The sequence below is a fragment of the Sphingobium sp. TomMM15 genome (assembly GCF_055397045.1).
Genome location: NZ_AP027315.1, coordinates 345727 through 403397, shown reverse-complemented (window position 1 = coordinate 403397; position 57671 = coordinate 345727). Strand labels below are relative to the sequence as shown.

39 protein-coding genes (2 of these 39 only partly in view) are annotated in these 57671 nt (G+C 64.8%); 23 read left to right on the top strand and 16 right to left on the bottom strand.

The annotated features are described in order from the left end of the window. Together ppsA and ACZ51H_RS14575 are read left to right on the top strand one after the other, a co-directional pair. On the top strand, positions 1–912 hold the 3' end of the coding sequence (ppsA, locus tag ACZ51H_RS14580) for a phosphoenolpyruvate synthase (protein WP_464803489.1). Its footprint begins 1521 nt before the window's first position; only the last 912 of its 2433 coding nucleotides appear in the window; its start codon lies off the left edge, out of view; the stop codon is at positions 910–912. Positions 913–929: 17 nt separating this feature from the next. Beyond that, positions 930–3512 carry a cation-translocating P-type ATPase gene (locus ACZ51H_RS14575; RefSeq protein WP_464803421.1) on the top strand — a complete coding sequence of 861 codons (2583 nt, stop codon included), beginning with the start codon at positions 930–932 and terminating at the stop codon, positions 3510–3512. A gap of 45 nt (positions 3513–3557) precedes the next feature. Here ACZ51H_RS14575 and ACZ51H_RS14570 read toward each other — a convergent pair whose 3' ends face one another. Genes ACZ51H_RS14570 through ACZ51H_RS14560 form a run of 3 tightly spaced genes read right to left on the bottom strand, consistent with a single transcriptional unit; the run spans position 3558 to position 5902 of the window. Continuing rightward, positions 3558–3866 carry an alkylphosphonate utilization protein gene (locus ACZ51H_RS14570; RefSeq protein ID WP_449469547.1) on the bottom strand — a complete coding sequence of 103 codons (309 nt, stop codon included), beginning with the start codon at positions 3864–3866 and terminating at the stop codon, positions 3558–3560. Position 3867: 1 nt separating this feature from the next. Then, the gene (locus ACZ51H_RS14565) at positions 3868–5595 is read right to left on the bottom strand and encodes a SulP family inorganic anion transporter (protein ID WP_464803420.1); all 1728 of its coding nucleotides are present in this window, start codon (positions 5593–5595) and stop codon (positions 3868–3870) included. Continuing rightward, complete coding sequence (locus tag ACZ51H_RS14560) at positions 5585–5902, bottom strand: helix-turn-helix domain-containing protein (protein WP_464803419.1); 318 nt, start codon at positions 5900–5902, stop codon at positions 5585–5587. The genes ACZ51H_RS14565 and ACZ51H_RS14560 overlap by 11 nt, the downstream gene beginning before the upstream one ends. 415 nt (positions 5903–6317) lie before the next feature. On the opposite strand from ACZ51H_RS14560, the gene ACZ51H_RS14555 reads away from it, so the two are divergent. The 9 genes from ACZ51H_RS14555 to ACZ51H_RS14515 all read left to right on the top strand — a co-directional run bounded on the left by ACZ51H_RS14555 (position 6318) and on the right by ACZ51H_RS14515 (position 29748). After that, positions 6318–9386 carry a CHAT domain-containing protein gene (locus ACZ51H_RS14555; RefSeq protein WP_464803488.1) on the top strand — a complete coding sequence of 1023 codons (3069 nt, stop codon included), beginning with the start codon at positions 6318–6320 and terminating at the stop codon, positions 9384–9386. 5 nt (positions 9387–9391) lie between these two features. Next, positions 9392–11434 (top strand): CHASE2 domain-containing protein, encoded by a 2043-nt coding sequence (locus tag ACZ51H_RS14550; RefSeq protein ID WP_464803418.1) that lies wholly within the window; start codon positions 9392–9394, stop codon positions 11432–11434. Continuing rightward, positions 11421–12137 (top strand): hypothetical protein, encoded by a 717-nt coding sequence (locus tag ACZ51H_RS14545; protein ID WP_464803417.1) that lies wholly within the window; start codon positions 11421–11423, stop codon positions 12135–12137. The genes ACZ51H_RS14550 and ACZ51H_RS14545 overlap by 14 nt, the downstream gene beginning before the upstream one ends. Positions 12138–12280: 143 nt before the next feature. Continuing rightward, positions 12281–14038, top strand: coding sequence for a ShlB/FhaC/HecB family hemolysin secretion/activation protein (locus tag ACZ51H_RS14540; protein WP_464803416.1), 1758 nt, complete (start codon positions 12281–12283; stop codon positions 14036–14038). Next, the gene (locus ACZ51H_RS14535) at positions 14038–20496 is read left to right on the top strand and encodes a histidine kinase (protein ID WP_464803415.1); all 6459 of its coding nucleotides are present in this window, start codon (positions 14038–14040) and stop codon (positions 20494–20496) included. Before ACZ51H_RS14540 ends, ACZ51H_RS14535 begins: the two co-directional genes overlap by 1 nt. A 144-nt stretch (positions 20497–20640) precedes the next feature. Further along, a complete protein-coding gene (locus ACZ51H_RS14530; protein ID WP_464803487.1) occupies positions 20641–21969 on the top strand; it encodes a multiheme c-type cytochrome in 1329 nt (442 codons plus the stop codon). Positions 21970–22016: 47 nt separating this feature from the next. Continuing rightward, the gene (locus ACZ51H_RS14525; protein ID WP_464803486.1) at positions 22017–23939 is read left to right on the top strand and encodes a heme-binding protein; all 1923 of its coding nucleotides are present in this window, start codon (positions 22017–22019) and stop codon (positions 23937–23939) included. Positions 23940–23941: 2 nt separating this feature from the next. Beyond that, the gene (locus ACZ51H_RS14520; RefSeq protein WP_464803414.1) at positions 23942–25780 is read left to right on the top strand and encodes a hypothetical protein; all 1839 of its coding nucleotides are present in this window, start codon (positions 23942–23944) and stop codon (positions 25778–25780) included. Continuing rightward, entirely contained in the window at positions 25780–29748 is a 3969-nt protein-coding gene (locus ACZ51H_RS14515; protein WP_464803413.1) for an LVIVD repeat-containing protein, read from the top strand. The genes ACZ51H_RS14520 and ACZ51H_RS14515 overlap by 1 nt, the downstream gene beginning before the upstream one ends. Positions 29749–30159: 411 nt before the next feature. Here the strand turns inward: ACZ51H_RS14515 and ACZ51H_RS14510 are convergent, their stop codons facing one another. From ACZ51H_RS14510 to ACZ51H_RS14485, 6 genes are all read right to left on the bottom strand, one after another. Beyond that, on the bottom strand, positions 30160–30732 hold the full coding sequence (locus tag ACZ51H_RS14510; protein WP_464773244.1) for a hypothetical protein: 573 nt from the start codon (positions 30730–30732) through the stop codon (positions 30160–30162). Between the two features lie 311 nt (positions 30733–31043). Further along, entirely contained in the window at positions 31044–31892 is an 849-nt protein-coding gene (locus ACZ51H_RS14505; protein WP_464773245.1) for a phosphodiesterase, read from the bottom strand. Between the two features lie 16 nt (positions 31893–31908). Next, entirely contained in the window at positions 31909–33702 is a 1794-nt protein-coding gene (locus ACZ51H_RS14500; RefSeq protein WP_464803412.1) for a cytochrome c3 family protein, read from the bottom strand. A 5-nt stretch (positions 33703–33707) separates the two neighbouring features. Then, positions 33708–34583 (bottom strand): hypothetical protein, encoded by an 876-nt coding sequence (locus tag ACZ51H_RS14495; protein ID WP_464803411.1) that lies wholly within the window; start codon positions 34581–34583, stop codon positions 33708–33710. Beyond that, positions 34583–34795 carry a hypothetical protein gene (locus ACZ51H_RS14490; RefSeq protein ID WP_464803410.1) on the bottom strand — a complete coding sequence of 71 codons (213 nt, stop codon included), beginning with the start codon at positions 34793–34795 and terminating at the stop codon, positions 34583–34585. The genes ACZ51H_RS14495 and ACZ51H_RS14490 overlap by 1 nt, the downstream gene beginning before the upstream one ends. A 2-nt stretch (positions 34796–34797) precedes the next feature. Continuing rightward, positions 34798–37275: a cyclic nucleotide-binding domain-containing protein gene (locus ACZ51H_RS14485; RefSeq protein WP_464803485.1), complete on the bottom strand. Its 2478-nt coding sequence runs from the start codon at positions 37273–37275 to the stop codon at positions 34798–34800. Positions 37276–37464: 189 nt separating this feature from the next. Here ACZ51H_RS14485 and ACZ51H_RS14480 point away from each other — a divergent pair, with 189 nt between their 5' ends. The 9 genes from ACZ51H_RS14480 to ACZ51H_RS14440 all read left to right on the top strand — a co-directional run bounded on the left by ACZ51H_RS14480 (position 37465) and on the right by ACZ51H_RS14440 (position 48272). Then, on the top strand, positions 37465–38403 hold the full coding sequence (locus ACZ51H_RS14480) for a tetratricopeptide repeat protein (RefSeq protein WP_464803409.1): 939 nt from the start codon (positions 37465–37467) through the stop codon (positions 38401–38403). Between the two features lie 365 nt (positions 38404–38768). Further along, entirely contained in the window at positions 38769–40466 is a 1698-nt protein-coding gene (locus ACZ51H_RS14475) for a ShlB/FhaC/HecB family hemolysin secretion/activation protein (protein WP_464803408.1), read from the top strand. A 36-nt stretch (positions 40467–40502) separates the two neighbouring features. After that, positions 40503–41063, top strand: coding sequence for a 2OG-Fe(II) oxygenase (locus ACZ51H_RS14470; RefSeq protein WP_464803407.1), 561 nt, complete (start codon positions 40503–40505; stop codon positions 41061–41063). 483 nt (positions 41064–41546) lie between these two features. Further along, on the top strand, positions 41547–42947 hold the full coding sequence (locus ACZ51H_RS14465) for a hypothetical protein (protein WP_464803406.1): 1401 nt from the start codon (positions 41547–41549) through the stop codon (positions 42945–42947). A gap of 96 nt (positions 42948–43043) precedes the next feature. Next, a complete protein-coding gene (locus ACZ51H_RS14460) occupies positions 43044–44207 on the top strand; it encodes an EAL domain-containing protein (RefSeq protein WP_464803405.1) in 1164 nt (387 codons plus the stop codon). 28 nt (positions 44208–44235) lie between these two features. After that, a complete protein-coding gene (locus tag ACZ51H_RS14455; protein WP_464803404.1) occupies positions 44236–45225 on the top strand; it encodes a ParB/RepB/Spo0J family partition protein in 990 nt (329 codons plus the stop codon). A 240-nt stretch (positions 45226–45465) separates the two neighbouring features. Beyond that, positions 45466–46545, top strand: a complete 1080-nt coding sequence (locus tag ACZ51H_RS14450) for a Rieske 2Fe-2S domain-containing protein (protein ID WP_449469484.1) — start codon at positions 45466–45468, stop codon at positions 46543–46545. Positions 46546–46668: 123 nt separating this feature from the next. Continuing rightward, positions 46669–47346, top strand: a complete 678-nt coding sequence (locus tag ACZ51H_RS14445) for a hypothetical protein (RefSeq protein ID WP_464803403.1) — start codon at positions 46669–46671, stop codon at positions 47344–47346. Between the two features lie 515 nt (positions 47347–47861). Further along, positions 47862–48272 carry a low affinity iron permease family protein gene (locus tag ACZ51H_RS14440; protein ID WP_449469518.1) on the top strand — a complete coding sequence of 137 codons (411 nt, stop codon included), beginning with the start codon at positions 47862–47864 and terminating at the stop codon, positions 48270–48272. Positions 48273–48523: 251 nt separating this feature from the next. On the opposite strand, the gene ACZ51H_RS14435 is transcribed toward ACZ51H_RS14440, so the two are convergent. Then, entirely contained in the window at positions 48524–49294 is a 771-nt protein-coding gene (locus ACZ51H_RS14435) for an SDR family NAD(P)-dependent oxidoreductase (protein ID WP_464773255.1), read from the bottom strand. Between the two features lie 28 nt (positions 49295–49322). Then, the gene (locus ACZ51H_RS14430) at positions 49323–50393 is read right to left on the bottom strand and encodes a Rieske 2Fe-2S domain-containing protein (RefSeq protein WP_464803402.1); all 1071 of its coding nucleotides are present in this window, start codon (positions 50391–50393) and stop codon (positions 49323–49325) included. A gap of 93 nt (positions 50394–50486) precedes the next feature. Here ACZ51H_RS14430 and ACZ51H_RS14425 point away from each other — a divergent pair, with 93 nt between their 5' ends. After that, positions 50487–51254, top strand: coding sequence for a helix-turn-helix domain-containing protein (locus ACZ51H_RS14425; protein WP_464803401.1), 768 nt, complete (start codon positions 50487–50489; stop codon positions 51252–51254). Here the strand turns inward: ACZ51H_RS14425 and ACZ51H_RS14420 are convergent. The 5 genes from ACZ51H_RS14420 to ACZ51H_RS14400 all read right to left on the bottom strand — a co-directional run bounded on the left by ACZ51H_RS14420 (position 51251) and on the right by ACZ51H_RS14400 (position 56488). Then, entirely contained in the window at positions 51251–52189 is a 939-nt protein-coding gene (locus ACZ51H_RS14420) for an AEC family transporter (RefSeq protein ID WP_449469512.1), read from the bottom strand. The genes ACZ51H_RS14425 and ACZ51H_RS14420 overlap by 4 nt on opposite strands. 256 nt (positions 52190–52445) lie before the next feature. Then, positions 52446–53300, bottom strand: coding sequence for a sugar phosphate isomerase/epimerase family protein (locus tag ACZ51H_RS14415; RefSeq protein WP_464803400.1), 855 nt, complete (start codon positions 53298–53300; stop codon positions 52446–52448). A gap of 12 nt (positions 53301–53312) precedes the next feature. Then, the gene (locus ACZ51H_RS14410) at positions 53313–54212 is read right to left on the bottom strand and encodes an NAD(P)-dependent oxidoreductase (RefSeq protein ID WP_464803399.1); all 900 of its coding nucleotides are present in this window, start codon (positions 54210–54212) and stop codon (positions 53313–53315) included. A gap of 234 nt (positions 54213–54446) precedes the next feature. Further along, a complete protein-coding gene (locus ACZ51H_RS14405) occupies positions 54447–55691 on the bottom strand; it encodes a CaiB/BaiF CoA transferase family protein (RefSeq protein WP_464803398.1) in 1245 nt (414 codons plus the stop codon). After that, positions 55688–56488: a crotonase/enoyl-CoA hydratase family protein gene (locus ACZ51H_RS14400; RefSeq protein WP_449469507.1), complete on the bottom strand. Its 801-nt coding sequence runs from the start codon at positions 56486–56488 to the stop codon at positions 55688–55690. Before ACZ51H_RS14400 ends, ACZ51H_RS14405 begins: the two co-directional genes overlap by 4 nt. A 104-nt stretch (positions 56489–56592) precedes the next feature. Here ACZ51H_RS14400 and ACZ51H_RS14395 point away from each other — a divergent pair, with 104 nt between their 5' ends. Together ACZ51H_RS14395 and ACZ51H_RS14390 are read left to right on the top strand one after the other, a co-directional pair. Beyond that, positions 56593–57465: a LysR family transcriptional regulator gene (locus ACZ51H_RS14395; RefSeq protein ID WP_464803397.1), complete on the top strand. Its 873-nt coding sequence runs from the start codon at positions 56593–56595 to the stop codon at positions 57463–57465. A gap of 88 nt (positions 57466–57553) precedes the next feature. Then, positions 57554–57671 carry the start of an acyl-CoA dehydrogenase family protein gene (locus ACZ51H_RS14390; RefSeq protein ID WP_460988630.1) on the top strand. Its footprint extends 1037 nt past the window's final position, so only the first 118 of its 1155 coding nucleotides appear in the window; the start codon lies at positions 57554–57556; its stop codon lies beyond the right edge, outside the window.

Genomic DNA, 57671 nt, shown 5'->3' with positions numbered 1-57671 from the left:
CGCTGGTGGCGGCTCCCATCTCATGGCGTAGGCCTGGCCCGGATGGAATTCATCATCAGCAATCTCATCCGTGTGCATCCGATGGCGCTTGCCCACCCCGATCAGGTGACGGACATCGCCGAGCGCCGCGAGATTGAAAACCTGACCCGCAGCTATGCGCATCCGCGCGATTATTTCATCGAGACATTGGGGCGGGGCATTGGGAAAATCGCGGCCGCGCACCATCCGCATCCGGTGATCGTGCGCCTGTCCGACTTCAAAACCAATGAATATGCCCATCTGCTGGGCGGCGCCGCGTTCGAGCCGCATGAAGAAAATCCTATGCTCGGTTTCCGGGGTGCGTCGCGTTATTATCATGAACGCTATCGCGACGGCTTCGCGCTGGAATGCCGCGCCATCCGCTTCGTGCGGGAAACGATCGGCTTTGAGAATGTCATTGTCATGATCCCCTTCTGCCGGACGCTGGCCGAAGCGGACAAGGTCATCACCGAAATGTCGCGGCATGGGCTGATGCGAGGCGAGCGGGGGTTGCAGCTCTACATGATGGCGGAAATCCCTGCGAATGTTGTCCTCGCTGAACAGTTTGCCGCCCGCTTCGACGGCTTTTCGATCGGCTCCAATGATCTGACGCAACTCGTTCTCGGCGTCGATCGTGATTCCGATCTGCTCGCCCCGCTGTTTGACGAGCGCGATCCGGCGGTAATGCAGATGATCGCAGACCTCATTGCTCGCGCGCGAAAGGCTGGCGTAAAGGTAGGAATATGCGGGCAGGCGCCGAGCAACTATCCCGAATTCGCCGAGTTCCTCGTGCGCGAGGGCATCGATAGCATCTCCCTCAACCCCGACAGCTTCGTTGCGACCCTGAAGACTGTTGCCCTAGCGGAGGCCAGGCAGAAATCCCCGGTTGCATGATGTGCGGACGCTGCTGAGTGTCGGCCCCGATTCCAGATAGCCTTAAATGGTCTTCGGGGGGACATCTTGGTCTTGTCGGCCTCTCCACGTCACAGGCGCGCGAGCGGCTGGCGGAGGATGGCCCCAACGAACTGCCCCGGCCAAACCGACGGACGCCCCTGCGCATCGCGATGGAGGTGCTGCGGGAGCCGATGTTTGCCATGCTGCTGGCGGCGGGCGTTGTCTATCTTCTGCTCGGCGACCGCACTGAGGCGCTGATCCTGCTCGGCTTTGCTGGCTTGTCGATCATCATCACGATCGTGCAGGAGGCGCGCACCGAACGTACGCTTGAGGCATTGCGAGACCTCTCGGCACCGCGCGCCCTAGTGGTACGTGACGGGGAAACCCTGCGCATCCCTGGTCGTGAGGTCGTAAATGGCGACATTCTGGTGTTGGAAGCGGGGGACCGGATCGCAGCGGACGCACTGGTGGTGGAGGCACGGGAGCTTGAAGCAGACGAGTCGCTGCTGACCGGCGAGGCGGTGCCGGTCCGCAAGCGGCCTGGGCTCGCCGGGGATGCGGAACGGGCGGAGCCGGGGGGCGACGATACCCCTCATCTCTTTTCGGGAGCGATCGTGACGCACGGCGGGGGCATCGCACGGGTGACGGCTACCGGCACGCACAGCCGCATTGGCCAGATCGGACGGTTCCTCGAAACATTGGAGACAGAAGCGCCGCATCTTCACAAGGAAACCACCCGAATGGTCAGCCTGTGCGCGGTCGGCGGTGTCGCCGTCGCACTGCTCGTGGTCCTGCTGTACGGATGGCTGAGGGGCGACTGGATGGCGGCGCTGCTGGCCGGGATCGCGACGGCGATGTCGTTGCTGCCTGAAGAGTTTCCAGTGGTCCTCACCATATTCCTGGCCATGGGCGCATGGCGTATTGCACAGGTCGGCGTGCTCACCCGACGGGCCTCCGCGATAGAGGCTCTGGGCGCCGCCACGGTCCTGTGCACGGACAAGACGGGGACACTGACCCAGAACCGGATGACCGTCACTGAATTGTGGCTGCCGTCAGGTGAGGCGGCGATTCTTGGCGAGGGCTTGCCGCAAGCGCAATTCCATGACCTGATCAGCGCGGCCGCCCTGGCGAGCGCTCCCGTACCGGTCGATCCGATGGAGGTGGCATTCCACACCGCTGCTCGGGATGTCCGGGTTCCCGCCCGCGAAGACTGGCTCCTGGTCCACACCAATGGTCTTCAGCCGGACCTCCTGGCAATGTCCAATGTCTGGCGGCCCGCGAACGCCGGGGAGCCATTGCTTGTTGCCGCGAAGGGCGCACCGGAAGCGATCGCGCGTCTGTGTCGACTGGACGAAGGGGCTCGTTCGGCCCTTGAGCGGGCGGTTCAGGTCATGGCGGCTCGCGGGATGCGCGTTCTGGGCGTGGCTTCTGCCAATATAGCGGAGCCAAATGTCGGGATAGGGCATGAAGCGCACGCGTTCAGTCTTCTCGGGCTGATCGGCTTGTCCGATCCGCTGCGGGCGGGGGTTCCGGAAGCCGTGGCCCAATGCCGCACGGCCGGGATCCGGGTGGTCATGATAACCGGCGACTACCCCGCCACCGCGCAGGCTATTGCGCTACAGACGGGGATCGGCGCAGGCGCGCTCATGACCGGCGGCGACGTCGCGGCAATGTCCGACGCGGAGCTTTGCGCACGGGTGAAGGACGTGGCTATTTTCGCGCGCACCATGCCGGAACAGAAGTTGCGAATTGTCTCGGCGCTCAAATCGGCGGGTGAAGTAGTCGCTATGACGGGCGACGGTGTCAACGACGCACCGGCGCTAAAGGCTGCCCATATCGGCATCGCCATGGGGAAGCGCGGCACGGATGTAGCGCGGGAGGCTGCGGCCATCGTCCTGGTTGAGGATGATTTCGGTGCCATCGTCGTCGCCATTCGGCTCGGCCGCCGCATCTATGACAATATCCGCAAAGCCATAGGTTTCATCTTCGCGGTCCATGTGCCGATCGCAGGGCTTGCCGTTTCCCCACTTCTGCTGGACCTTCCGCTGGTGCTGGGGCCAATCCAGATAGCCCTTCTCGAAATGATCATCGATCCGGTTTGCGCGCTCGTCTTCGAAGCCGAACGGGAAGAAAACCGTATCATGCGCAGGCCGCCGCGCAATCCGGACGAACGCCTCTTTTCCGGACGTCTGGTCCTGCCAAGCATCGCTTATGGCGGGATTGCCTTCGCGCTGCTCCTTGCTCTCCATGTCTGCGCAACCGTCTGGGGCTATGACCCTGGCCGCGTGCGGGCGCTCCTCTTCTTCGGGCTGGTGACATCCATCATGGCGTTGGTGCTGGTCAATCGGTCCTTCAGTACATCCCTGACGAGCGCCGTCTGGCGACACAATGTTTCGCTGCGCTATGTCGCGCTGCTCGTCCTGCTAGCTTGTGCACTGATTTTCATGCTGGAACCCCTGCGTCAGGTTCTGGACTTTGCTCCGTTGAAGCTGATGGATTTGGCCCTCCTGATCCTGATGCCAGCCTGCGTTCTCCTTCTATGCGAACTGCTCAAGGGGCGCATGGGATGGAGCGCACGTCGCGCCGCGCGCGCGGATTGACGCACTGTCCATCTCCATGTCAGCTTTTTTGGACCCCGCCGCGGATCAATGCTTGCGCACAAACTCCGCTCGCAGGACCAGGCCTTTGATGCCCTCATAGCGGCAGTCGATTTCCTGTGGGTCGCCCGTCAACCTGATCGACTTGATCACGGTGCCCTTGCGCAGCGTCTGCCCGGCGCCCTTCACCTTCAGATCCTTGATCGTGATGACGCTGTCGCCGTCCGCCAGAAGGTTACCGGCGGAATCATGCACTTCAACCCGGTCTGCGAGCTGGTCCTTGGCAGCAGCCTCCGCCGCGGAGATCCACTCGCCCGAAGCTTCGTCATATACATACTCGTCGTTCGTATCGGTCATTTCAAATCCCCGGATCTGGTGGTTGGTTGAGCCGCTGGGCTGCGGAAGTTGGTGCGAGAATGATTGCCCTTGCGAGGCGGAGGGCATCGGGAAAATCATCGCTGAAGATGACGCGCCGATCCGCCGGTCCCAGCGATACCCGCTTGAGCATCGCCATGGGTTGGGCCTGGACGCCTGAAACGATGATCTGCGTCCCGGCGGAGGCCGCTTGCCGGACGATTTCCTCGATCGCCGTCACGCCGCTCGCATCAAGCAGGGGCACCTGCCGCAGCCGAAGGATGATGACCTTCGGTGTGGGGCCGACCCGCCGCAGCGTATCGAGCAATTCATTTGCGACGCCAAAGAAGACCGGTCCATCGACACGGAACACCTCGACACCCGGCGGAAGCGCATCGCGCTGGTGGATGTCCTCCCTTTCTTCGGGTGGCGGCGTTCCATCACCGCTGTCGTTCGCAATCTCCACCGTGCGGCTCATGCGCATCATGAACAGCAGCGAAGCCAGTGTCACCCCTACGCCGATCGCCACGGTGAGATCGACCAGAACAGTAAGGCCGAAGGTCAGCAGCAACAGGCCCCGGTCGCCATTGGGCATTCGCAGCAACTGGATGAAGCGATGATGTTCGCTCATGCCCCAGGCGACCATGAAGAGGATGGCCGCGAGTGCTGCCAGCGGCACGAAAGCCATGAGATCCGAGGCGAACAGGATAAACAGCAACAGGAACAGCGCATGCATCATGCCCGCGATGGGCGTGATGGCGCCCGCCTTGATGTTGGTCGCTGTGCGGGCGATGGCGCCCGTCGCTGGCAGGCCACCGAATAATGCGGATGCGATGTTGGCGACGCCCTGGCCGACAAGCTCCTGATTGGATCGATGCCTTGATCCGATCATGCCATCGGCCACGACCGCAGACAGAAGCGCCTCGATTCCCGCCAGAAACGCGATCGTGAAGGCAGAGGGGACGACCGCCTGAAGCTTGGCAAGAGAGAAATCTGGCAAAGCAGGCACAGGAATTCCGGTGGGCAGGTTCGGAAAGCGCGATCCGATCGTTTCCACAGGCAACTGGAGCAGCGCCGCCGACGCTGCTGCCAATATGACTGCGATCAGAAAGCCCGGCGCCCGTGGCGCCCATTTGCGCAGTGCGATGATCAGCGCCAACGATCCGGCGCCGATCGCCAAGCTCAATATCTGGATGCTGCCCAGCGCAGAGAAATAGGCCTGCCATTTAGGGATGAAATCGGCAGGGACACCGCCGTCTATCCGCAGGCCGAGAAAATCCTTCACCTGGCTCGACGCGATAATGACGGCGATGCCTGCGGTGAAGCCGATGACGACGGGTTGGGGAATGAAGCGGACGAGACTGCCCAGGCCTGAATATCCAGCAATGATCAGCATCAGCCCAGCCATCAGCGTCGCCAGGAGCAGTCCGTCATAGCCATGCTGTGCGATGACCCCGAAAACGACGACGACAAAGGCGCCTGTCGGCCCACCGACCTGAACCCGCGATCCGCCGAGCGCCGAAATCAGGAAACCGGCTATAACGGCTGTGATGAGTCCCTTGTCAGGCGACGCTCCACTCGCGATCGCCAGCGCCATGGCAAGGGGCAGGGCGACAATCGCGACCGTGAGTCCGGCAATGCAATCGCGCCGCAGGCGATCGGCCGAATAGCCCTCGCGCAGGACGGTGATCAGCTTCGGCGTGAAGGCGACAAGCCGTGCGTTACGTTCCATCGTCTTGGGCCGTCTGATCGAATAGCACGGAGGGCACGCGCCTGGGTTGCTGGCCGGACGCTGTTTCCCTGAGGCGGACACCACGTCCCGCGCCACTACTCGGGGCATTCTCGCCGATAATCTCGATCCCTGCCGCTTCGAGCGCGCTGATCACCTTCACCAAAGTATCAACGACGCTGCGCACCTGCCCATCGGAAGCTTCCATGCGCTGAATGGTCGGCAGCGACACGCTCGCCAAAGCGGCGAGTTGGCGCTGATCGATACCGAGCAACGCTCGCGCCGCCCGCATTTGCTGAGAAGTGATCATTGGTCCTCATATGATGTATAAAACATCAAATTACATTCTTTGAATGTATATATGCAATGCGATAGGTCAAATCTAGATTTCTTTTATCGGATGGCGAGAGCAGACCCACGTCGCAATCAAGACAAACTTAACAGTCCGGACGACTGTCGTCCTTGCGCACCATTTTCGTCCGCATCAGTTTCTCACACGGGAGGATGAGCAACCCGAAGCCTCACCTCCCACGAAATGCTGGTTTAAACGCCGCATCGGATCGGCGCGACACCCCTCTTTTACCTTGCGGCAAGCTGGGGCGGCGCTATGAAGAGCGCGCTGGATCGCGCCACAGGGGGCTTGCACGGACAGATCCGGCGAGGCTGGGGGGATAGCCTTGAGCGCTATAGGGAATTTCTGTCGGATCTTGGCCGGGCTGGGCGCTTTGGGCCTGTCATCTGCGCTGGCCGCGCAGCCGCAGCTTGACCGGCCGCTGTTGCAGGACAGCTTTCGCATCGGCAGTGGCGGCGGAGCGCTCTGTCAGGCGCAGAGCGTCAACGGCGACCCGGCAAGCCGCACCATGTTCGATCGCGCCTGGGCCGTTGTATGTCGTGACGCCGCGCGTCCGGTAGGCCGTATCTATGCGCTCCGGCGGAGCGGGGCCGATAGCGAAGCGGCGCTGCTTGAAAGACTGTCGGCATCGCGCCGATCTTCCGCGAACTGCGCCGCGCCGGGCGGCATGACCTTGCCCGATATTGGTGCGGTAACAGTCCGCAATTGCTCCAGCGAAGCGGGCGCTTACCGCATCCTGTCCGTCGAACGGGGCAAGACGCTTTATGTGACGCAGGGCTTCGCGCCCTATGACACGGTCCTGGACCTTGGCCTGCGCACCGTCATGTTGGGCCGCACCGTGCCGGGCAAGATAGACATCGTTACGACCGGTGGCAGCAATGCGGCGGCCTTTGCCCGGATGCAGGCGGCGACCCTCGATCCGCAGACCGTGATGGCGGAGGGCTATCGTCGCAACGCTTCCGGCAACTATGCGGAGGCTGCGGAATTTTTCGACAGCCTGACCGATCGCCTTGCCCGTAATCCCGATACGCAAGCCTTAAGCCCCGCCGAACGGACCAACCGACAACACGAATATCTCGTGAACCACGGTTTGCAATTGTCCAACCTTGGCCTGTTCGATCAGGCCGATGCCGCCTTTGCCCAGGCTCGCGCCGTACCCACGGCCGACGCCGTCCAGCTCCGCCTGCGTCGTAATTTCGAAGCGGTGCATCACCTCAATCAGCGCGATCTTCAGGGCGCGCTCGCCTTGCTCGACCAGCCGGTGGAAGGTGGGACGGCGCTGGCCGCTGGCACTGATGGCGCAGTGACCTTGCCGAGCGACGTGGCGGCGGAATTGAGCAGTGGCGCGCCTGAAACGCGGGCGCTGGGCGTGCGGCAGGATACGGCGCTTACGCCGCGTGAGCGGGCGGCCATACTCGATGCGCAAGCACAGCAATTGCGCGGCACCATCTTGCGCCTGTCGGGCAAGCCTCGGGAGGCGCGCACCGTGCTTGCCCAGGCGCTCAACGACGTGCAGCGGGTGCGCGATGGCCGTGTGACCTCGATCACCCGGCTGCGCGCGCAACTGCTCGGTGAGATCGCGCTGACGCACGAAGCGGAGCAGGATTATGGCGGTGCCGAGGCGCGGCTCAATCAGGCCGTCAGCCTGATCGCCGCGCAATATCCCGAAACGATGGCCCTCAACGGCACGCATGCCCGTTTGGGCGCGTTCCTCGTGCGGCGCGGGCGGACTGATGAGGCGTTGAAGACCTATCGCGCGATCATGACGTCCACCGTGGCCAATCGTGGCACGCTGACGGCGATGGCGAACCAGTTGCAGCCCTATTTCACGCTGCTCACGTCCGAAATGCCCCGGCGCCCCGAACTTGCGGCGGACCTGTTCGAAGCGTCGCAATTGCTGGTGCGTCCCGGTGCGGCCGAGACGCTGGAATTGCTGAGCCGCGAATTGTCGGCGGGCGACGGAGAGGCCGCGCGCCTGTTCCGCCAGTCGACATCCCTCTCGCGCGATATAGAGCGCGGCCGCATCGCCCTCGCCCAATTGCGTGAAGCGGGCAGGGATGACAGCGCGACCCAGGATGAGATCGCGCGGCGGCAGGCGGAGATCGACGCGCTGGCGACCGATCAGGCCGCGACGCTGACGGCACTGGCCGCCTATCCGCAATATCGCGCCGTTAGCCCGCAGGCGCTTACCCTTGGCGAAATGCGCGGGACGTTGAAAGCGGGGGAGGGCTATTACAAGCTCGCGCAGCTTGGCGATGCCCTCTACGCCCTGTGGATAGATGGGCAGGGCGCCACTGGCTTCCGCTTGCCTGTCAGCGCTGGCGAGATGGCGCGCAAGGTCGCGGCGCTGCGCGATACGATTTCGACCGACGTCGCGGATGTGCAATCCACCTATGCGCTCGACCTGCCGGTGGCGCGCAGCCTCTATCTCGACCTGTTCGGCCCGATCGATGAGCGGCTGAAGAGCGTGCGCCATCTGATCTTCGAGCCGGACGGCGCGATGCTGCAACTGCCGGTCAACCTGCTGGTCGCCAGTCAGCCTGGCGTCGATGCCTATGCCGCGCGGCTGGAGAAGGGCGGCGACGAGTTCGACTTTCGTGGCGTCGACTGGCTCGGCCGCGATCATGCGGTGAGCACCGCCTTGTCGGCCCGCGCTTTCCGCGACGCCCGGCTCACGCCGCCCTCGGGCGCACCGCAAAGCTATATCGGCTTTGGCGACAATGCGCCGATCGCCGGGCCAAGGTTGGCCGCGCTGACGCGTGGCGCGCTGCCCGGTCAGGCTGACGATTGCAGCTGGTCGCCTGCCCAATGGAGTCACCCCATTCCGGCAGACGAGTTGCGTCAGGCGGCGCAGGCGGTTGGAACATCGGGCAGCGAACTCGTCACCGGCGCGGCCTTCACCGATGAGGCGGTCAAGGCGCGCAATGACCTCAACCATTTCCGTATCCTGCATTTCGCGACCCACGGCCTTGTCACGCCGCCGCGTGCGGGATGCCCGGCCCGTCCTGCCTTGCTGACCAGTTTTGCGCCAAAGGGCGGGTCGGATGGCCTGCTGCAATTTGGCGAAATCTTCGATCTGCGGCTGGATGCGGACCTTGTCATATTGTCGGCCTGCGACACGGCAGGGGCGGCGGGGGCCGAAACGACCCGCGCGGCCGGGCTTTCCGGCAGCGGCGGAGCGCTTGACGGACTGGTGCGCGCATTCATCGGTGCGGGTGGCCGTTCCATCATCGCGAGCCATTGGCCTGCCCCCGAAGAATATCGCGCGACCGAAAGGCTGATGGCCGGGCTGTTCGCGGCGGCTCCCGACCAACCAGTGGCTGAGGCGCTGCGTTTGGCCCAGATTCAGCTGATGGACGATGCGGACACTTCGCATCCCTTCTACTGGTCCGGCTTTGCCGTCATAGGCGATGGCGCCCGTCCGTTGATCGCCCGGCGCTGATCCCGATGGCGGCGCAAGGCCTGTTGCGCCGGGGCGCGCGCGTGATGCAGGACGCGGGGCGATGGCGGCTTGCCGGGACGGCGCTGTTATTGCTGCTGGCGTTGTTCGTCGCGGGGTGGAACTGGACCAAGCCATTGGGCGCCGCCGGTTCAGAGCGGGAGATACCGACCGCCGACGCGGAGCGTGGCCTGTATGATTGGCGCGCGGCCACTTTCGCGCCCCGTGTCGAGCAGGACAAGCGCATCCTGATGGTCGTCTATGACGATCAGACATTGATCGCCACGCGCAAACGCTCACCACTGGACCGCGGTCTTTTGGCGCGGGCGCTGCGCAATCTGGACGCGATGGGCGCAACCTCCATCGGCATCGATATATTGTTCGATCAGCCGCAGGATGAAGACGCGCAGCTATTGTCGGCGCTGCATGCGATGCGCACGCCGGTCTGGCTCGGCTATGCCAATTTCGGCGATAACCGCGAACAGATCATCTTCGAACAGCAGCAATATCTGGACCGGTTCATCGCTGAGGCGCGGACCTCCAGGGTCAGGCCCGCGAGCATCCGGTTGGAAACGGATTCCGACAATGTCGCGCGCAGCTGGCCAAAGCCAGTGCCGGGCCAGCCACCGCTGCTGTCGCTGGCGATGCACCCGTCGGCACCCTTTGCGCATTATGGCGGCGCTATCCGTTTTCGCATGCCGAACGCGCAGGCGGACGGATCGGAAGAACCCGTAATCCCGAGCCTTCAGATCGACCTGCTCGCCGATCCCTCCATGGCTGCTGCTCTGGCGCCGATGGTGCGGGGCCGACATGTGCTGATCGGCGGTGACATCGTCGATATCGATCAGTTCGAAACACCGCTGTCCGGACGGCAGGCGAAGTCCACGATGATCGGTCTGGAAGTGCATGCCACGATGCTTGCGCAACTGCTCGATCGCGCTCTGTTGCCTGCGGTGCCAGGTTGGGCATTGTGGATCGCGGCGGCGCTGATCATACTGGCCGCAGCGCTGACCAGCCTCGCGGATTTGCGTTGGTTCTGGCTGGTGCCCGCACTTGGACTTCAAGCCGTGGCCATAGCGGGCTTGCCGCTTTGGTTGCAGGCGAGCGGCTGGGACACCAAGGGGCTGCCCGCCGCCGGGTGGGCGCTGGGCTGGGTCGTCACCTTTACGGCCGTCAGCGCGGCGGCGCGGGCGGTGAATTCGCAGCAGCGCCGCTTTGCGCAGGCGGCGCTGGGAAAATATCTTCCCCGCGACATCGCCGCGCAGATATTGGCCGAGCCAGAGAAGCTGGCGCTGCATGGCGAAAAGCGACCCATCTTCACCCTCTTCACCGATCTGGAAGGCTTCACCAAACTGAGCCACGCGATCGCGCCGGAAATGGTCGCGCAGTTGCTGAACCGTTACCTCGACATGTTGAGCGACGTCGTCCTCGCCCATGGCGGGACCATCGACAAATTCGTCGGCGATGCGGTCGTCGCATTCTGGGGCGCGCCGATCGCGCGAGAGGATGACGGGCGCAACGCCGCACTCGCGGCTTATGCCATGTGGCAGGCGGGGGAGGCGTTCCGGCAAGATCTGCCGCCCGGCGTCCCGCCGATCGGTCGAACGCGAGTGGGGCTGCATCATGGTGATGCGATCGTCGGGAATTTCGGCGGCGAAGGGCGCATTCAATATACGGCTCTGGGCGACAGCATGAACACGGCGGCGCGGCTGGAAGCGGCGAACAAGGCGCTGGAAAGCTCAGTGCTGGTTTCGCGAGAAGCAATGGAGCGGTCGGGCCTCGACTGGTGGCGGCCGATGGGCCGAGTCCGCCTTCGCGGTCGGTCGACGCCCGTCGACCTGTTTGAACCAGCGCCGAATTTCGCGACCGCCGATCGCGCTCGGCTGAGCGCCGCGCTTGCCGCCTTCGACACCGAAGATGCGGAGAAGCGGGCGACAGGGCTGGCCGAGCTCAAGGCAGTGGCGCAGGAGCATCCGGATGATGCGGCTCTCGCCAATCTGGTGTATCGCTATGAATATATTGGGGACGGAGGAACTTATGGTCTGGGCTAAGGGGGTGGTGGCGCTCGGGATGGCGGTGGCCGTGGGCGCTGGGACGCCTGCATGGGCCGACAGCCTGGTGGTGCGGTCTTCGGGACCCTCGGCGGGCAGCTATGCGCCGGGCAAGAAGCTGGCCGATGGCGGGGCACTTCTGCTCAAGGCGGGGGACGTTGTGACGTTGCTCGATGCGAAGGGCACGCGAACGCTGCGCGGGCCGGGTCGTTTCAACGTGACGGCGGCGGCGACAGTGCCTGCTTCCAATGTGACCATGGCGGCGCTGCTCGATACGAAAAGGGTTCGCCGGGCACGCACCGGGGCCGTGCGCGGTGCCTTGGGGGATGCGTCAGCGGTAGCGAAGCGGCCCAATCTGTGGCTGGTCGATGTTGCGCAGCCGGGGCCGCTATGCGTGTCCGATCCCGCCGCCGTGCGCCTGTGGCGTGCCGATGCCAAAACATCGGCAACCGTCCGCATCAGCGGCGGCGGCGCGCAGGGTACGGCCAGCTTCAGCGCCGGAGAGGCAATGGCGGCATGGCCCGCAGCGCTCCCCGTCAAGGATGGCGCAACCTATCGGGTGGATGCCGATGGGCGTTCCACCGACATTCGCTTCACGCTGCTGGGGGCGCCCGCTGGCGGGATCGACAACATGGCATCGGCGCTGATTGCGCATGGATGCCAGGCGCAGCTTGATCTGTTGATCGATACGGCGGCACGCTAGGGACTTGATAAGCCGACGGGCGGCGGGCAGATCGCCTTCCCCGGACGGTCGCAGCGACAGGGACGACAGGCCATATGGCCGCTCCCGTCGCACTTTGGGGGAATGAGACGACTATGGGGTTTCAGGGGGCAGCAACATCCCGCATGACGGGGCGTGCGCATTGGCGGATGGCGTTGGCACTGACCGCCTTGGCGCCAATGCCCGCAATGGCGCAGGTCGCGCCGCGCGCGCCGACGCGAGAAGAACTGTCCCCGGGGCAGCAGGCCGCCGACGTCGCGGGCGAAGGAAGCCGTTTGACCGTCGAAGGCGGCGTGGAGCGGGCGCCTTGCCCCTTGGCCGATCCGCGCTTTGCCAATGTCACCGTGAACTTTGCCGATGTGCAGTTTGACGGTCTTCGCGGCGTGGACGCGGCCGTCTTGAAGGACAGCTGGGGCGATCTGGCCGGGCGGGATGTGCCGATCGCCAGCCTGTGCGAAGTCCGCGACCGGGCCGCGACGGCGCTGCGGCAGCTGGGCTATCTGGCGGCGGTGCAGGTCCCGCCGCAGCGCATTGAGAAAGGCGGCACCGTCCGTTTCGACATATTGATGGCGCGGCTGGTCGCTATCGAGGTGCGGGGCGACGCGGGCCGGAGCGAACGGCTGATTGCCGCGCATATGGAAGCGCTCAAGGGGCAGCCGTTGTTCAACGTGCATGAGGCGGAACGGCACCTGCTGCTGGCGCGCGATCTGCCGGGCTATGACGTGCGGCTGGCGCTGCGGCCCGCCGGGACGGCGCCAGGCGAGGTCATCGGCGAAGTGCAGGTGGTGCGTCGCCGGGTGGAAATGGACGTCAATGTCCAGAACCTTGGCAGCAACGCGGTGGGCCGCTTCGGCGGCCTCGCGCGGGTGCGCTTCAACGATCTGACCGGGATGGGGGACAGCACAGTCCTCAGCATTTTCAACACCGTGCAACCGAGCGAGCAGACGGTATTGCAGGTCGGGCACAGCATGGCGTTGGGGAGCGACGGGCTGCGGCTGTCCGGCGACTTCACCTATGCCTGGAGCAAGCCGGACATCGACGGGCTGGACCTGTCGTCCAAAACGATGATCGCCTCGGCCGCGCTCTCCTACCCCCTGGTGCGGCGGCAGGTGCACACGCTGTTGGCGAGTGGCGGGCTGGACGTGGTCGATCAGGACCTTCGCATCGGCTCTCTGCCCTTGTCGCGTGACCGGCTGCGGATGCTGTTTCTTCGGCTGGAGGGAGAGGCGATTGATGCCGACAGCCTGGGCAGTACGACCGGCTATTCGGCGAACGAACCTAAATGGCGGATCGGCGGTAATCTGGAGCTGCGCCACGGGCTCGCCGGGCTGGGGGCGAGCGAGCCTTGCGGCAATCAGGCGGCCTGCATTCCGACGGGGCAGTTGGACGGAGACGCCTCCGCTTTTCTGGTGAGGGCAGGGGTGCAGGCGGAATATCGCCCCACCCCGAAGCTGACCTTCGCGCTGTCGCCCCGCGCACAATATAGCCCGGACCCGCTGCTGTCCTATGAACAGATGAGCGCGGGCAATTATACGGTCGGGCGCGGCTATGATCCGGGTACGCTGACGGGGGACAGCGGCGTCGGGTTCGGGGCGGAGGTCCGCTACGGGCGGATCACCCCGAAGGGTCCGGGCGCGATCGCGGTGCAGCCTTTCCTTTTCTTCGACGCGGCATGGATGTGGCACCAAAGCAGCGTCTTTGCCGGGCTTGATCCGCAAAAGCTCTATTCGGCAGGTGGCGGGGTGCGGGCGACCTGGTCCAATCATGCGCGGATCGACGTGACGCTGGCAACGCCGCTGCGGCGCGCGGGGTTGCAGACGGAGCGGGGCGACACGCGGTTGCTGTTGTCGGTTAGCACTCGAATTCTGCCGTGGAGGCGTTAATGTCGGCAAAGCGTAGCAAATCCTGGCTTTTGACCCTGTTGGGCCGCTCCAGCGCCGTAGCGCTCGCGGTTGGCTGCGGCGCTGGCGTGGCGCAGGTCAACAAGGCTTTTCAGGGCAGCTATTCGGTACAATCAGGCGATGCCTTTGTTTCGCAAGGATCGTCCGCCGGGACCGACACCATCTCGTTGAATTCGTCTGAGGCGATCATCGACTGGACGCCTGACGATACGAGCGGCACTGGCCCGATCGACTTCCTGCCCCAGAATAACACTGTCGTCTTCAGTGGTTTCAGTGACTTCACGGTGCTGAACCGAATCCTGCCCGTCAATGGCAGCGGGGTGTCGGTTTCGCGAGTGATTGAACTGAACGGCACGGTGCAGAGCCAGATCAACGGCAGCACGGGCGGCAAGATATGGTTCTACGCGCCGGGCGGGATCGTGGCTGGTCCTAATGCCTTGTTCAATGTCGGGTCGCTGGTGCTGACCAGCAATGACATCGACACGACCGGCGGGCTCTACGGGAGCGGGGGCGAGATCCGTTTTCGCGGTCCCACCAACGTCCTGACATCGGTCGAAGTGAAACCGGGCGCGCAGATCAACGCGCTATCGAGCGGCAGCTATGTCGCGCTGGTAGCGCCGCGCGTGGTGCAGGGCGGCACGGTGACCGTCAATGGCGCGGCTGCCTATGTCGGTGCGGAGGCTGCGGATATCAGGATCAACGGTGGCCTGTTCGACATCAGCATCAGCGCGGGCACGACCGACGCCAATGGCGTGGTGCATACGGGCAGCACGGAGCGGCCGGGCGCGACGGTCACCGATGCGCAACATGTCTTCATGGTTGCGATGCCGAAGAATCAGGCGTTGACCATGCTGCTGTCCGGCAATGTCGGCTACGACGCGGCGGCAAGCGCGGTCCAGTCGGGTAGCGCGGTGGTGCTGGCCGCCGGATATGATGTAGCGAACGGCGCAATCGGCGCGCACAACGTGACCGGCACCGGCGAGGCGAGCGTCAGCATCGGCGGCGGGACCTGGCAACCGGATGTGACGGGGCAGGCGACCGGCAATATCGCCATTCAGCCAAGCGCTGCCGCGAACTTCGCGAACCTCAACCTGACGGCGGAGCGGGCGATCACGCTGCAATCGGGAACTGCGGGAGCCATAGCGGCAACCGGCACCATGGACCTGAAGGCGGGTGAGGCGATCACCGTGCGCGCCGATCAGGGCGGCAGCATCAGCGTTGGCGGCGACATGAACCTGACCGCCGGGATTGGCGGCACGGGCGGGACGATCGACGTCCTGACCTTTGGCGGCAGCGCCTTGCCAACAGGCAATGGGCAGATCGACGTTACCGGGGCGATGGAGTTGGACGCCAGCGCCTATGGCTTGGGAGGCATTAACTTTCCGGTACTGGCTGGAGGCGACGCCACGGGTGGTGCGATCAACGTCATCGCGGCAGGCGGTTCGATCAGCGCGGCTAGCCTGTCCGCTTATGCCAATGCGACGGCGGGGGCCGGCAGCGACAGCGCAGGCAATGCGACGGGCGGCGCCATCACCGTATCGGCACGAACCGCAGCCGGGCCAAGTGGCGCGCTGGCAGGCGCGATCGATTTTGGCACCATGACGTTGAGTGCGACCGCCGGGGTCGAATATAGCTATTCCTCCCCACCTGTCACAGGCGGCAACGCGACAGCCGGGACGATCGACGTCTCTGCGGCGGGTGGCGGCATCACGACCGGCTATTTCGACATATATGCCAGCGCGACCGGCGGCGATGCCAGCGGGGTGGCGGGGACCGGCACGGGGGGCAGCATTACCCTGTCGGCAAGTGCCGCAAACGGGCTGCGCGGCAGTTTCGCGGCCGATTGCACCTTTTATTGCAACGTCACCGCAGATGGCCGGGGCGGCTATGGTGCGAACGGGGCGAATGGCACGGGCGGGTCGATCCTGATCCATGCGACCGACGCGAGCTTTGTGGCGGATGGCAGTCTGTATTTGCAGGCGAAAGGCGTTGGCGGCGGCACGGAATATTCCGATGGCGTAGCGGGCCGAGGCGGCGACGGGTTGGGCGGCAGCATAGCGGTGGAGAGCCGGGCCGGTGCAGCAGGAAACGCGGTGATGCGTTTCGGCACCCTCTATGCTTCGGCAGATGGCGCTTCGACGGAAGGATCGTTCGGCTTGATGGCCGAGTCGAGTTTCGGCGGCTCTACGTTCAGTTCGGGAGGTTCGGCCTTTAACGAGGGCGATGGCGGGAACGGCACTGGCGGCTCGGTGAATTTCCTGGTCGCGGGCGGCAGTTTCGACGCGGCTAGCCTGTTTGCGAGCGCCAATGGACAGGGCGGGTCTTCCTCCGTCAACTGCCCGTCATGTGGCGACGGCGTCACGCCGTTTCAGGCGGGCAGCGGGCAGGGCGGCTCGGTCCAGTTCCTGATGACCGGCGGCACCGCCAACATCGCCAATCTGGAATTGGGCGCGGAGGGCGTCGGTGGCGAGGCGGTAGCGGCGAACGCCATTGACGACGTATCGAGCCTGGCGGGATCGGGCACCGGCGGCACGGCCATATTGGAATCGCGCGGCGGCGTTCTGAACGCCGATGCCATCCATATCGCGGCAAATGGCGTGGGCGGCGGCGGCGATCCGTTTGCCGGTTATAATTATAACGGCCCCAACGGCGCGGATGGCGGCGCGGGTTTCGGCGGCACCGCTCGCTTGCTCATGGGCGCTGGCGGCACCGGCCAGATCATCGTCACTGAGGACCTGAGCATCGGGGCGCTGGGCTATGGCGGCGCAGGCGGCCTGGCCGGTTCCGATGGATCGGGCGGCTTTTACATAGCAGGCGCAGGCGGCAATGGCACTGGCGGCACGGCGGAATTGACGCTGGCGAGCGGGGCGCTGACAGCGCCGTCGCTGCTTGTGTCGGCGGCGGGCGTCGGGGGCGCTGGCGGCAATAACAGCAGCGATGCGGCGGGTGGCGCGGCGGGCAACGGCACGGGCGGGACGGCGCGTGTCGCTTATCTGAGCGAAGGCCATGCGATCGGCGCACTGACCGTGTCGGCCGAAGGGCAGGGCGGCTTGGCGGGCAATAACGGCTACATCAGCGGTTTCGATATCAACGACCAGCCCATCTATGCCTATGGACCCGGTCAGGGCGGCGCGGGCGGATCGGGCCAGGGCGGCACGGCGGATATGCTGATCGACGTGGATCCTGCTTTTGCCAGCCTGATCGTCAGCGCCGACGGCTTTGGCAGCGCGGGCGCGGATAGCGCCAGCAGTGGCGCGGGCGGGACCGGAACGGGCGGCATCGCGGCGCTCAACATCGGTTTTGGCGCGACCAGCGTCAGCGGCGAGTTGCGCGTTTCGGCTTCCGGCTTTGGCGGTGCTGGCGGGATGGCGTTCAGCGGAGCGGCGGGCCGGGGCGGCGATGCCTTTGGCGGCACGGCGACGCTGGGGCTGACCGGCGCATCGACCTCTCTCGACGCGGGCGACATCGGCGTTCTGGCAGAAGCACTGGGCGGCGCGGGCGGCACTGGCGCATTCCAGAGCGGGCTTGGGCTGGCAGGCGCGGATGGCGGTGACGCGCAGGGCGGGACGGCGCTGTTCGCGGTGAACGCCGGGGCGAGCGCGGTCACTGGCGCGGGACTGGTGTTGAGCGGTGATGCGACCGGCGGTGCGGGTTCGGCCGGGATTGACGGACTTGCCGGTGGCGCAGGCGGTTCGGGCGGTGATGCGGCTGGCGGGTCGGCCACGTTGCGGATCGACGGCGGAAAATTGCGTGTAAGCAACAGCTTTTCGACGCTGCCCGCCTACAGCATCACGGCGGTTGGTCAGGGCGGCGCGGGCGCCAATGGCGGCGTTGCGAGCGACCCGGCGCTGGCCGATGGCGCGGGCGGCAATGGTGGAGCGGGCACGGGCGGTGTCGCCTCCTTCGAAGCGAGCGATGGCGATTTCCTGCTGGGGCCGCTTTCCATCGTCGCTGACGGCGCGGCGGGACTGGCTGGCACGGGCGGGATCGACGGCCTGACGAGTGGCGGGACGGCTTCCCTCACCAACGGCGGCGGCGTCGCGCTGGGCGCGGGTGTGCAGCGGCAGCTGGCTTCACTGGCGATGACCGCCAATGGCGATGCGGGCGGCCGGATCAGCTTTACCGACAGCAGCAGCGCGGCGGGCGGCGGCCTGCGCGTGGCCGGGCCGATGACTTTGCATGCGTCGGGCAATGTGGTGCCGGGCTTCACCGGCATCAGCTTTGCCGCGTCGGGCAATGTGGTGCAGGTCGATGGCGCGGCCGATTTCCTGACGGAAGGGCCGCTGTCCTTTGCTTTCAACGGCGGCGGCGCGCTGGCGGTGACGGGCGCGCTGACCGGCTATTCGGGCACGAGCATCGCGTTCAGCCATACTGGACGGGCGGCAGGCACGGACAGCCTGTCGGCGGCCAGCATTGCCCTCGACACGCCGGGCGGCATCAGCGCGACGGGCGCATCGCTGCGTTCGGCGGGATTGCTGACGATGCTGGCGCGCGGTGGCGACATCGCCCTGTCAGGCGGCAGCGCGCTGACGGCTGGAGGCGACCTGCGGCTGTTTGCGCAGGGCAGCATCGATGGCGCGGGCGGCGACCTGCTGTCCGGCGGCCGGGTGGCGATCGGGCTGGGTGGCGCGGGCAGCATCACGCTGGGCAACCTGTCATCGGCCGGGCTGCTCGACATGGCGGACGCGAGCGGCAATGCGCTGGGCGGATCGGGCATCGCGATCGGTGGTGACTTTGTGATCGGCGGCGCGCTGACGATCGGCGCTGGCAGCGGGAGTCTGTCGGCGGCACGGATCAACATCGGCACCTTGAATGCGGACAGCCAGACGCTGACCGCGACGGGTGGTTTGCAGATCGGCAATGCGGTTACCAGTGGCGACCTGATCGTGAACGGCAGCCTGCAACTGGGCGGCAGTGACATTGGCGGCCTATTGCAGCAGCGCGGGGCGGTGGCGCAATTTGGCGGGCAGGTGCTTGCCGGGGCAATCGACATCGACGCGGGTAGCATCAGCGGCGCCGTGATGACGGCGCGGACGGGTGATCTGCTGCTGCGGTCGATTGGCGGACTGAACATTACCGATGCGCAGGCGGCGGGTGGCATCTCCATGACCTCCGGCGGTGCGCTGACCATCGGCAATGCGGTGGCGGGCGGCTCGCTGGCCCTGAACGGATCGGGGATCAGCGCGCAGGCTCTGGCTTCGGGTGGAGCTGCGGCGTTGGATGCGGGAGCCGGTGACCTGGTGGTGAACGACCTGCTGGCGCAGGGTGCGATCACGGCGTTGGGCCGGAATATCAGCCTGGGGTCGAGCGGCGGGATGGCGATCGCCAATGCCGTGGCGAGTGGCGATGTGCTGTTGAATGCCGCAGGGCTGGTGGCAGTGAACGGCCGGGTCAGCGGCCAGGCGGTGACGATCGGTTCTGGCGACATCGCGATTTTAGCCAATGGGCAAGTGAGCGCGGTGGGACTGTTGCGCTTCGATGCCTCGGGTGCGCAGGCGTTCATTGGCGGTGGCGATGCGACGGCGGGCTACAGCCTGTCGGCGGCGGAGCTGGGCCGTGTATCGGCAGGCGGCATTGCGATCGCGGGCGCGGGGGATGTGGCCGTGCGCGACCTGACGATCGGGACCAATGTGCTTCCGGGCGGCGGCGTGATGAGCATTGGCGCGGCCGGGCTGTTGCGTGTGCAGGGCGCGGTGGCGATGACCGGGCGGACGGGCGATGGCGGGCTGACGCTGACGGCGGTAGACGCGCTGGAGGTGATCGCGGGTCTTGGCTCCATCGCGATCAGTGACGGCAATGGCGGGCTGGGCGGCGTGCTGACGCTTGACGCGCCGTCCATCTATGTCGCGACGGCGGAGGCGATTGCTGATGTCCGGGCGGCGGATTCGGTGACGGCGCGGGATTTGCGGCTTGGGCAGAATGATGGGCTGGCGCTGGACGCGGGGATGTTGCAGGCGGGGACGGTCCGTCTGGCCGCGACCGACGGCATCTTCATCCAGAATAGCGGGCTGTCGACCAGCTTTGCCGACCGGCGCGGCTTTACCGCCAACAGCCTGATCATCAGCAGTGGGAACGGAAGTCCCCAGATCGCGATAAACGGGCGGTTGGCGCTGGCTGGCGGGGGCTTTGCGACCGGGCTCGACACGATCCCGCTGGTGGCGATCGATGGAGGCTATGCTGCCGGATCGAAGGTCAACGGCTGCTTCATCTTCGGGTCTTGCACGGCGTTGAGCTTCGACAGCCGGGACACGTTCGATGGCTTGCTCGATCCCACGGTGGCGGTGTCGCGCAGCATCCCGACGGCGCTGATCGCGTTGCACGACGTGGTGACGGAGGGCTTTCCCCCCTTGATCGACGAGCCGGTGACGGGCGCCGGGAATGAGGATCTGTGGGATCGCCCATGCGGCGGGCCGGGCGAGCAGGCCTGCGGTGCGCAATAAGCGGAAAGATCAAGCGAAACGGGATTGAAAGGGTAGCGCGGACGCGGCTAGAGCGGTCGCGCGCAAGGGGGCGTGTGAATGGGCGGCTTCAGGAGCTACGGAGTGAGCAGGCGGGCGGCTGGCATGGTAGTGCTGGGCGCGGCGATGCTGCTCGTGCTGCTGCTGTGCGCCTTGCCGGGGGGCGGTCGGGGGGCGGCTGACGCGGCGCCGGTGACGCGCGGCTTTACCGGCGTTGCCTCCTGCGCGGGTTCTACCTGTCACGGGCGGATGGAAGGCGACGGCAAGGTCGTGCGCCAGGATGAGCTGATGCGCTGGCAGGAGCCTTCGAGCCCCGGCGGCGCGCATAGTCGCGCCTTCGCGGTGCTGAGCGGTACGCGCGGGCGGCAGATCGCGGCGACGCTGGGCTTGGGCGATGCGGCGGCGGCCCCCGCTTGTCTTGGGTGCCATTCGACTCCGGCGGCGGCAACGGGCGCGCGGGTGCTGGCTAGCGATGGCGTCGGGTGCGAAGCGTGCCACGGCGCGGCGGGCGGCTGGATCGCGTCGCACTATGGGGTGGGAGCGAGCCATGCGTCCAATGTGGCGGCGGGGATGATCCCGCTGGATCGGCCACAGGCGCGGGCTGCGGTGTGTCTCGATTGCCATTTTGGGAGCGACCGGCCGGGGCAGTTCGTCGATCACCGCATGATGGCGGCGGGGCATCCCCGCGTCTCGTTTGAACTCGACCTTTTCTCCTCGATGCAGGCGCATCATGACGAGGATGCCGACTATGCGCGACGCAAGGGGCGGACCGACGGTCTGAAATTCTGGGCGGTGGGTCAGGCGATGGCGGTGCAGCGCGCACTGACCCTCTATGCGGGCGCGAAGGGGACGGAAGGGGCTTTCCCGGAATTCTATTTCTTCGACTGCCAGAGCTGCCACCGGCGCATTTATGACCAGGCGGAGCGCAGCAAGACGTGGGAAGCGAACCCCGGACGGCCGATCCCGGCGGGGATGCCGCCCTTCAATGACGAGAATATGATCATGCTGTCGGCGGCGGCGAAGGTGATCGTGCCCGGCGCGGCTGCTCGGTTCGATGCGGACAGCAGGGCGTTCCATGCCGCCATCGCGCGGGACCGGGGTTCGGCGGTCGCGGCGGCAGGCAAGCTGGCGGCGAGCGCCGGGGCGCTGGCCAATGGCTTTGCGGGGGCGCGGACGAATGGCGACATGGCGTTCGCCATCGTCAGTGAGATCGCGGGCGGCGCGATCAGCCCGCGCTTCACCGATTATGAAGGGTCGGTGCAGGCGGTAATGGCGATCGACACGCTGCTGAACAGCATGGTGAAGTCGGGCCGCGTGACCGTGGGCGCGGCGGCAGGCATCCGGGCCGACGTCAACCGGGCCTATGCAGCGGTCAAGGAGCCCAACAGCTATCAACCCGCCGCCTTCCGCAGCGCGTTGGGCAGCGCGGCGCGCAGTATCGGAGCATTGCGGTGAGCGGATTGCGGCACAGATTGAGCGCGTTCGCGGCGCTGTCGGCGTTGATGCTGGCGTCCTGCGGCGGTGGCGGCGGCAGCAGTGGCGGAAGCGGCGGGTCGCCCACCCCGACCCCGACGCCCACGCCGACGCGCCTCTATGCCGATCCGGCGCAGGAGGCGCTAACCGTCGCCGATGTGGAGAATGTCTTAGCGCATGCGACCGCTGAGGCGCAGGCGCGGAGCCTGCCAGCGGTCATTGCGGTTACAGACCGAGTCGGCAACGTGCTGGCCGTATTCCGCATGAACGGCGCGCGGGCGAGCGCAACGACCAGCGCGGCGCCTAACGGGCAGAATATCGACGCGCAGAATCTGACCGTCCCGGCCGAGGCTGGCGCGATCAGCAAGGCGATCACGGGAGCTTATCTGTCGAGCGGGGGCAATGCCTTTTCGACGCGCACGGCGAGCATGATCGTGCAGGAGCATTTCCCGCCCGCGCCGGGGACGGTGGGGCTGGAGAGCGGGCCGCTGTTCGGCGTGCAGTTCAGCCAGCTGCCCTGTTCGGACCTGTCGGCGCGCTACATGTCGTCGGGTTCACAAGCGATGATCGGGCCGAAGCGGTCGCCGCTGGGGCTGGCGGCTGATCCGGGCGGCTTTCCGCTTTACAAGAATGGCGTTGTCGTCGGCGGCGTCGGGGTGATGGCGGACGGGGTCTATGGGTCCGACGCGAATGTCACCGACACGGACAATGATCCCGAGGAATATATCGCGCTGGCCGGGACGCTGGGCTTTGAAGCGCCCGACAGCATCCGTGCCAACCGCATCTTCGTGGACGGGACGTCGCTGCGCTATTCGGATGCGGCCTATGCGGGGTTGATGGCGAGCGGGGGCGCGAGTTTTGCGGCGATCAACGGCAGCGCCGGGTCGCTGGTGGCGGTGCGTGGCTATTATGGCGATCCTGCGCCGATGGTGCTGGCGGGCGTTGCCTATGGCAGCGAGCTTTCGGGCGTGCGCGCTTCAAGGGCGGCGGAATTTTCTAATCGCGACGCCTTCGTGCTGACGGACGGGTCGGGGAATAACCGCTTCCCGATCCGGGCGGCGACCGATGCCGGGGATGTCGCGCAGCCGCTGACCGCCCCAGAGGTGACGGCGGTGCTGGAGGAAGCCTTCACCATCATGAGCCGGGCACGGGCGCAGATCAGGCAGCCGCTCGACAGCCGGGCACAGGTGACGATCAGCGTGGTGGATACGCGGGGCGCGGCGCTGGGTATCGTACGGTCGCCCGATGCGCCGATCTTCGGCACCGATGTGAGCTTGCAGAAGGCGCGCACGGCGGCTTTCTTCTCGGGCGCTCATGCTGGGCCGGATTTGCTGGCGAGCAGCAGTGCGGATGTTGCGGCGTTCGTGGGGAAGGCGCGGACTTTCCTTAATGATCCGGCAGCGTTGACGGGGACGCATGCGTTTACCGATCGGGCAAACGGCAATCTGTCACGCCCCTATTTCCCCGATGGTGAGGTGGGGCGGCCCAATGGGCCTTTCTCCCGCCCGATCGCGCAGTTCAATCCCTTCTCGACCGGGCTGCAGTCGGCGCTGGTGGTGGGCGATCTGGCCGCGCATCTTAGCTTTGTGACGGGCGCGAGTGCGACCGATACGCCGCAGCGTTGTTCGGCTGTGACCGGCGTGGGCGCGGGCAATCGCATCCAGAACGGCGTTCAGATTTTCCCCGGCTCCGTGCCCATCTATCGCGGTGGCGTGCTGGTGGGGGCGATCGGCGTGTCGGGCGACGGCATTGATCAGGATGACATGATCAGCTTCCTGGGCGCGCATAATGGCGGGCAGCGGGGCGGCGGCATCGGCAATGCGCCCGCCGCGATCCGGGCGGATCAGATTGTCGTGGACCTTGGCAATGCGTCGGTGCGGCTGCGTTATGTGAACTGTCCCTTTGCGCCGTTCCTCGACAGCGGGTCGCAAAATGTGTGTCAGGGCCTGTAGCGATGGGGCTTGCCGCTTTCCTGCCGCTCTTTGCGCTGGCGCAGCCGGGCGAACCCGTGCCGCCTCCTCCGCCCGATAATTGGGAAGAGATTTTGAACGCGCCCGAAGTGGGTGCCGATGACCAGTCGATCGAGGGCAGGCGGCGGCCGGGATATGAGGCACCGCTGCCCGAAGCAGTGACTCAGGATAATGCGGGGGCCGTGCGCGCGCCGCCGCCTGAGGCTTTTCCGGTCGATCAGGTGCCCATCCCGGATCGCTGGCGGCTGATTGAATCGCTGGGCGTGGTCAAGGAACGCTGGTTCGATCCCTATGGGCAGAACACGTTGAAGGGCGACCGGCCGATCGACCGAGAGAAGGTGAAGTGGCTGCCGATCAAGGGCGACGACTGGTTCTTCGTCGCCAATGCGGTGAGCGACACGGTGATCGAACCGCGCACCTTTCCCATTCCCGTCGGCGTCCAGACGACCGAGCGGCCGGGCAGCATTAATGTGTTCGGCAAGGATGCCAGCTATGTGCTGAGCCAGACCTTCATCGGCGGGGTGGCATTGATCAAAGGATCGACCGCGTTCAAGCCGCCGGAGATCGAATATCGGCTGACGCTGGCCTATAATATCAATCATGTGAACGTGCCCGAGCGACGGGTGCTGTTCGTCGAGCCATCGAAGCCGAGCCACCGGACCGACCATTTTCTGGGGGTGCAGGAAGCCTTCATCGATTACCATCTGGCGAACACGTCGGATCGTTATGACTTCCGCTCGATCCGCGTCGGCATTCAGCCGTTCCAGTCGGATTTTCGCGGTTTCCTGTTCAACGACCAGCAACTGGGCATTCGGCTGTTCGGCAACCGCGACAATAACCGTTTCCAGTTCAACCTCGCGGCCTTTTGGCGGCTGGAAAAGGATACGAACAGCGGCCTGAACTCCGTCGTGCAGTCGCCGCGCCGCGACTGGGTATTCCTCGCCAATCTCTACCGTCAGGATTTCCTGATCCCCGGCCTCACCAGCCAGATCACCGCCGTCTATAATATGAATCGCGAAGCCGGACGGATCGAGGTCGATGACAATGGCTTTCCGGTGCGGCCCGCCCTGCTCGGCGACCTGCGCGGGCGGGATTATGATGTCGTTTATCTGGGCTATAATGCCGATGGGCGGATCGGTCGGATCAACCTGACGGCGTCCGTTTACGGCGCGCTGGGGGAGGATCGGAACAGCTTCTTCACCTCGGACCCTGCGCAGATCAGGGCATTCTTCGCCGCTGCCGAGGCGAGCATCGACAAGGACTGGATGCGCTTCCGGCTGTCAGGCCTCTATGCGAGCGGCGACGGCGATCCCTACGACAATCGCGAAAATGGGTTCGATGCGATTTTCGAGAACCCGATCTTCGCGGGCGCTGATACGAGTTACTGGATCAGGCAGACCATCCCCTTTGCAGGCGGCGGCCGCGTCATCGGGATCAACGGCCGCAACGGCATATTGAACTCGCTGCGGTCCTCGAAGGAGCAGGGCCAGTCGAACTTCAACAATCCCGGCACGATGCTGCTGGGCGCAGGCGCGGATTTCGACGTGCTGCCGGAACTGCGGCTGTCGGCCAATGCCAATCATCTGTGGTTCCAGAATACCGCGACATTGCAGGCTCTGCGCAACGAGGGGAGCATTCCCAAATCGATCGGCTGGGACCTGTCCACCGCGGCTATCTGGCGGCCGAAGGCGACGCAGAATATCGTGTTCCGGCTGTCCGGCGCGACCCTGCTGCCGGGCGCGGGCTTCCGCGACCTTTTCACTAATAGCGAGCGCAACCGGAATTATTATTCGGTGCTCGGCAACCTGATCCTGAGTTATTGATGCGGCCGTTCATCGCCTTTTTGTTGTTGATCCTGGCCGCGATGACGGTGCCGGTTGTCATCCTCCACGCCTCGGACGCGGAAAAGCCGGTCGAGCGGATTTACGCCAAGACACCCGCCGCGCCGATGAGCCAGACCGCCGATCAGGTCGCGGCCAAGTCGGATGGCTGCTATAGCTGCCACACCAAGACCGACGAACCGTCGATGCACGCAACCCCGGCCGTAATGCTGGGCTGCGTCGATTGCCACGGCGGCGACGCAACGGTGCGCGGCGATCCTGCCCATGGCTTCGAAGATCCCGCCTATGTAGCGGCGCGCGACAAGGCGCATGTGCTGCCGCGCTATCCGGGAAGCTGGCATTATCCGTCCTCGGCGAACCCGAAGCGGACCTATACGTTGCTCAACCGCGAAGCGTCCGAATTTGTGCGCTTCGTGAACCCCAGCGACTATCGCGTGGCGCGGGAGGCTTGTGGCTCCTGCCATATGCAGACGATCGAGGCGGCGGAGCGGTCCCTGATGGCGTCGGGCGCGATGCTGTGGGGCGGCGCGGCTTATAATAACGGCATCGTGCCGTACAAGAATTACATCTTTGGCGAGGCTTATACCAAGGATGGCAAGCCCGCGAAGATCGTCTCGCCCGGTTCGCCCCCCGGCACGCTGACGGCCGAGCAGAAGGCGCGCGGCGCGCTGGCCGAACTCTATCCGCTACCCAACTGGCAGGTGACGCCGCCCGGCGACGTGTTCCGCGTGTTCGAGCGCGGCGGCCGCAATATCTCCACGCAGTTTGCGGAGATTGGCTTGCCCAATCCCACCGGCGCCATCCAGCGGCTGGAGGAACCGGGGCGGCCGGACCTGAAGCAATCAAGCCGGGGGCCGGGAACGGGCCTGCGCGTCGCGATCCCGGTGCTTAACCTGCACAAGACGCGCCTCAATGACCCCTATATGTGGTTCATGGGGACTAATGATCAGCCGGGCGATTATCGCCATTCGGGCTGCTCGGGCTGCCATGTCGTCTACGCCAATGACCGCGAGCCGCGCCACAGCCTGACCTATGCGCAATATGGGCGGGATGGGCAGACGGCTACGGTCGATCCGACGATTGCGGGGAAGATGGAACATGGCGCGCTGAAGGGTGCCCATGACAAAACGCCCGATCATCCCATCGGCGCGGTCAAGGAAAGCGGGCATCCGATCCGCCACGCCTTCACCCGTGCCATCCCCACCGCGCAGTGCATGAATTGCCACATGCACCAGCCCAATATCTTCCTGAACAGCTATCTCGGCTACACCATGTGGGACTATGAATCCGACGCGGCGCTGATGTGGCCGGAGAAGCAGAAATATCCGGACGCGGCAGAGGTTCACAAGACGCTGGAGCGGAACCCGGAAGGGGCGGGGCCGAAGGGCAAATGGGCAGACCTCGATTTCCTGCGCAACGTCTATGACCTCAATGACAAGGCGAAGGACACGCAGTTCGCCGACTATCATGGCCATGGCTGGAACTTCCGCGGCGTGTTCAAGCGCGACCGTGAGGGCAATCTGCTCGATGCGGACGGCAAGGTCGTGTCGAACGACGATCCGGAGAAGTGGCGGAAGAAAGGCGAGGGCAAGTTCGTCCAGCCCGGCACCAATCCGGGCAAGTCCGTCCACCTCATGGACATCCACGCCGAAAAGGGCCTGCAATGCGCCGACTGCCATTTCGCGCAGGACAGCCATGGCAACGGCTTCATCTATGGCGAGGTGGCAAACGCGATCGAGATCGGGTGCAAGGATTGCCACGGCACGGCGGATGCCTATCCAACGCTGCTGACCTCGGGACCGGCCGCCCCGCCAAAGGGCACGAACCTGGCGCTGCTGCGCAACCCGGACGGCAAGCGGCGGTTCGAATGGTTTTACGATGCGAGCGGGCGGCGCAAGCTGATCCAGCGATCGATCGTCGATCCCAACCTCGAATGGGAAGTGTCGCTGGTGAAGGACAGCGTCGATCCCGCCAATCCGCACTTCAACGCCAAGGCGGCGCGCGCCAAGCTGATGAGCAAGTCGGGCGCGGAGGATGGCAGCTTCGCATTCGGTCCCGGCGTGGCGAAGGCAGATCGCGCGCATGGCGATGACTCCATGGCCTGCTTCACCTGTCATTTGAGCTGGACCACGAGTTGCGGCGGCTGCCATCTGCCGATCGAGGCGAACTGGAAAACCTCACTCCACCATTATGATGGGGAGGAGACGCGCAACTTCGCCACCTACAACCCGCAGGTCGCGCGCGACGAGATGTTCCAGCTTGGCAAGCATATGACGACCAAGGGGAACGAGACGGCGCCTGTCCGGTCGACGTCCGCGCTGGTGCTGTCCTCGACCAACATCAACCGCGAGCGCATCTATATCCAGCAGCCGCCGGTATCGGGCATCGGCTTTTCAAGCCAAGCCTTTGCGCCGCATTTCCCGCATACGGTGCGGAAAACCGAGACGAAGACCTGCTCCGACTGCCACCTGTCGGCGAAGGACGATAACAATGCGATCATGTCGCAGCTGATGTTGCTCGGCACGAACTTCGTGAACTTCGTCGGCCTCAATGCCTGGACCGGCCTCGAAGGCGGGTTCGAGGCAATCCGCGTCACCGAATGGGACGAACCGCAGGCGGTAATTGGCAGCTATCTGCAAAAATATGCCTATCCCGACTATTGGAAGCTGCATGTCGAGCAGAATGGCCGCGAGCTGAAAAACTGGGTCCGGGGCAAATTCTTTGACAAAAAGGCGTCGGGCGAGACGCAGCCGATCGAGGAATTCCGCAATGTCGTGAAGGGCACCGCCGATCGCGTCGGATGCCTGCAACTGCGCGGCGAATATATGTATGTGGCGGAAGGGAAGGGCGGCTTCCGCGTCTATGACGTCGCGTCGATCGCGAACAAGGGCTTTTCCGAGCCGATCGTGAGCGGGCCGTTCTCGAAACTCGGCCACAATACGGGCGTGGCGTCGAAGAATGCGACCTGCATGGCGCTGCCGACCAATCAGCCGATCAACCCGCTGCGCAGCACCAAGGAACTGCGCGAGATCAACCAGGAACAGCCCTTCCTGCCGATCTACAGCTATGCGGCGGTGACGGACAGCGTCGAGGGGCTGATCATGGTCAATATCGAGACCTTGGCCGATGGCGAGTTCCGCAACAATTTCCTGAAGCGGGCGGTGACGTGGAACCCCGATGGCGTGCTGAACGGCGCGCGACATATCCAGCTCGCCGGGCAAATCGCCTATATCACCGCTGACGTGGGCTTGGTGGTCGTGGACCTTGCCGATCCGCTGCACCCGCGCCTCGCCGCCGTCCGCCCGCTCAAGGATGCACGGGCGAGCGCGATCCAGTTCCGCTACCTCTGGGTCACCGACGCCGAAGGGCTGAAACTGTTCGACGTGACGAAGCTCACCGATCCGGTGGCCGTGCCATCCGCGACCGTGCCGCTGAAGGATGCGCGCCGCATCTATCTGGCGCGCACCTATGCCTATGTCGCGGCGAAGGCCGAGGGCTTGGCGATCGTCAACATCACCAATCCCTTGAAGCCCAGCCTCTATGCCAGGGAGACGTTCGGCGGACAGATGACCGACGTGGAGGATGTCATCGTCGGCACTACCAACGCCTCCCTCTTCGCCTACGTCGCGGACGGCCGGAACGGCATGAAGGTGATCCAGCTGACCAGCCCGGCGAGCCAGCCCAATTTCTACGGCTTCTCCCCCGCGCCCAAGCCCGAACTGATCGCCTGGGCGCGTACGCCCACCCCTGCGGTGGCGCTATCCAAGGGGCTGGATCGCGATCGGGCGGTGGATGAGACGGGCGGGCAGATCGCCGTATTCGGACGACTGGGATCGCGGCCCTTCACCCGGACGGAGATGGAGCGGCTATTCCTGACGTCGAAGGGCGTGCCGTACAAGGTCAGCGATGAAGTGGACATGAAGAGCTGGCGACCGCCTTTGCTGCGGTGAGGGGGATGTGGGTCGCGTTTGCCATCGGCTGCATGATCTGTGCGTTAGCCTGGCGAACCGCCACATCGCTTACGGCACCTATGAGCTAAAGAGCGATCCCCACAGTTTCCAGCCCACGCCCAGGGTGAGGCCGATAAGCGCGGTGACAATGAGCACATCGAGCGCTGACAGATCGTCGTCGTTCCGGGCCATTGGCTGGTCTCCTGCTGCCGCCGATCGTGGCGCCGACGACGGCAGCGCGTGAGCCTATCATGCTTCGGGCGCGAATTGCGATGGGGACGATGGAGTAGGGCGAGAGGGTTTCAATGTTTGGCCTTCGGAGGAGATGACAGGCAGAGCGGCTGTTGATGACCATTAGTGGCCATTGAGAACCAACTGCGCTTGCACCAGAAACAGACATAGCTGGGACACCTATTCCCGGCTTTTTGTCAGCCTGTAGGGGCTGTAATCCTCGTTCAATTCATTCACCTCGGCCCGTGTCGCGAGTGCCATAACAATCTGGTCGGCGGTCGATCCTTGCCAGACGAACCGGCATTCCTTTGGACGGTCGATTGCGTCAACGCATAATCTTTCCCCACCGCGAAACGCTTCCGTAATCCAGCGACCCTCATAAACGCGGTAAGCTCGTTGACACATTCCCATCTGCCAGCGCCCGTCTGCGAAGAATGTTTCATATGGCGGACATCCGCCCCGGAACATCGCATTCACCTTTGCGCCGGGATAGGGTTCGTATGTCGTATCGATGACTATGGTGCGGTCTGAAATCATCGCCGTTATTTGTTGCCCAGTCAGTGGTCGCCATTGTGGTTGTGCCAACCTCAGCGGGAGCGTGTGGAACGTGTGTTCGGCGTTGGCCGGTTCTGCCCTAACTGGTGCCAGCCCATCCCACAGCAGGAGCAAGATGATTGCCGACGCGAGAACCGGAGTACGTTTCATAGGAATAGCGTAGACGATAACTCGTCTGCTTTCCAACAGGTGCGGCATACAAGCAGACAGCCCACTAGCCACCCCATCAGGACATGCCCCTCCGCACGTGGAAAGGGTGGCGGAGGGAGTCGGCGAGCCGCTGCAAAGCAAGGCGAATGTTACTTAAGCCCACCCCCGACCCCTCCCGCCTGCGGGAGGGGAGAAAGTCCGCAATCCGCCCTAACTCCAAAGGTCATGCGGATCGACACGGCCCTCATCCAGCCCGTCATCTTGTACAAGTGATGGCGCCCCAAGGGGCGTCCATTCCTCACGCCCTCCCCATCCGGTTGGGCGCAGCGGCCTTGCTCAGATTCTGGCGGACGCCGCCGTCACGCCGGACGTTCATCCATCAGCATGCGGACCAGCGGCTGCATGCTCGCGTCGAACTTTGCCAGCATCGCCTGATCGCCCGCCGTTTCGAAATGCGTGACAAGGCCATGCTCCGTCCAGCGGTGAAGCGCATAGGCGGGCGCGTCGGAGATGATCATCGGCCGGTTGTCCGGGGCGTCCGGGTCCATTGGCCGAAGGTCCAGCGCCAGTTGCGGGGCGGTTGAGGAGCAGATCGCAACGGTCGTGCCCTGCCACGGCGCGGTTATGGTGCGGTGAAGGTGGCCGCAGAGGAGTGCGGCGATGTTGGGGCGGTTTGCGATTGCGGCGGCGAAACGCTGGACCCAGGGTTCGTCCGGGTGGGTGTTCATCCATTCGATCCCAGCTTCGACCGGGGGATGATGCAGGACGATGAGGGTGGGCGTTTCGGCATCCTCGTCGAGACGAGCCGTTAGCCACTCCGCGCGGGCTTCGCAGAAGGCGCCCCCGTGGCGGCCGGGCTCCAGCGTGTCGAGGATCAGGATGCGGCGGTTTTCCAGCGCGATGACATAGTGTACGAATCCGTCCTGCCGCGGGATGTGCGGGAAATGCTGCGCGAAATTGGCGCGGTCGTCATGATTGCCCATGGCGGGCCAGACCGGGAAGGGGCATTGGGCAAAGGCTTCCGCGAGGGCGCGGTAGCTTTCGGTGTCGCCCCGCTCGGTCAGATCGCCGGTCGCGAGCAGCAGGTCCGGGCGGTTGGGGCCGTCGATCAAAGCGCGCAGCACCTGATCGAGCCGCTGGCGGTTAAGCTCCGCCGGATTGCCGGGGTCAAAGCCGAGATGAATGTCGGTGATCTGGGCGATCAGCATGGTCTTTAGCTCCCCCTTACCCGTCGCGGCCGGCACGCCGTGGCCTGTCCGCCTGATCCCGTCTGACCGCGCGATCGGCGGGCGTCCATGGCGCGCCGTCGCCGACATGATAGCTGTGGCACATGGCGCAGCCGGACGGCACATCGGCCTTCGCCTTTTCACCGCCATGACAGGTGCGGCAGCTGTCGATGCCGGGCAGCAGCAATTGGCGCGCGTCATGGCTTTTGGGCGCCGCGTGGCAGCTTTCGCAACTCTCGGTCGCGTGCGCCTTATGATCGAACCAGCCCTTCATCATGTAGCGCATGGGCTGGTTGACGGGCGCGACTTGCCAGCTCGTCCCGCCCCCGGTGACGATGTGGCAGTCATAGCAGGCCCCGCCCTTGGAAAAGACCGCGCGGATGGCGTCGTCGGCGCGGGAGGGGCGAGCGGCTGCCGCGCCGAAATAAGCGTGATAGACGCGGCCCTGCGCATAGTCGCCAGGGCGGCGGCGGGCCATGCCGCCGAGCGACAGGGGCTGGGCGGGTGCGGTGGAGCGGTAATAGGCGCGAAGGTCCGCTATCACCTGATCGGGCTGGCCGTGGCGCAGGGTGCGGACGGTGCCGCCGATCGTCTCGAAGGCGAGGCTGTGGCAGGATTGGCAATCACGCTCCATGTCGACGGGCAGGAAGCGCACGCCGTCGGCGGTCGGCCGGTGGCAATCCTTGCAAGCGAGCGCGTCGCCATAGCCCGATTGCGCGCCCAGCGTGCGGGCCATGCGGGCGACGCCGGTCTTTGACAGGTGGACGTCGTGCGGGAATTTCAGGCCGCTGTCGTCCATCGGTTTGGCGTCGAGGGAGGCGCGGGTGAAGCTGGGGTGCTTGCCCGGATTATATTGGACGAGGGCGGTGAATTGCGGGTGGGCGGTGCCGAAGTCGCTGGCGTTGGCGAGCTTGCTGTCCTTGAGCCGATCCTTGAGGCTGCCGTGGCAGTCGGTGCAGAAGGCTTGGGGCGTGGGCTGCATCGGCCCTGCGCCTTCATGTTCGCGGTGGCAATCGACGCAGGCACCTTCGGGCGGCTTGCCAAAGGTGGAGGCGACGAGGTTCAGGAATTTGCCGCCAATGCCCGGCTCCGCGCGCGCCATGGCGATGCGGGCGGCGGGGGCGTGGTCGTGGACCGACTTGTGGCAGGTCTGGCAGGCGGTATCGCGGACGGACACGAACGCCTTTTGGTGACAGGTCTCGCATTTGCCTTCGAGGGCATGGTGCGCCTGGCTCAACGGGCCGGATGACCATGCGCCATCGCCCTTCACGCTGTAGATGTTGCGCGTGTCGTGGGCCGGACGGGTGGCGTAGCTGTAGATCGGGATCGCCAGGAAGCCGATGAGGATCGCCAGCACGAGGCCCCATGCGGTCAGGCGCTTGGGCGGGGCGAGGCGGGCGAGGGAGAAGACGCGGGCCTCCTCCTTTTCCTCCGACGCTTGCGAGACGGCATCGACGCGGCGGATGGCGAGGATGGTGGCGCCGTCCTCTGCGCTGACGGTGATGCGGTGGCCGCCGAAGCGCAGTTCTGCGCCTTTGGTGGTGTCGATTTCGGCCGAGCGGGTGGTGCGGCCTTCAATGTCGAAGCCGAGGGTGCCGGTGGCGCGGACGCGGATGGTGCGGGCGTCGATCTGCTCGATGCGGGCGTGATCGGGTTCGAGCGCGAGGTCGGGGAGGTGGATGTCGTTGGTGGAGGCGCGGCCCAGCGTGAGCTGCGGCTTTGCGAGCGTCGCGCTGCGGACGATCTCGCGGCCGTCTGCGGTGAGGCTGATCTGGCGGACTGTGAAGCTCATGGCGCTTACCAGTAGAAAAAGACGCTGACGATGTGCGCGGTCAGCGCGGCCAGCAGGGCGAAGGTGGCGGGCACATGGACGTAGAGCCAGATTTCCAGCAGCGCCTTTAGCCGCAGGTGGCGGCGGAGGCGGGCGAGCATCGCCTGCTTGCGTTCGAGCAGGGCATCGACCTTTTCCAGCGGCTCCTTACCCGTATCCGGATGGTCGCCGGTCCAATGGCGGAGCGACGCTTGCGCGGCGGCGGTGGCGCAGCGTGGGTAGCGGCCCGAAAGACGCGCGATCAGGCTGCCGCCGAAGGGATCGTCATTAAGGGACTGGCGGACGAGGCTGGCTTGTTCGTGGGGCAGGGGCTGGGCGGCGTCGTGCAACTGGCGGTCGATGGCGCGGATCGCCTCCAGCATCTGCACCTGCGTCATTTCCGCCCGGTTGTTGCTGAGCGCGGTGGGCAGGGTCGCATAGACGATGATGCCGAACAGACCGGAAAGGATCACCAGCATCATCAGCACATAGGCGAGGGTGTGGACGTTCCAGCCAAGCTGGAAACCGGTGTGCAGCGTGCCGATGACGACGAGGCTGAGGCCCAGATAGACATGGGCGCTCGTCCATGCCTTGAGCGACCAGCGGCCGCGCGTCATGGCGCGCTTCCGCAGGCCCAGCAGGGTGAGCCAGAGAATGAGGCCGACGCCGATCGTGCCCAGCGTATAGCCGTACCAGCTGCCGCCATTATGATGGGGCGTGACGTCGATCATCAGATAGCTGGCGATGACGAGCAGGCAGAGAAGGCAAGCGATCTTCAGCCAGCGGAAATTGGCGTGGCGCAGGAAGCCGTCATGGAGGGTTTCGCCCTTGGCGCGGCGGGTAGAGGTAGCGCGTGTGGCCATCAGAGGGCGTTCGCTTTGGTGTGGAGCATGATCGTATCGAAATTAGCTCTCATCCGTTCGGGCTGAGGTCGTCGAAGCCCCTTACTCTCTTGAAGAAAAGTGAAGCCCTTCGACAAGCTCAGGGCGAACGGAGATAGGGGATTGCCATTAGCTGGGAAATCGATCCCCGACTGCGGCGGGATGACGGAAATGATGTAGGCAGAGATAGCCATGCTCAATTCGCCTGCCCATCGAGGCGGGCGACGGTCAGGAAATCCTCCGGCGACACACGGATTGCAGCGCCGGTCGGACAAGCGCGCACGCAGGCCGGGCCGCCATCAATGCCCGAGCACATGTCGCACTTGATCGCTTTCTTGGGCTTCTCGACCCCCGGTTCGCTGTTCTTGTAGCGCCATTTTTTCGACGGCTCGCCCGGCCCCGGCCCAGCACCAAAGAACATCCAGCTGAGCAAGCCCGGCTTTTTCGGCGGCACGCTGTCCATGCGGATCACGCCATAGGGGCAGTTCCGCTGGCAATTGCCGCAGCCGATGCAGGTCTCATCGATGAACACCTCGCCGTCCGGGCCGCGATGGATCGCGTTGGGCGGGCAGTCGGCCATGCAGTGCGGATGCTCGCAATGGCGGCAGCTGGTGGGCACATGCAGATGCGCATAGGTGCGCCCAGCCTCGCGGTCGAGGCGCGACAAGCCTTCATGGCTGTCGGCGCAGGCTTTTTCGCAATTGTCGCAGCCAACGCAAAGATGCTCGTCGATCAGCAGAACGTCGGTCGCCTCGCCGATGCCATTATCGACGAGGAACTTTGCCGTCTCGCTATACATGTCGACAACGGTGGAGAAGCTGTCCTTGCGGCTTTCGATGAAGGCGTTGACGTCCTGCCGCGCGGCCATGTCGCGGCGCGCGCGCTCCAGCAAAGCGGGCTTGGCCGCCATCAGCCGGGCGAAGGCGTCGCCGTTCAACTTGATGACTTCGGACTTGACCGTCGCCTTGACCGTGGCGGTGCGCGGCCCTCCCGCGATCAGGGCCATTTCGCCGACATAGGACCCAGCGGGGAGGTAGGAGAGGAAGACGTTCTTCCCCCCGATCTTCTTCTCCACGATCATCGATCCGACCCGGATCACATAGATGTCGTTGCCAAGGTCGCCTTCGGTCAGGATCGCCTCGCCCGCCTTGACGGTCTTGATCTCGGCACCGTCGAGCACTTCGGTAAGGTCGGCAGGCGTTAGCCCCGCGCCGAACATCTGGAGCAATTGCCGCTCGGTCGATATACGGGTGATCGCGCGCTTGGCGGGCGGGTTGGAGGACATGAGCTTCAGCGCCGCCGTGCGCGACACCTCCACCATGATCGAGTCCGTCCCCGCGCGCACGGTCGAGCCGCGGCGGCGGCCTGAGATAAGGCCGACCTCGCCAAAAATGCTCCCCGCTTCGATCGCAACCTCGGTCCCCGGCGCAACCTCGACCAGCGCTTGCCCAGCCGCGATGCCGAATAGCGAGGAGCCGGGATCATGCTTCTCGAAAATCACCTCGCCGGAGCGGTAGGCGCGAACCTCGCTATCCAGCATGAACTCGCGCATCTGGAGGGGAGACAGCCCCTCCAGGATCGACACATTGGTGCGCAGATATTCCAGCCATTCCGCGACGCCCTTCTGCCCCGGCAGGGCAGCGAATTTGGCGGCGAGGATCGGTTCGTCCGCAGGTTTCAGGTCGCGATTGCCGTTGATATATTCGACAACGTCATAGCCCTGATTCATGCAGTGCTTGATCAGCGGATAGCCCGCCAGCGCGCCGATAACGAAGATGCCGGGCGCGGTGCTTTCGAACACCGGCGACAGCTTCGGGAAGGCCAGCCGGTCGTTGCTCGCAAATTCGACGCCGCAGCTTTCAACGAAGGCGCGCGGCGGTGCCGACCCCATGCGGGCGATGATGCGGTCGCATGGCACCTTCACCTCGCCATCGCGGCTGTCGAGCGTGATGAAGCCCGGCTCGATCTTCGCCGTGGTCGATTCCGTCATGATCGACAGGCGACCGGCTTCGGCGGCGGCCATCAGCGCCTTGACGTTGGCGGGCTTCGCGCTGGCGAACTCCGTGCCCCGGTTGAGGATGGTGACGACATTGCCCTGCGCCTCGTCAGCGGCAAGGCCCATGGCATTTTCAATCCCCGCGTCCCCGGTGCCGACGACGAAGATATGCTCGTCATTATAGTCGGCCGGGTCGTCCAGCTGATACTGGACATGGGGCAGGTCCGCGCCCGGAACGCGCATCAGGTTGGGATTGCCCTGCGTCCCGATCGCCATGACCACCGCGTCGGCAATAATTTCCCGCCCGTCGGTCAGCGTCAGGCGATAGGGCGGGGCGAGCCGCTGGATTTCCTTTGTATCGGTCGAGCCGTCCCGCTTGCGCTCCACGATCTTCTGGACCGATCCGGGGATGGGATCGCCCGTCCCGCTGATCGCCTTCACCTCTGCATTATAAGCGACGTTCAGGCCCTGCGCGGCGGCCTGCTCGTTCCAGCGGCCAAGGATCGCCTCGCGCTTGCCCGCATCGAAATCGCAATCGGACCGCAGCACGAGCTGGCTGGGCGTCGCCATCACATGCTTGCCCTTCTGATATTTGAAGATCGTGTCGGACAGATGGTCCGTCTTTTCGATCAGAAGGTGGGATATGCCCAGCTGCGCCGCGCGCGCGGCCGCGCTCATCCCCGCCGGTCCCGACCCGACGATCGCGATACGCACGCGGTCAGTCACTTATTGCCCCCCTCTTGCGAGATCACCCGCAGCCCCGGCCACGCCCCTGCCGGTTTATCGTGCGCGGATCAAGTCTTTGGGCACTCTATCAATTCCGCTGCGTCACGCTAGAGAGCAGTTGAGATTATCGGGGGTGTGGAAGTGGCGAAGCTGAGCGTGGGGCGCATGGCTCTCATCGGAGCAGCCGGGCTGGCGATCGTGTCGGTCGGCTATAATGTCTGGCGCGACCGGCCGGAAAAGGCGGAGACGGCATCGGCCTCCGCCCCCTTCGCCGCGCCCGGCCAGCAGCCTTCCGATCCGGAAAGCGTCATCCGCGGCTTGCAGGAGCGTGTGGGCGCCAATCCCAACGATGCGGAAGGCTGGCAGATGCTCGGCTGGGCCTATTTCGAAAACGGCCGCCACGCCGACGCGGCGCGCGCCTATCGCCGTGCGGTGAAGCTCGCCCCGAACAACGCGACCTTCTGGTCCTCGCTCGGCGAAGCGGTCGTGATGGCGAGCGAGCATGACCCGATGCCGAAGGAAGCCGCAGACGCTTTCGACAAGGCGGTCAAGCTCGATCCCAAGGAGCCACGCGCGCGCTATTTCCAGGCAGTGCGCAAGGACCTGGTCAAGGATCATGAAGGCGCAATCCGCGACTGGCTGGCCCTGCTAGCCGACACGCCGCCCGGCGCGCCATGGGAAGCGGACCTGCGCCGCACGATCGAGCAGGTCGGCAAGATCAACGGCATCGATGTGAAGGAACGCCTTGCCGCAGTAAAGCCCACCGCGCCACATCCGCCGATCGGCTCGGTGGCAACGGCGGCAATTCCTGGCCCTAGCCGGGAGCAGATGCAGTCGGCGTCGCAGCTTCCCAAGGGGCAGCAGGACGCGATGATCGAGGGCATGGTGTCGGGACTGGAGGCCAAGCTCAAAGCCAATCCCGCCAATGTCGACGGCTGGATCATGCTGATGCGCAGCCGGATGACGCTCGGCGAAACGGCCAAGGCGCAGGCGGTGTATGAGGCGGCGCGCAAGGCCAATCCGGGGCAGGCCGCAAGGCTGAAGGATGAAGCGCGACTGTTGGGAGTGCCCGGAATCTGATCCCTACATATCTCGTCATCCCAGCTTCCGCCGGGATGACGGAAGTTTGGGAGTGCCGGGCGTTAAATAAATCCTCCCCATCGTCAGATGGGGAGGTGGCAGGCCAACGGCCTGACGGAGGGGAAGGGGCGCGACCTGCGTAATTTCCCTCCTCTCGCCTCCAGCGCGGGGGGCCTGACGTGTGCAACGGCTCGACCGGCCCTACGCCCTTCCCGCTCCACCTCCGGGACGATCCCGCCAATCTGGTGACAATCGCCGCTTGTCCCGATGGAGAATCGGGCAAAAATGCACCAAATCGGTTCCACTTCGGGGCCAAATCGCAAAGACATTGCTCTAGGCCCTGATGCTGGCAGGCGCCATTTTCCATGGCGTGGGGCGGCATGGGGCAAATGGGTTTCAACAGGGTTCTGGATGGGCTGAAGGCGATTGTGGCGGCGGTGGCGCTCGTCACAATGGCCGCTCCCGCAGCGGCGCAGATCGCCGGGCCGGGAGAGGGTGCCTCTGCGCCAGTGATCGACCGGGATAGGGCTGATCGGGTCGCACCGGGCATTGCCCCTTCCCCTTCCGTAACTGTCGCCGCGCCCGCCCCTGCGGTCGGAACGGTGGGTAACGCGGCCGAAAGCGTCCGGCTGGCGCGGGTGCATTATATGGGCACCTCCCTGCCCATGCCGCTGCTGGACAAGGCGGTGACTCCGTTGATCGGACGGCCATTGACGCGTGAGACATTGCAGGCGGTGGCGAAGGCGGTAAGCGATGCCTACGCCCGCAGCGACATCGCCTTCTATTCCGTGTCCATTCCGGCGCAGGTGCCAGCAGGCGGCCAGCTAATCGCCAAGATCGTCGAAGGACGGGTGAAGGAATATCGGCTGGCGGGCGTTTCCCCCAGCATGCCGACCCGCCTGATCGATGCGCAGATGCGGCGGCTGAAGCGCGATACGCCGCTGCGCAAGGCGACGCTGGAACGCGCGCTAGGCCTGCTGCGCGACATACCGGGCCAAAGCGTCGAGGCGCGGGTGCGGCAGGGCGGGGGCGAAGGCGATCTGATCCTGGACCTGGTCGTTAAGCGCGAGCAGGTGCAGATCGGCATCCTGATCGACAATAGCGCTGTCAACAACGTGATCGACGGCGTGCAGGCGCAATTGTCGGTGACCGTAAACGGCGTATTGCGCGAAGGCGACAGTAGCCGGATCGCGGGCTATCTGCCCTTCTACCCCGAGCGCTATCAACTCTTTTCCCTAAGCCACTCCACCCCGATCGGCAGCAACGGCACGACCCTGTCCGCCAACATCGCCCATATGAAAAGCCGCGTGCGCGACCGGCCGATCGAAGGAGAAGCGACGCTGGCGGGGCTGACGATCAGCCACGCGCTGGTCCGCTCCAACAAGACCAACCTGACCGTGAACGCCTCGATCGACGGGATCGACAGCAGCAATTATTTCCTCGATGTCCGATTTGGAGACTATAAATCGCGGGCGGTGCGGCTGGGTGCATCCTGGTCGCATTCCGACCAGCGGCAGGGGCAGGCCCTGTCGGCGGTCGTCAGCCGGGGCGTGGGCCTATTGGGCGCGCGGGCCTTCACCGGCTTTTCGGAAAAAATCTTCACCAAGGTCAATGTGCAGGCGGTGGCCGTGCGCACCCTGTCGAAGCGCGTCGCCCTGAAACTGAATGCGAAGGCGCAATATTCCCGCGACAGGTTGCCGGTGACAGAGCGCTTTTCATTAGGCGGCAGCGGCGCTGGCATGGCGTTCCCGTTGGGGATCAGGACCGCCGAACAGGCCATTGCGGGCGGCGCTGAACTCAGCTGGACCCCTGCCCGAGCGGGGGTTTTGCAGAAGGCAACACTCTTCACCTATGCCGATGGCGCGGTCGCGCATGCGGTCGCGCGTCCCTATTACCGCCTGCCCGCCGAGAATGTCTCGCTCGCATCGGCTGGTGGCGGCGTGCGCATCGGCATCGGCAGCAAATGGCGGGCGAGCGCGGAGGTTGCCGTGCTGATCAAGCGCATCGCCAGCGCAGATTCGCGCCGGGCGCGCTTCTTCTTCGGCATCGGGCGCGCCTTCTGACCCCATTTTGCGTGTACGCAAAGGAAGGCTGAGATCATGAATAATGTGTGGGAAGTGTGGCCATCAGCGCTGACGGCCGCCGAATGCGACGCTATCGTCAAGCGGGCGGACTTCTATGCCGACCAGTCGGCGACGGTCGGCTTCGCGGACAGCAGCCGGGATGATCAGGCCTATCGATCCTCCATCATCCGCTGGTTCGATCCGTTGCGGGAAAAGGACATTATCGACCGGCTGATGCAATTTGTCGGCGCCTCCAACCGGACCAACTTCGGCGTGGACATCGTTGCACCCTATGAAGTGCAGTTCACCGAATATCACGCCACCCAGCAGGGCAAATATGACTGGCATCAGGATGTGTGGCTGGAATCAGGCCGCCCGTTCGACCGCAAGCTGTCGGTCGTGGTGCAACTGTCCGAGCCGGAGGAGTATGAAGGTGGCGCGTTCGAATTTTTCTGCGTGGCTCAACCCGGCGCAACATTCGCGGCGCGGGGAAGCCTGTTGATCTTTCCGTCCTTCCTCCAACATCGGGTGCTGCCGGTGACGGCCGGAGTACGGCGGAGCTTGGTGACCTGGGTCGAAGGGCCACGCTGGCGGTGAGGTTTTCCCTCTCCCCTTCAGGGGTCGGCCAGAGGCACGTGACTCTGGCCGAGGTGCCGAGCGTAGCGAAGGCGGGAGAGGGGACTGAAAGGCGACGTTGCTCCCCTCTCCCCAACCCTCTCCCCTGAAGGGGAGAGGGAGTAAGGCCGCTCGCCTAATCAGTTCCCAACGGCCGCAGCCAGCATCGGAAAGATCGAACCAAAATGGACAAAGCCCAAAAACATCCCCAAGTCGCCATTTTGCGCCGTTCAAAGCCGCCCAACCCCAATTTCCCCAATCTCGCCACCTAATTTCCACCCAAAAACCGCACCCTCGCACCCTTTGCGTACCTAACCCCACGCTTCCCACATCCCCTCCCACACCTCTTCGCCTCCAACGCCGAAATCTCACCAAATCGGTGATTTTAGAACAAGCCGTAAGGGAATGCCGTGCTTAGCCTTGGGGCCTTGCGATGATGTTCGCATTGAACAGGGAGATTGTAGCATGTCTTTGGTTGGGCCAGCGCGGTCAGGGCGGCGTCTGCTGCTTTGCGCCACGGCGATTCCGCTTTTCCTACTCGGCGCCTGCTCCGATGGCGTAGGTTTCAGTGTCCGCACGGCAGGCGGCAAGACGCCTTCCGGGCCATCGGGTCCCGGTGGCCCGACCGGTCCGGGTGGCCCAACGGGTCCAGGCGGTCCCACGGGTCCGGGCGGCCCCAGCGGCCCCGGTGGCCCAACGGGTCCAGGCGGTCCCACGGGTCCAGGTGGACCCACCGGCCCGAACGGTCCTACGGGTCCAGGTGGTCCGACAGGCCCCGGCGGCCCAACAGGACCGAACGGCCCGACAGGTCCCGGAGGCCCTACTGGACCCGGTGGCCCCACAGGTCCGACCGGCCCGTCTGGCCCCACTGGCCCCACCACCGGCTCGCTGATCGGCGTCAATCTGGGTAATCAGGCGATCACGGGTCCGACAGGTCCCGGATCATTGGTCGGCCTCAATGCCCTGTCCGACGCCGGGAGCGCGACCGGAACCGTTGCCACGGTCAATCTGCTGAACGGAGATGGCACCGTTGTGCAGGCCACCCTGCCGACCACCGTCGCGGGCGTGCAGCAGGGACTGGCGCCGGTGGGTTCGCTCGCCGGAACCTTGCTGGGCGATCAGGCGGGCGGCACGGTCACCCAGTTGACCGATGGCCTCGCCCCCGTAGTGGCAACGGTGACCTCCGCCGCCACCCAGGTGACGGCGCCCGTGCTCGACACGCTGAACGGCGCGCTCGCGCCCATCACGGCTCCGCTTGTCGGCAGCGATGGCGCGCTTGCCCCCGTTACGGGGCTGGTTGAAACCGTCGCGGGCGGCCTGACAGGTGCGCTCGGCGGTGGCGGCGAAGCGTCGGGCGGCCTGCTCGGCGGGCCGCTGATCGGCGCCAATGTCGGTGGTGAGGCGGTAACGGGTCCCTCCACCAGCGGCACGCTGGCCGGGGTCAACCTGTTGCCGTCCACCACGGCCCCGGCGCAGGGGCAGCTGCTGACCGCCGACGTGCTGACGCAGGGGACGATCGTCGATGTGACGGTCCCGACAACCACGACGGGCGTGGAGGCCGGACTTGCGCCGGTCGGCAACCTCGTCGGCGGCGTGCTGGGGGCGCAAGCGGGCGCTGCGGTCAATCAGGTCGTGACCGGCGCCGCGCCCGTCGTCGCCACGGTGACATCCACCGTCGACAGCGTCGCTTCCCCCGTACTCGACGCCGTCAACGGGCTGGCTCCGGCACTGCCCGCAGGCGGTGGCGGGGAATCACTGTTGGCGCCCGTTACCGGGCTGCTCGGCGGCGCTTCGGCTCCATCGACGGGCGAACAAAGCCCGATCGCGCCGGTTACCGGCCTGTTGGGAGGCTTGCTGGGTCGCTAGGCCTTCCCACGGAGGGGAGAGGAGGCGGTGGGCGCCGCCTCCTCAAACCTTCCCGTCCCTTTCCTTGTGCGCCGGGTTCACTGAAAGGATCTGCCTTTGACGAAACCCCATCAGGCCGAGCATCTGCTCGTCATAAGTCTCAATAATTTTCATGCGATCGAAGCGGCCTATGGTGCCGGTGCCGCCTGTGGCGCGGTCGATCATGCGACCCATGCGGCGCGGCGGCATCTGGGCCGCATCAACCTTCGCGGGGTGGAGGGAGGCCAGATCACGCTGACCGCGCGCTATCCGTTGATGCGGTCCCTGCCTGTGGGAAGGCTAGTCGAAAGACTCTGCGAGGCGCTCGACAGCGAACCATTCCGGTACGAAGGCCGCGATATATTGCTGTCCATATCCGCAGGCCATGCCGACACCGGGGAAGGGGAGGCGCGCGCCCGGTTCACGGCCTCCAGCCTTCATCAGGGGGCCATTGCCATCCGACCCGGCGAGGCCACAGCCTTCTACCGCAAAGACATGGCGCAGGCCGCCGCTCTCTTGCATCAGGTGCAGGACGGCACAGCCTTCATCCGCTGGCGTCCGGTGTCGCGGGCAGAGGATAACCGCGGAACCCTATATCATGAAGCGACGCTGACCGGCGACCAAGCCGACTGCGCCACAAGCTACGCCGCGCTGGAGCGGCTCGGCCTGGCCCATCTGATCGACCGATTGCTGGTGCGCGACGTGCTGCGGGAACTGGAAGTCGACCCGACCGCCTGCCTGTCCGTCGCGCTTTCGCCCCAAAGCCTATCGCTCAACCTGCACGGTGAAGCGGCGGGCTGGGGCGAACTGCTCGACCGGCTAAGGCAAGCGCCACAGGTCGCGCGGCGGCTGGTGATCGAGATCAGCGACCATAGCGACATCATCCTGTTTCGCGACGCGCTGGCCTTCGTCAGGACCTTGCGCGCGTTGGGCGTCCGGATATCGGTATCGCGCTTCGGATCGGGCCGCGCCTCGGTCGGGCAGCTAATGGCGCTATCCCCCGATATGGTGAAGCTGGACAGCCCGTTCCTGCACACGGCCTGTACATCGGAAAGCAACCGGTCGCGCATCGCCTATCTTCTGGGTCTTGCCCGGACCATGACATCGACCGTGATCGTCGATGGCGCCGAGTCAGCCTACGTTGATCCCGCTTTTGCGTACACGCAAAGAAGGCTCCCGCTGCCCCTCACTCGCACCATTACGGACGCAGTCCAGCGGGCGGGGCAGGGCACATGGCGCTAATGCAGTCCAGCAACAGAGGATGGATGGAATGGTGGCCTTGATACGGGAGATGATGGCGACGCTGTCCCGCGATGGCAAAATCGGCCGCGCGGCCATGGCCGAGCAGGCGGCGCTGGGTCGCCTGGACGACCGGCTCACCAGCTTTGCCGAGAGCAGGGTCGACAGCCGAGCGCCGATGTTGATCCAGCCTGACGAATGCGTGGTCTGGGACGGCAATCCGCGCGATCAGCCAGGCCTCAATCCCGACAGCTGCCGGTCGCTGATCGAATCCATTGCGGCCGAGGGCGGTAACCGCATTCCCGTGCTGGTGCGCTTGAACACCGGCGCGTCGGAGCAGCCCTACCAACTGCTCGTCGGCAGCCGCCGCCGCTTTGCGATCGACTGGCTCAATCATAATGGCCGCCCTGAATTGCGCCTCAACGCGCTGCTGGTCGAGCTGTCCGACGAGGAAGCCTTCCGTCTCGCCGACATCGAGAATCGGGAACGAGCCGACATTTGCGAACTCGACCGCGCGCGCAGCTATCAGCAAGCGGTGGACCGCTTCTATGGCGGCGTACAATCGCGCATGGCGCAAGCGCTGGGCCTGTCCAACAGCCAGCTCAGCCGCCTGCTCGCCCTTGCCCAACTGCCTGAAGAGGTGATCCAGGCCTTCGCCACGAAGGAAGATCTGAAGGTCCGCTATTCCGAATTGCTGACCCCGCTGCTGCGCAGGAACGAGCAGCGGGCGGACGTGATCGCCGAAGCGCGGATCATCGCGACAGAGCAGCAGGCGCGCGCTACCGGTGACGGGCCGATGCTGCCATCCGCGACGGTCCTGTCCCGCCTGCGTCAGGCCGCCGCGCGGCGGCCCAGGGATATGGGTGAGATCGTGATCCTCGCAGACGGCGATCGCATCGGCCGGGCACGCGTTGCCAAGGGGGCCGTCATGCTGGATGTCAGCGTCGCCAACGATGCCGATCTCGACGCCTTGCTCGCGACGTTGCGAGAGACGATATCGGCCGCGCGGGCGATGGCTTAAGCGGCCACGGCTCCGTGAGTTTGCGCCTACGCAACGTCGGGATGACGCTGGGCGGCCGTTTCTCCAATGCGCAGTATTAAGGGCCGGTTCAAGCTTATTGGCGATAAGTAACTTGCGCGGGCGGATGGCTTTGCGTAAATTATATGGCAGCAGTTATCGTGGTCGGGCTGATCGCCATATGGTTCATATGGGCGAGCGGCCCGTCCTGCTACGTCAGGTAGCGAGTGAGAGGATCAAGAAATGGCGACATCGTCGGACTATCGTCTGGGAGACTTCACCTTTCCGCGTGGCTGGTTCATGGTGGGTGAGAGCGCTGAGGCGACGAGCACGCCCAAGGCGATGCGCTATCTTGGCCAGGACATGGTGATGTACCGTGGCGAGAGCGGCAAGGTCTATGTGACGGAGGCCTATTGCCCGCACATGGGCGCGCATCTGGCGAAGAATACGACGAGCTACATCGTGCGCGATGGCGAGCAGGTGGAGGGCGAATCGATCCGCTGCCCCTTCCACGGCTGGCAATATGGCCCGGACGGCCAGTGCAAGAATATCCCCTATTCCGACTTCGTGCCCAAGGCGGCCAAGCTCAAGACCTTCCCGGCGATGGAGCGGGCGGGCACGATCTGGATCTGGCATGATCCCGAAGGGCTCGAACCCAATTTCGACCTGCCCGACTTTGGTGGCCATTATGACGCGCCGGGCTGGGTCAACTGGAAGATCGACTATATGGGCGATCTTGATATCCACCCGATCGAGGTGGTCGATAACATGGCCGACTTCGGCCATTTCATCCCGATCCATGGCGCCAAGGATTTCGTCTACTTCGCCAATGAGTTCAAGGATCATATCGTCCACCAATATTATGCCGCCGGGCACCGCACGCTGACGCTGAACCCCGAGGACGTGCTGACGCTCGACACCTGGTACACCGGCCCCTCGATCCTCCAGTCGGAGATGGCGGGAACGTTCGACAGCTTCATCATGATCACCCACACGCCGATCGAGGATGGCAAGATCCGCGTCTGGCACGGCCTGATGGTGCAGGTGAATGACGGCACTGCGCCCGTCACCGACGAGCTGCGCGCCGCAGCCCTCGAATATCAGGAAGGCAGCCGCCTGGCCTTCGCCCAGGATGTCGAGATCTGGCAGAATAAGCGGGCGTGCCTCAACCCGCTCGTCATCCCCAATGACGGCCCCTATGGCAAGGTGCGCAGCTGGTACAAGCAGTTCTACAACCCGCGCGACAAGACGCCGGACATGCACAAGCGCACCAACGGCCTGCATGTCACACTCGACAAGCGTAGTTCCACGCAGGCGGCATAATGGCGGATCAGGTTGCGCCAACGGTTGCTTGGCGCAACTAACGGCGTTCAGGATGGATGGCCCGATCGGGCGGATTTTCCACGTAATACGGACCGTGTGAGCGGCCGGATCAGGAGACATGAAATGGCGACGTTGGCGGTAGAGGCACAGGATTGCATGCGTTCGATGGGGCATGTTGCCCTATATTATCCGAATGCGGAGGACGGCCCTGTCGCGGCCAAGCTGCTGACGCTTCTGGGCTTCGTGGAAACGCAGATGCTGCCCTTTCCCCAGGGAAACTTCTATCGTTTCGTGGTGCATAACGACAACCGCAGCCGCGGCGATGGCATCTTTTACCTGGCCGCGCTGCCAGCGGCGCAGGCCGCGCTGAACAAGGCCGCGCGCGAAGCGCTGGGCTATGGCACGGACAAGGAACATGCGGCGGTTGCCGCGCTGCGCGAAGCTGTCGACTCCGATCCCGAATATACGTTCCACATCGGAACGCTGCTCGATTCTTTCGAAGTGATCGAAAAGATGACGCTCGCCCTCATGGACGCGAATGAAAATGATCCGGACCTGAAGGGCCGCCTGAAGGTAAAGGTCAATCGCCCCCGTCAGGGCAATGCGGAAATCGACGCGCAACTGGACGCGTCACCCGCCTTCGGCAACGTCACGCGCTATGCCTATGGCCGCAACGGCCTTCAGCTGTTCGTCGAGACGGATTTGCTGACGAGCGGCCAGATCGGCGACACGCTGATCCTGGAGTTCGACTATGTGTGGCCGGGCTTTGACAGCCACATCCTGTCGGTGGTCGAACTCTAATCTACGGGTAGCAAGGGGAGCCTGCTCGCAGTCGCAGATGGCGGCGCGGGCTGCTCCCTGACCCACCATGATCAGCAGATTTATGCGGCAAGCTGCGCCGTCGCAGCCCCATGCCGACGACACCACTCCGGCGACTAGGGCATGATCATTATTAGAGCATCGTGCGCAAAAGTGGGAACCGGTTTTGCGCAAAAAACGATGCGGCGACAAATAGCTAGAGCGCGCGTCTTGCGTCGGATTTAACGCAGCGCGCTCTAGTACTCGTCACCCCGGACTTGATCCGGGGTCCCGCTTCTGTTCTGAGACTGTCGAGGCATCGGGACCCCAGGTAAAGCTCGGGGCGACGGAAAAGCAGCCTTAATGCCGATGCTTCCGTCTAAGACGATGACGCTCAGGGTAGATATTGCGTATCCCGTGGCTTTTATCGCAGCGGCGTTGATCATTTCGCCTGGTTGAATGTTTCTAAATGTTGCTGGTTCCGAATGACCAGCGGCAGCAGCATTTAGGGACATGATATGGACCGCATCTTCACCGCCATGGCCACCCGGATCGCCTCAGCCGCGGGCCAGCCGCTCAGCTTTGTGTTCGCGCTGGGGCTCATTCTGATATGGGGCGTGACCGGCCCCTTGTTCGGCTATTCGGACACCTGGCAGCTGATCATCAACACCGGCACGACCATCGTCACTTTCCTGATGGTCTTCCTGATCCAGAACAGCCAGAACCGCGACGCCGCCGCCATGCAGGCAAAGCTGGACGAGGTCATCCGCGCTCTGGACGCCGCGCGCGAACAGTTTATCGGCATAGAACATCGCAGCGCGAACGAGGTCGAAGAAATCCGCGCCGCGCTGGAAAAGGAAGTCGGCTGCGACGAAGGGAAAGCCGGTACAGCCGACGATAGCGTCGAACATGTCCTGCGACGGACCTAGAGCTTCGCACTCCAGATCAGGATCGGTTTCCCGCTCGTATGAGTTTACGCGCTAGGCTCCTTTTCCGTCACCCCGGGCTCGACCCGGGGTCCCGCTGCCTCGGCAGCGTCAGAACAGAAGCGGGACCCCGGAGCAAGTTCGGAGTGACGATCACGCAAAGATGCTCATGCTCTAGCGGACAGGAAGCGGAAAGGGAGAGGGTGGTAAGCCCTCCCCCCTAAGAACCTCTCACAAACCGCGCTGCGACAGCATCAGACCCCAAAGCCGCCCGACACCGAAATCACCTGCCCGGTCACATAGCGGGCGCGTTCGGATGCAAAGAACACCGCCGCCTGACCGATATCCTCCGACTGGCCCCAGCGCTTCAGGCAGAGCAGCTTCTTGGTCTCCGCGATCCAATAATCGTCGAACACGCCCTGCGCGGTCAGTTCATGGAACATGCCCGCGTCGATGACGCCGACCAGCACCGAATTGGCGCGGATCTCATATTTGCCTTCTTCCTTGGCGATGCCCTTGATCAGCGCCTCGTTCGCTGCCTTGGGCGCGACCGACAGGCCATCGAGCTTGGGCCACCAATCATGCCCCGCCGATCCCAGATGGACGAACGACCCGCCGCCCTTTTCGCGCATGTGCGGGATGAAGGCGCGGGCGGCATTGTAAAAGCCGAACACTTCGACCTCCATCGCCTGCCGGAACTGCTCGTCGCTCCATTCGGCGATCGCGACTTGCGGCACCAGCGGCCCCGCGCCCCACACGACGCTATGCACGCGGCCATGGGCGGCGGTGGCGGACGCCACGACCGCGTCCACCGAAGCGCGATCGCGCACATCGACCTGATGCAGGCTGGCCTTGACGCCCAAAGCTTCAATGGCCTGCGCCGTCGCTTCGGCCACGTCCTTCTTGCTGCGATAGCAGATGGCGACGTCCGTGCCCGACTTGGCGAACTCGACCGCGACGCCCTTGCCGATCCCGCCGCTGCCGCCAAAGATGAGCGCCGCGCCTTCCGGGAAATCCCTGTTCATGCCTGTTCTATCCTCTTCCGTTTAAATCTCATTCGGCCGCTGCGGCCGTCGGCGCCTGATCCAGCCCCTTGGTGGCATGGTCGCCATTGGCGCGGCCCTGATGGCTCGCCGCCTGCGCGCGCGGATTGTAGAATTGCCGATACCATGCGCGGTTGCGGTGGAACGGCCCATCGGTCGGCAGGCGCAATATCTGCAACGCGGGCGCCTTCGTCCGCCAAATCTCGAAATCCTGCGAGAAGGCGGACAGGCCAAGCTGCTGATATTGACCATGCAGTTCGACATCTTCTGCGGAGGGCGGCACCTGTCGTCCCCGCGTGATGATGCCATGCCACACATGGGTCACGCCATCCTCGACCGGCGTATGCAGCACGATCTGCACCGCATCCGTCTCACCCGAAAAGCGCGCGATCAGGATGCCCGGCCCAGTATAATAAGCATCGACGTCCAGCACGCCGCCCTCGCTGGTCATCGTCTCATGACCTCCGCCGGACAGCTGCCGTCCGGTGACGCCGTCGAAGCGCGAGTTGAAATAGGCGAGCCGTTGCCCGTGGACCGGCCCGAAATGCCGCGCATCGACCAGATTGTCGATAATCTCCTGCGGATGGACGGGTATCTGCCCCAGATCATCATAGATGCAGCGCACCCACCCCGCATCTTCCCATTCCGGCAGGTCGGGCAGGGGATAGTCTGGCTCCATCTGTTCAGGATCATGCCAGGCGAACAGGCATCCGAAGCGCTCCTCCACCGGATAGGCGCGCACCCGCGCCGCCGGGGGCAGCGGCCCGTCGAAATAGGGCACATTATTGCAAATGCCGTCTGGCCCGAAGCGCCACGCATGATAGGGACAACGGATCGAGTCCCCCTCGATACGCCGCGCGCCCGCGCCTGAACTTTGCTCCGCCGCCAGATGCGCGCCCATATGCGGACAATAGGCATCCAGCAGCGCCGCCCGCCCGCTCTCCCCGCGATATAGCACCAGATCGCGCCCGAACATGCGCAGCGCCGTGGGCACGGCAACGACATCCTCGCCCCGTGCGATCATGAACCAGCCACGGGGAAAAGCATATTCGCCCAAGCCATAGTCGGCCGTGGTCGCCATCCGTCCATCCTCTCTCTTATTTCGCGCGCATAGTGGGATAAGGACACCACCGGATCAATTCACGCTTGCTCCCGGCAATCATTATATGATCCCATGCGATCACCTAACGATCGGACTTCAGACATACCTCAAAATGAAAGCCCCGGTGTCGCCGCCATCCTGGCCCAACTCCGCCACGAACTGCGCGTGCAGGGCGTCCGGGTCGCTGACCTCGCCGCCCGCATGGACGTCGCGGAGCCAACCCTGTGGCGTTGGCTGCGGGGGAGGGGGCTGACGCTCGACAATCTCGACCGCCTTTGCCTCGCCATCGGCATCGACGTGCGCGACCTGCTCGCCCGATCAGCCGACAGCGGCGCGGATCGCTTCACCCTGGCGCAGGAGCGCGTCCTCGCCGCCGACCGCAGCCTCGCGCTGCTCTTCTTCCTCGTCCTCAACGGCGCGCAGCGGGCGGAGTGCCAGTCGACGCTCGGCATCGACACGGCCGCGCTGGACGAAGCGATCGAGCGACTCCGGCGCCTCGGCCTCGTCGATAGCCTGCCCGGCGGACGCCTGCGCCCCCTCACCAGCCGCGCCGTCCGCTGGCGCCCGGGCGGCCCCCTCGACCAGGCCTTCAACCGCGTGGTAAAGCATTTCTTCCTCGGCCCCTCGCTGCTGGAGGGGGACGCCCGCTATGTCTCGGACATGCTCTGGCTAGGCCCCAACGGCCGCGACCGGGTGCAAGCCCTGTTCGAGCGGCTACGCGACGACGCCTATCTGATCGCCCGGCAGGAACGCGAGGCGGCAGCCGACACCGGCGATTGGTCCGCCCTCTTCCTCCTCGTCCGCCCCTTGGCAATGGCCCGCGTCACCGAAGACCTTTAAGCCCCCAGCCACCACAGCATCCCGATCAGCGTGATCGACGCCATCGTCGTCGTCAGCATGACCGCCCATGCGCTCAGTTCCATCGCCCAGCGCCCCGCCTTTCCCGCCAGCACAAAGCTCGACGCGCCGCACGGCATCGCCGCCATCAATATCGCGACCTTCGCCCAAAGCGGCGGGATCGGCGGCAGCATCCACAACAGCCCCGCCGTGATCAGCGGCTGCACAAGCAGCTTCAAAGCAACGACCCGCCCGATCGGTCCGGGCGTCGCGCTGCGCCGGGGCAGGGCGATGAAAATCCCGATCGCCGTCAGCGCGCACGGCGCCGTCGCCTGCGCCAGCGTCTGCATCAATATGTCGGCCGGCCCCGTCAGCGGCAGGCGCAGCACTGACCAGACGCACCCCAGCACCGCCATCAGGATCAACGGATTGCGCACCGTCGACCGCGCCGCCAGCTTCAATCCGGTGCCCACCCCATGGCCCTGGCTCGCCGTCACCTCGCTCATCACCAGACCGACCGTGAACACGATCGCCGAGTAGATCAGCATCGTCACGGACACCGGCGCAACCGCCTCCGGCCCCCAGGCCAGCGTCGCCACCGGCAGGCCGATAAAGCCCGTATTGCTGAAACAGGCGCACAAAGCCGCGATATTCGCATTCGCCCCCGACCGCCCGAACCGCCGCGCAATCGCAAAGGCCAGCGCATAGGTGATCAGCGCGCCCAGCGTCACGGCGATGAACATGCCCGGCACGGCCAGATTGCTCGGGTCCATATGCGCGATCGAACGAAAGGTGAGGATGGGCAGGGTGATGGCGATGACGAAGCGGTTCAACACCTCGAACGCGCGATCGCCCAATATGTCATAGCGCCCGCACACATAGCCGATCAGGATCAGCCCAAATACCGGGACCAGCGCGCCCAGGATCGTCACAGCCATGAAAAGCGCCCCTCATGCTCGACGGCTTCGCTCCCGCCGTGATGCGCCTCCTATGACAGGGCGGATGCGACGGAAATATTTTTCTGCGCAATCGTCAGTGCATGCAGGACAATCGATCGCATCTGTATCAAGGCTCCTTTTCCGTCACCCCGGGCCTGACCCGGGGTCCCGCTGCCTCGGCAGCATCAGATAAGAAGCGGGACCCCGGATCAAGCCCGGGGTGACGATCACTCAAACATGATCATGCTCTAAAGGATCAGCGGCCAAATTGCGCCACGCTGCTCTCAAAGCTGCGCCGCGCGGCTTCGGTCAGCGGAAGCTGGCGGAAATCATCGGACAGGATTTCCACGCCATAAGGGCCGTCATAACCGGCCCGACCCATCGCGCGGATAAAGCCCGGCACATCAAACTCACCCTCGCCGCACAGCTTGCGATGGCGCATCGTATCTTCCGTGATCTCACCCTGCATCGCCATCGTTGCATCGCACAGTTCAGCGGCGATGATGAAGCGCGCAGGCAACCCCGCAACCTCCTCCATCGTGCCGCCCGACCGCATCACATGCCAGATATCGACCAGCAGCCCGCCATTGGCCGCGTCCGCCGCCGCCACCATCTCCAACGCGGCACCCAGGTTCGGCAGCGTCGAAAAGGGCAGCATCTCCAGCCCGATCATCAGCCCATGATCCGCCGCCTGCGCGCACAGCACCGCAAATTCGCCAGCCAGATCATCACCCGCCGGATCGTCGGGCAGGAACGGCGGCATCACCTTGATATGCCGCGCACCCAACGCGTCGGCGGCGCGGAACAGCTCCACCCTTGCCGCATCCGACCGAACCCGGCGCTCCCCCGATGCAAACCAATCCGCCAGATATTCCAGCTCGACGATCTTCTGCCCGGCATCATCCAGCAGCCGCTTGAGCGAGCCATAGTCCCGCCCGCTCGCCTCCCAGGCAAGCAGGTCGCCCAGCCAAAAGCCTGTCCCCGCATAGCCCGCGCGCGCCGCCGCCTCGATCCGCTGCTCCAGCGGAAAGCGTCCCAGATTGTCCGGCCGGTCGGGCCGGACATTGCCTGCCGTGGTCCAGCAGGTGGCGATCAGTTGCGGCGCGCTCACGGCCTTTCCGGATCAATCCATGCGCGGCGTTTCGACACCGGCGTTGCGGCAGGCATAGTCGAGCAGCGCCGAATAATCCTTGTTCGCATAATCCGTCGCCCGCGCGCCACCGAACGCGGCATGCGCCGCCGCGCCCATGGGCAGGCCGACGCGGTTTTCCGCCGCCGCGTTCATCGCCAGCGTCAAGTCCTTGAACGCGAGGTCGATGGTGAAGCCCGGCTCCATATCGCCCTTCAGCACCTTGTTCACCATCAGCACATGGAACTGGCCGTTGCGCGCCGTGGTGTTGCCGGTCACGTCATGCATGGTCTGGATGTCGAGACCCAGCTTCGTACCCAGCGCCAGCGATTCCGCAACGATCTGCGCCGTCGACAGCAGCATGAAATTGTTGATCACCTTCATGCGGCTGCCCATGCCCGGCTTGCCGCAGCGGAAGATGTCGGTGCCCATCGCCTTCAGCGCCGGTTCGACCCGCGCGAATTCGGCGTCCTCCGCGCCGACCATGAACAACGATTCCCCGCGTTCGGCATGCAGCGCCAGACGGCCGATCGGCGCATCGACAAAGCCGATGCCCTTGGCCGCGCAGGCCGCCGCCACCCGGTCCGTGCCCTTTGCATCGATGGTGGAAAGGTCCATCAGCACCGCGCCCGCATCGATATTCGCCAGCACGCCGTCCTCGCCCAGCACCACCGCTTCGACATGCTGCGTCGCGGGCAGGACGGTGATAACGATGTCCTGACCCCGGCTCGCCTCGGCGACGGTGGCGGCCTTGGCCGCGCCCAGCGCTGCCGCCTTGTCCATCTTCTCCGCGTCGATGTCGTACACCGTGACCGCAAAGCCCTTGCGCTGAAGGTTCGATGACATGGGCAGACCCATGGCGCCCAGCCCGATGAAACCGATCTTGGTGGTCATGCTGTAATCCTCTCAATCTTGAGCCGGGCGTCCCCGGCATGATGAACTGCTATTTCCCGCTCTTTCAAGAGCGAAGCGGAGCGGTACTCCTGCCGTCTTCGTCACCCCGGACTTGATCCGGGGTCCCGCTACGCTCACGGCACCGCGAAAAGAAGCGGGACCCCGGCTTTCGCCGGGGTGACGAGGGGGGGGAGGGCCATAATCACCGTCCTCCTCCGCGCCTCCGCGCAAAAATCAATGCAGCTTTTCCGCGATAACCCCCGCTTCCACAAGCGCCGCAATCTGCCCTTCGGACAATCCCAGCACGTCGCTCAACACGTCACGCGTATCCTCGCCCGAACGCGGCGGCGCGCGGCGGTAATCGGCGGGCGTCTTGGAAAATTTCCCCGGATAGCCCAGCACCTTGACCGGCGTACCGTCCGACCGAACCATGTCCTTGATGACGCCACGCGCGGCAATATGCTCGTCTGCAAGAATGTCGGGTATCTCATTGACCCGCCCGCCCGGCAGCTTGGCCGCTTCCATCGCGGCGATCAGATCGTCCGACTTCCACTTGGCAATCGCCGGTCCCATCTCGTCCTGCAACGCCTTGCGGTTGGGCGATCGGTTGCCATTGTCGATAAAGCGCGGATCGTCCGGCAGGTCCGGCCGCCCGATCAGATTGCAGAAGCTGCGGAACTGCCGGTCATTGCCCAACGCCACCAATATGTCGCCGTCGGAGCAGGAGAAATCCTGATAGGGCACGGTATTAGGATGCTCATTGCCCAGCCGCCGGGGGATCATGCCGCCGTTCATATAGTTGGACGCCTGATTGGCGAGCAGCGCCACCTGCGTGTCGAGCAGCGACATGTCGATATGCTGGCCTTCGCCCGTGCGGTCGCGATGGGCAAGCGCGGCAAGGATGGAGATCGCCGAATACAGGCCCGTCACCAGATCGCTGATCGGGATGCCCACCTTCATCGGCCCGCCGCCCGGCTCACCGTCGGGGCGGCCGGTGATGGACATAAGGCCGCTCATCCCCTGGATCAGGAAGTCGTACCCGCCGCGATCCTTGTACGGCCCATCCTGACCAAAGCCGGTGATCGAACAATAGATGAGCTTGGGATTGATCGCGGACAGCGACGCATAATCCAGCCCATATTTGTTAAGCCCGCCGACGCGGAAATTCTCGACCACGATGTCCGCGCCCAGCGCGATCTCGCGGATCAGGTCGGCGCCACGCGGGTCGGCAAGGTTGATCGCAACCGACTGCTTGTTGCGGTTCGCGCACAGATAATAGGCCGCGTCCTTCGACCCGTCGTCCAGGAAGGGAGGCCCCCAGCGGCGGGTGTCGTCGCCTTGCCCCGGCTGCTCGACCTTGATCACGTCCGCGCCCAGATCGCCCAATATCTGCGTTGTCCACGGCCCCGCCAGCACGCGCGACAGGTCGAGCACCTTGATCCCGGCCAGAGGCCCGGTGGCTGTCTGCTGCTCGCTCACTTGTTCTTGAACTCCGGCGCGCGCTTGCCAAGGAAAGCGGCGATCGCTTCATGATGATCTTCGGTGTAATGGGCCAGCGACTGATAGCCCGCCGCCATTTCCAATAGCGTGGTCAGCTTCATGTCGGCCCCTTCGCGCATCAGCCGCTTCGCCATGCGCGTCGCATGACCCGGATTGGCGGCGATCTTGCCCGCCAGTTCCAGCGCCCGGTCCATCAGCTTGTCGGCGGGCAGCACTTCGGCGACCAGCCCATATTCCAGCGCCGTCTTGGCGTCGATCGCGTCGCCGGTCAGCGTCATGATATTGGCGCGCTGCGGCCCGATCAGGCGCGGCAACAGCCAGCCGCCACCGCCGCCCGGAATGATGCCCAGCTTCACATAGCTTTCGGCGACCACGGCCGTGTCGGCCATCAGGCGGATGTCGCACATGCAACTGATGTCCAGGCCAAGGCCGATCGCCGGGCCATTGATCGCCGCGATGATGGGCACTTCCAGTTCATGGATAGCCGGGCCGATCATCTGCACGCTGGTGCGATAGGCGTTGCGGATTTCATAGGGCGTGCCGCCGAACATGCCCGATCGTTCGGCCATATATTTGACGTTGCCGCCCGCGCTGAACGCTTTGCCATTGCCGGTCAGGACGATCGCCCGCACCGAATTGTCCCGCACCATCTGGCGGCAGAAATCGACGATCTCCTCGCTATGCGCGACCTCGGTGATCGTGTTGCGTTCTTCGGGGCGGTTGAAACGGGCGATGACGACGGGGCCGTCGCGCTCGACGAGAAGAAACGGGTCCAAGCGGGGCTCTCCCAATCCAAACATGAAAAGATCGCAGGACGCTAGGCGCTCGCTTTCTATCAAGCTAATATTGATTTTCGATTGTTCGATATATGGAAGCTATCATGGAACTGCGCCAGCTCCGCTATTTTGTCATGCTTGCCGAAACCGGCAACTTCCACCGTGCGGCGGAGCGGCTCAACATGTCGCAGCCGCCGCTGACCGTCGCCATCCGCAAGCTGGAGGATGAACTGGGCGCCGCCCTGTTCGTGCGAAGCGCGCGCGGCGTCACGCTGACGGCGGCAGGCCGCGCCTCGCTCGACATGGCGCGGGCGACCCTGGCGCAGGCGGATCGCTTCCGGGAAGCCGCGCGGGAAGGCGCGGCGGGGGAACGCGGTCAGTTACGGGTGGGCTTTGTCGGATCGGCCACCTTCGAACTGCTCCCTCGCCTCATCGCCGAATATCGCCGCCGCTATCCCGCCGTCGAGCTGGTGCTGGAGGAAGCGACCAGCGCCGAAATCGCGCGAAAGCTCGCCGCCGCCGAGCTGGACGTCGGCCTTGTGCGCCTACCGCTGCTCCAGATCGCGGCCGTGGACACGCAGGTCATCGACCCCGACGAACTGCACGCGGCCCTGCCCGAAGGCGGCCCCTTCGCCGACGCGGACAGCGTGGCGCTAGGCGATCTGGCGCAGCAACCCTTCATCCTGCAAAGCCGCATCAGCGTCCTCCATTCGATCACGCTCACCGCCTGCCAAAAGGCCGGTTTCATGCCCATCGTCGCCCAGGAGGCCGCGCAATTGAGCGCCGTCCTCGCTCTCGTCCGCTCCGGCCTCGGCGTCGCGCTCGTCCCCTCCCGCGCGGCAGGCTCCGTACCCCAAGGCGTCCGCCTCGTCCGCCTCGCCAACAAGGTGCCCGTCCTCACCGGCGTAGCCCTCCCCCGCGACGCAGCGAGTCCGCTCGCCAAAAACTTCGCCGCCATCGCCTCCGATAGCCATTGAATATCGAATAACCGAAATTCGATATTGGACTATAAAGTCACAAAACGCGATCTATTCGCCACTTCCTTAACGGTTTCACGAGGCCGGCTTGTTCGAAACACTGACCCTTTCCACCCTCCCGCCCGAGGATGAGGCGATCCGCCCAGCCCTCCGCGCGCTGATCCAGGAAGCCATCGCCGAACTGCCGGTACACCGCCGCGCCCGAT

Excerpts from the sequence above, each read along its gene's own strand:
- ACZ51H_RS14505 (WP_464773245.1), bottom strand. The coding sequence starts at position 31,892 with ATGCTGATCGCCCAGATCACCGACATTCATCTCGGCTTTGACCCCGGC.
- ACZ51H_RS14540 (WP_464803416.1), top strand. The coding sequence starts at position 12,281 with ATGACGGGGCGTGCGCATTGGCGGATGGCGTTGGCACTGACCGCCTTG.
- ACZ51H_RS14535 (WP_464803415.1), top strand. The coding sequence starts at position 14,038 with ATGTCGGCAAAGCGTAGCAAATCCTGGCTTTTGACCCTGTTGGGCCGC.
- ACZ51H_RS14395 (WP_464803397.1), top strand. The coding sequence starts at position 56,593 with ATGGAACTGCGCCAGCTCCGCTATTTTGTCATGCTTGCCGAAACCGGC.
- ACZ51H_RS14470 (WP_464803407.1), top strand. The coding sequence starts at position 40,503 with ATGAATAATGTGTGGGAAGTGTGGCCATCAGCGCTGACGGCCGCCGAA.
- ACZ51H_RS14410 (WP_464803399.1), bottom strand. The coding sequence starts at position 54,212 with ATGACCACCAAGATCGGTTTCATCGGGCTGGGCGCCATGGGTCTGCCC.
- ACZ51H_RS14490 (WP_464803410.1), bottom strand. The coding sequence starts at position 34,795 with ATGGCTATCTCTGCCTACATCATTTCCGTCATCCCGCCGCAGTCGGGG.
- ACZ51H_RS14495 (WP_464803411.1), bottom strand. The coding sequence starts at position 34,583 with ATGGCCACACGCGCTACCTCTACCCGCCGCGCCAAGGGCGAAACCCTC.
- ACZ51H_RS14515 (WP_464803413.1), top strand. The coding sequence starts at position 25,780 with ATGCGGCCGTTCATCGCCTTTTTGTTGTTGATCCTGGCCGCGATGACG.
- ACZ51H_RS14455 (WP_464803404.1), top strand. The coding sequence starts at position 44,236 with ATGGTGGCCTTGATACGGGAGATGATGGCGACGCTGTCCCGCGATGGC.
- ACZ51H_RS14485 (WP_464803485.1), bottom strand. The coding sequence starts at position 37,275 with ATGAGCGCGGCCGCGCGCGCGGCGCAGCTGGGCATATCCCACCTTCTG.
- ACZ51H_RS14520 (WP_464803414.1), top strand. The coding sequence starts at position 23,942 with ATGGGGCTTGCCGCTTTCCTGCCGCTCTTTGCGCTGGCGCAGCCGGGC.
- ACZ51H_RS14565 (WP_464803420.1), bottom strand. The coding sequence starts at position 5,595 with ATGGAACGTAACGCACGGCTTGTCGCCTTCACGCCGAAGCTGATCACC.
- ACZ51H_RS14560 (WP_464803419.1), bottom strand. The coding sequence starts at position 5,902 with ATGATCACTTCTCAGCAAATGCGGGCGGCGCGAGCGTTGCTCGGTATC.
- ACZ51H_RS14425 (WP_464803401.1), top strand. The coding sequence starts at position 50,487 with ATGCGATCACCTAACGATCGGACTTCAGACATACCTCAAAATGAAAGC.
- ACZ51H_RS14430 (WP_464803402.1), bottom strand. The coding sequence starts at position 50,393 with ATGGCGACCACGGCCGACTATGGCTTGGGCGAATATGCTTTTCCCCGT.
- ACZ51H_RS14570 (WP_449469547.1), bottom strand. The coding sequence starts at position 3,866 with ATGACCGATACGAACGACGAGTATGTATATGACGAAGCTTCGGGCGAG.
- ACZ51H_RS14435 (WP_464773255.1), bottom strand. The coding sequence starts at position 49,294 with ATGAACAGGGATTTCCCGGAAGGCGCGGCGCTCATCTTTGGCGGCAGC.
- ACZ51H_RS14420 (WP_449469512.1), bottom strand. The coding sequence starts at position 52,189 with ATGGCTGTGACGATCCTGGGCGCGCTGGTCCCGGTATTTGGGCTGATC.
- ACZ51H_RS14550 (WP_464803418.1), top strand. The coding sequence starts at position 9,392 with ATGGCGGCGCAAGGCCTGTTGCGCCGGGGCGCGCGCGTGATGCAGGAC.
- ACZ51H_RS14440 (WP_449469518.1), top strand. The coding sequence starts at position 47,862 with ATGGACCGCATCTTCACCGCCATGGCCACCCGGATCGCCTCAGCCGCG.
- ACZ51H_RS14465 (WP_464803406.1), top strand. The coding sequence starts at position 41,547 with ATGTCTTTGGTTGGGCCAGCGCGGTCAGGGCGGCGTCTGCTGCTTTGC.
- ACZ51H_RS14450 (WP_449469484.1), top strand. The coding sequence starts at position 45,466 with ATGGCGACATCGTCGGACTATCGTCTGGGAGACTTCACCTTTCCGCGT.
- ACZ51H_RS14475 (WP_464803408.1), top strand. The coding sequence starts at position 38,769 with ATGGCGTGGGGCGGCATGGGGCAAATGGGTTTCAACAGGGTTCTGGAT.
- ACZ51H_RS14445 (WP_464803403.1), top strand. The coding sequence starts at position 46,669 with ATGGCGACGTTGGCGGTAGAGGCACAGGATTGCATGCGTTCGATGGGG.
- ACZ51H_RS14545 (WP_464803417.1), top strand. The coding sequence starts at position 11,421 with ATGGTCTGGGCTAAGGGGGTGGTGGCGCTCGGGATGGCGGTGGCCGTG.
- ACZ51H_RS14500 (WP_464803412.1), bottom strand. The coding sequence starts at position 33,702 with ATGAGCTTCACAGTCCGCCAGATCAGCCTCACCGCAGACGGCCGCGAG.
- ACZ51H_RS14530 (WP_464803487.1), top strand. The coding sequence starts at position 20,641 with ATGCTGCTCGTGCTGCTGCTGTGCGCCTTGCCGGGGGGCGGTCGGGGG.
- ACZ51H_RS14525 (WP_464803486.1), top strand. The coding sequence starts at position 22,017 with ATGCTGGCGTCCTGCGGCGGTGGCGGCGGCAGCAGTGGCGGAAGCGGC.
- ACZ51H_RS14510 (WP_464773244.1), bottom strand. The coding sequence starts at position 30,732 with ATGCCGCACCTGTTGGAAAGCAGACGAGTTATCGTCTACGCTATTCCT.